A 57,671-nucleotide genomic window follows, 5' to 3' on the forward strand; every position below is an offset into this window, starting at 1 on the left:
AAAACGGCACGCAGGAAGAGAAGTACAAAGGGGCTTTAGAGTATTACAAGAAAGAAGATTGGTACCGGGCCGGGATGTTGTTTGAAGAGTTGATTCCGGTGCTCAAAGGCAGTAATGAGTCTGAAATGGCGCAATTCTATTACGCCTACACACAATACCATCAGCAGTTATATTCGGTTAGTGCGCAATTGTTCAAGCGTTTTTACGAGACATTTGCCCGGAGCGAGAAAGCACAGGAGGCTCAGTACATGTACGCCCTCTCGCAGTACAAAGACACGCCCAAGTTTAACCTCGATCAGTCGAACACGGTAGCGGCTATGTCGGCGCTTCAGGATTTTATTAACTCCTACCCGGAGAGTGAATTTCGTGAGGGCTGCACCAAAATGATTTTGGAACTCCGGCAGCGGCTGGAGCAAAAAGCCTACGAAAAAGCCAAACTGTACCACAAAACAAGTGGCTTCAACATCGCTTCGTTAAAGTCAGCCGTGGTGAGCATCGACAATTTCCAGAAAGAGTTTCCAGACTCCGAATACAACGAAGAGCTGGCTTTCCTAAAAGTCGATTCGCAGTACAACTACGCCGTTAATAGTCTGGAAACGAAACAGAAGGAACGTTTTCAGGATGCCGTTACGTTCTATCAGGCAATGGTCGACAAATACCCGTCGAGCAAATACCTGAAGCAGGCGGAGAAGATGTACGAAACCAGCGTAAAAGAGGTTGAGCGTCTGGCGAAACTGGAAAAAGAAAAAGAGCAGCAGAAACAGAACGACGCCAACCGGCCGGCAAAAGTGACTGCTGCAAGCAATTAAAATAGTTTACAGTTTGCGGTTTACAGTCTCCAGCTTTACGATCTGCACCAGAGAGTGGTAGCTGAAAACAGTAAACTACAAACTTAAAAAAAAGAATATGGCAACGAATCCCTCATTGATCACCCGCGACACCGATAAGATTGCGGCTCCTACTGGCAACCTGTACGAATCTGTTTCGATTATCTCGCGACGCGCCCGGCAGATTGCAGCTAAGAACAAAGAAGAACTGAGCAACAAGCTGTCGGAGTTTGTTTCGGCGGTTGATAACCTCGAAGAGGTATTTGAAAACCGGGAGCAGATCGAAATTTCAAAATTTTACGAGCGTATGCCCAAGCCAACCTCAGTCGCTACCGACGAGTTTTTGGAAGGCAAAATCTATTCGCGTTATAACGAAGAAGAGGCAGCTCAGTAATCAAATTTTACGCACATAGAGCAGATGGATGAGTGGCGGTTTGAGTCGTTACTCATCCATTTTTTTTGACCATGCTACACGCCAAACGCATTCTACTGGGCATAACGGGCAGTATTGCCGCCTACAAAGCCGCCCTGCTGGTCAGGTTGCTGGTGAAAGCCGGGGCCGAGGTGCAGGTTATCATGACCGAAGCAGCCGGGGAGTTTATCACCCCGCTCACCTTGAGTACCCTGTCGAAACGGCCGGTGCTCTCGTCGTTTGTGGGGAACCCCGCCGAAGGTACCTGGAACAATCATGTAGAGCTAGGGCTCTGGGCCGACGCCCTGGTGATTGCTCCGGCATCGGCGCACACACTCGCCCGGTGCGCGTTTGGCCTATGTAATGACCTTCTCTCGGCGGTGTATCTGTCGGCTAAGTGCCCGGTCTTTTTTGCCCCGGCCATGGATCTCGATATGTACCGGCACCCCAGTACCCTGCACAATATTGACCGGTTGGCCTCGTACGGGAACCACATTATCCGGGCCGAACACGGCGAACTGGCGAGTGGGCTCGTTGGCGAAGGGCGGCTGGCTGAGCCGGAAACCATTGTCGAGCAATTAACTCATTTCTTCAATCAGCGCGGGGCTCTGGTTGGGCGTCGGGTCTTAATTACGGCTGGCCCCACGCAGGAGCCTATCGACCCGGTGCGGTATATCAGCAACCATTCGACGGGGAAAATGGGCTATGCTATTGCACGGGCGTTTGCGATGGCTGGTGCCGACGTAACGCTGGTGAGCGGCCCCACGGCCCTGCCGCTGCCCCACCCTGCTGTGCGCCGGGTGCCGGTACGGTCGGCTGCGGAGATGTTCAGGGCTACCGAAGCCGAATTTGAGCAGGCCGACCTCCTGATTCTGAATGCAGCCGTCGCTGATTACACTCCGGCCCACCCGGCCCACCAGAAAATAAAGAAAAAAGAAGCTGAGTTTTCCCTCGAACTCACCAAAACCGTCGACATTGCGGCTACGCTGGGCGCCCGAAAACGGCCCGGACAACTGATGATGGGCTTTGCGCTCGAAACCGAAAATGAACAGGAAAACGCCCTGGGTAAGCTTCAGCGCAAGAACCTGGACTGGATCGTACTGAACTCGCTACGCGATGCAGGCGCCGGCTTCGGACACGATACGAACAAAATAACCGTTATGGACAGAGGGGGCAACGTGCGGGTATTCGACCTTAAAACCAAAGAGGAAGTAGCCGAAGATTTGCTTACCTTAGTCAAAGAAAAATTAGCCAATCCATGATTCGGTCCGTGACCAAATTGATTTGTTTTCTGAGTGGTATTTTTCTGACCGTCTCGGTACAGGCTCAGGAACTGAATTGCCAGGTAAATCTGAACTACGATCAACTGTTTTCGCAACAGAAAACGGATTTTTCGTATTTCAACCAGCTGAAAGGCGTCATTACAGAGTTGCTCAACACCCGGCGCTGGACCAACGATCAGTTTCAGCCGTCGGAGCGTATCAACTGCATTTTGAACATTAACCTGCTCAAATCCACACAACAAGGCGTTTTTGAGGGTAATGCCCAGCTAATTCTGAAACGACCGGTGTACGGTACCAACCTCGAATCGACGGTAATCAGTTACGTTGACCGGAATTTCAACATTGTGTATCTGCCCACGACACCGGTTTTCTTCCGCGACAACGCCTATACCGACGAACTGACTTCGATCCTCGGCTTTTACGCGAATATTTTTCTGGCTCTCGATTACGACACGTTCAGTCGGCAGGGCGGTACACCGCATATGCAGCGTGCCTTCAACATCATGAACCTGGCCCAAACCGCCAACGGCGCGGGCTGGCTGGTAGGGGGCGACAAACGTAACCGGTACTACCTGATCGAAAACCTACAGGCTCCGCAGTTTGGGCCGTTCCGCGATGGGCTGTACACGTATCACCGGCTGGCCCTCGACAACTTTACGGCCAACCCCATTCAGTCGCGCAAGGCCCTGTTAGATTTGCTGACAACCATGCGTCGTATTCAAACCCAGGTCTCTCTTTCGGTGTTAATGAATTCCTTCATGGATGCTAAATCTGAGGAGTTTATCAATGTGTTGTATGAGGGATCACTGGCCGAGCGCAAACGCGGCTTTGACCTACTCACCCAGCTTGACCCTGGCAAAACCGAAGCGTACCGGAAGCTTTTGTGGCAATAACTCCGCCTATTTTACGGGCAGATTCAGTTAGCTAAATACCCCGACGAAAGCCTCAATGTGGAAACTTGCCCCCGACCGAGCGTGTTAGTTTATTAAGGAGCCTGTACTATGCTGTCCCACTTATTGATCAAAAATTACGCCCTGATTGACCAACTCGAACTATCGCCCGATGTTGAACTGAACATCGTTACGGGCGAAACGGGAGCCGGCAAGTCGATTATCCTGGGGGCACTGGGCTTGTTACTGGGCAACCGGGCCGATACGCGTGTGCTGTACCATCTGGATCAGAAATGCGTAATAGAGGGCACGTTCGATGTTTCGGGCTATTTTATCGAACAGCTTTTTGAGGAGGAAGAACTCGATTACTCGACTTCGTGCGTGGTACGGCGGGAAATAAGCCCGAGTGGTAAAAGCCGCGCCTTTGTGAACGATACACCTGTCAATCTGGAAACGCTTCGGCGGGTGACGAGTCAGCTGATGGACATCCACTCTCAGCACGATTCGGTTCAACTGGGCTCCAACGAATACCAGCTTCAAATCGTAGATACCTACGCACAGGACGAAGCCCTGTTACGCACCTACAACGTTGATTACCAGGATTACCGCACCAAGCGTAACGCCCTCGAAAAGCTCCGGGCCGATGCCTCAGCTATGCGGAAAGAGTTTGATTACAACAATTTTCTCTACCGCGAACTGGCCAAAGCACAGCTCCAACCCGACGAACAGGAAAGCCTTGAGGGCGAACTGAACGTGCTGGAAAATGCCGAGGAAATCCGCGAAAAACTTCAGCTGGCTTTTGAGTACCTCGACAACCCCGAGCAATCGGTGGTGTCGCTGCTGAAAGGGGCCGTAGGTACGTTGGCATCAGTGGGTAAGCTCTCGGGGCAGTATGCGACCCTACAGGAGCGGGCGCAAAGTGCCTTGATTGAACTCCGCGACCTGGCCGACGAAATCAGCACAGAACAGGATTCGATTGATACCGACGAGAGCCGCGCAGAAACCGTTCGCGAACGGCTCAACACGATTTATCAGCTCCAGAAAAAGCACTCAGCCGCATCGGTGGAGGAGTTGCTGGCGATTCAGACCGATTTGCAGCAGAAAGTAAGTAAAGTCGAAAACCTCGACGAAGAAATTACTGCCGCTGAACACGCAGCTTCGGAAGCGCGTAGTCGCCTGATGCAAAGCGCCGATGTGCTGTCGCAGGCTCGTCGGGCGGTACTTCCTGAAATCGAACGAGAAATCAGCGGATTACTCCATGATTTGGGGATGCCCAATGCTTCGCTGCGAATCGAGGCCGAGTCGGGCAAACCATCGCCAACGGGTATCGACACGGTTACATTTTTGTTTAGTGCCAACAAGGGTATTAAACCCCAACAGCTCAAGAATGTGGCCTCTGGCGGTGAGTTTTCGCGGCTCATGATGGCTATTAAATATATTCTGGCGAGCAAACGCTCGCTCCCGACCATCATTTTCGACGAGATTGACACGGGCGTTTCGGGCGAGATTGCCATTCGGATGGGCAACATGATGAAAGACATGGCCCATAGTCATCAGATTATCGCCATTACGCACCTGCCTCAGATTGCGGCTCAGGGTTCCCGCCATTATTTCGTGTACAAAGACCATTCGGCCGATAAAACCGTAAGCCGGATTCGGCAGCTTTCGTTTGACGAGCGGGTCATGGAGATTGCCCAGATGATTGGCGGCAAGAACCCATCGGCCAATACGGTAAAAAATGCCCGCGAAATTTTGAAACAAGGCAAAGCAGCAGCAGTTGCTAAATAAGAGTACCCTCTGGGCGTTGTGCCCATCCCCTAATTGAGTTACCCACTTCACTATGAAATACCCCCTTGTTATAGCCGGGCTGTTGCTCGGCACAATGGCCTGCCAGAATGATCAGAGCGAAGCCATCAAAGCCGCTGAATCGGAGGTTTTTACCCTTCATGATGAGGTAATGCCTCTCACGATGAACGAGATTCCGAAGTTGCAGAAGGAGCTCCGTAGCCGAATTTCGACCCTCGATAGCCTCACCAACCGGCAGCCCAGCGAGCAGGTACGCAACGACGAAACCAAAGAAGAAATCAGCCGGATTAACCGCAGTCTGAGCCAGGCCAACGAAAGTATGGACGTTTGGATGAGCCAATACAACGGTGATACATTAACCAAAATTTCGGGCGATGAAGCCCTCCGCTACCTCGCCGACCAAAAAGAAAAAATCACGGATGTCAACAAGCAAGTCAACGAAAGCATCAAGCAAGCCCGTCAGTACCTGGGTGCGCAATAGCCTGGGGCTGGTTATGGCCGGCTTGTTTTTGGCGGCCTGCGGCTCGTCGGGGGATACGCTGCCGGTGCTCGGCCAGAAAGAAGCCGTGACCCGGACCGTAGATGGTAAAACCGTGACCGATTCGGTTGATCATACCATTCCCGATTTCCGGTTTGTGAGTCAGTACGGCGATACCGTATCGGCAGGCACGCTGGCGGGCAAAGTGTACGTAGCCGATTTCTTTTTTACAACCTGCCCGACCATTTGCCCCAAAATGAAAACCCAGATGAAACGTGTGTATGACCGTTTCAAAGGGAATTCGAACGTCATGATTTTGTCGCACACCATTGACCCCACGCGCGACTCCGTTGCCGTGCTGCGCGATTTTGCGCAGAGCCTGGGTGTCAAGGACCGCCAATGGTTGTTTGTAACGGGCGACAAGGATCAGATTTATGACATTGGCCAGAACGCTTACATGGTGAGTGCCGCCGAAGACGCTACGGCCCCCGGCGGGGTAGTCCATAGTGGCGCCTTTATTCTGGTCGATACCCAGAAACGGGTACGCGGTATTTACGACGGCACCACACCCGAAGGTGTCGATAAGCTGATGGCCGACATTGATAAGTTACTCACCGAACCAAACGAATGATGAAACGATTGAGTTGGGCCGCTCTGGCGGCCCTCTTTGTTGGTAGCTCTGCCTGCCAAAGTGGGGAAGAAATCAAACGCCAGAAATACATTACGGAGGGCATCCTGCTCTACCAAACGAACTGCGCTAACTGCCACCAGAAAGACGGTAAGGGCCTTGAGGCCCTCTACCCGCCCATTGCCGGTTCAGAGTACCTGAGCAAGCCCGACAGTATTATTCATATCATCCGGCACGGTCAACAAGGGCCTATTGTGGTCAATGGAAAACGGTACAACCGGCCCATGCCCCCACAAACCCATTTGAGTAACCTCGAAATTGCCGAAATCGTAAGCTACATCAACGCCGAATGGGGCCAGAAAGACTTGTTTGTCGACGTTAAATACGTAGATCGGGTGTTAGGCAAACAGTAATGGGGTATCTACGGCTGCGTGTTTTGGAGCACAAAGTCCTCAAAAACAGATGGCTCACCAGCCGAACCCATTGCCAAAATCCCCACCCGAACGGCCCGGTCCCAAGGGGGCAGAAACGCTCCGTTGATCGGCTCTTTGGTTACGGTCTGGAACGTTTTACCGTCGGTTGCGTAGCCAAAGGAGAAACGATGGCCCTGTTGTGCCCGTAGTTGTAGCGTAAGCTTGCGAGAGGGGTCTACTGGCTGGGTAGCTACCACCGTTTTTTTACCCCGTTCCAGCCGCCAAACGTTCAGTGTAGAGCCGTCGAGCGAGATACCCAGTGCGTTGTCATCGTCGCCGATGGCCGCCAGACCCGGTTGCCCGGCCGATTGTTTGCGGTCGACGGTAGTAGTCACGGTATAATCGCCCGTGAGGGTGCGCTGGGCTACGGCACTACCCAGTTTGGCCGGCTGGGCGCGCAGGGTAAGCGCCCCTTTACGAACGTCGAAATGAGGCTGTTTAAATACCGACCATTGCCACAGATGGGATAACGTTTTACCCGCAAACGAATCGTTCAGGCGTGGAGACACCGGCTTTGCAGCGGCTACTACCGGGGTTGCCGGTAGAAACTTAATCCAGCCATCGGCTGTAAACGTAAACTCTTTCAGCAATGCCTGCCGACCGGTGTACACGCTCGTTTGCTTGTCGTAGGCGTGGTACAGGAAGAAAAAACGACCGTCTTTCTCCACAACGGTACCATGACCGGGGCAGCGCCAGCTACCCTCATCGGTCAGAATCGGGTTTTGGCTAAATTTTTCCCAGGGGCCGAGTAAGTTTTTGGCCCGCGCCACGCCCGTTGCATAGGTACAGCCCGTACCACAGCAACCGGCCCCGGCATAGATCGCGTAGAAATAGTCGCCGTGGCGAATCATCGACACGCCTTCGACCAGATTACCCTCCCAGGTGTCTGTATTGCGGAATAACTCTTTTTTCTCACCCGTCAGCGCTGTTCGCTCCTCATTCATAGGCTGTGCCCAGATAGGCGTTGGCTGCTTTACACTGTTGCCGTCTTCTTTCCAGATCAGGTACAGCTTGCCCGTTTCGTCGCGCATCGGAAAGCCGTCAATGGACCCATCAGACTGCCCCACGAGCGGGCCATGATCGCGGTACGGGCCTTCGGGTCGGTCGGCACTGGCGACGGCCACACAGAGGTTTCCGCCCTTTTTGTGGGCTGTGTAGTACACATACACTTTCCCATTTTCGGCCGTGATTTCGGGTGCCCAGAAGTAATAATCAGCCCAGTCGGGGACTTTATTGAAGATATTACCGACTGTTTGCCAGTTGACCAGATCGGTGGATTTGAGCAATGGATATGCCGGGAACCAGTTCGACGTAGTGGCCGAAGCCCAATAAGTATCGCCTACTTTGGTCACCGAAGGGTCAGGATAATCGCCGGGGATAACAGCCGGTTGGGCCAGTGCAGCGCCAGAAGTTACCACGGCAAACAAGCCCGGCAACAGTGTTTTGATGAATTTCATACGGCTTCGTTAGGTTGTTCTGGAACACACGGCTTAGAAGCCCCCGCCCCCTTCGACGTTGAACACGCCGGTCACTTTGCGAATCGAGTATTGCGAAAAATCCTGGTTCGCATCCAGACCCAGGCCGCGCAGGCTTTCGCCCGTCAGCTTGCTTTGCACGAGCACCGGTTTTTCGGTGAATACTTTCTTGGTTTGCGGATTCCAGTTCAACTCGTTGGTGGTCAGCTTTTCCTGTTTTTGCTTATTGATTACCACCACGTTACCCATGACGGTGTACAGGTTTTTTGCCTTATCGTACCGGCCTGAGTCAGAGCGGAGCGTTGTCACTTCTTCGCCATTCGGTCCAAAGAACAGGATATTGACCGTTTGCGGGTACTTCCGGTCGTCGTTTTGATACCGATACTGTTTGGCTGTCGTCATCCGAACGCGTAATACAGCGGCCTCACTGTACAGCATTTTCACATTGTTGATTTCTTCAATGGGCCCCTGATAGGCATTGGTTTTCCGGGTTGTTTTCGGCTCTTCGCAACCCCACACGCCAACCACCAGCAAGAGGCCACACCACAGCAAACGAGTCATCATTGTACAGCTGAAAAGTAGTCTTTCGTTTAGTTCTTCTCTCCTAACACCAGTATTCACGCAGCCAGCAATCGACTCAAGTCGGCAACTAACTGCTTTGGCTCATCGGGCGTAAGCACGATCCGGCGGTCGTCGGCCATACGCACCAGTACGTAATTTGAGCGTCGGGTGGCATACCAGGTCATCCGGCCCAGGGAAGCATTTACAAACCGGCCGTAATAGCCAAACAGTCCCCCAACAGCAAACGCTCGCAGACTCAATTTCATTTGTTCAGGGGCTATTTCCTGCACCTCCCGAATTTTGTTCAGATCAAACGAAACCGCTCCGAACAACCGGACCACTGTGAGTGTATTGGGCGTCAGGGTATATTTTTGGGGTTGGTAGCCGTAGCAAATGACCATCACAATGGCCAGCACCACACCCGGCTTAAACGCCCCGAATGCCAACAGGGAAACCGTCAGGGCGAGCACAAGTCCTGTAATTACCTTAGCCGAATTATCCAACGAGACCGAATACTGCTTCATACACCTACCATCGTCTACCCTACCGATAAAAAAAGGCGTGTGGCTCATAGACTATGCACCACACGCTTTTGTATTGATTGATTGAATATTTAGTCGAGCACCGGCTTACGGAACCACCAGTCGTTCAGAGAGAGACCCAGCGCAAACCGCACGTACCGCTCCCGAATCTGCGAGCCAACCAGAGCCCCCCGTTGGCCACCCTGCACGCTCAGGTTGACATAATTTACAAAGTACGAGCCCATCGGTAAAGACAAGCCAAGGCTACCGTTTACATCTTTTACCCGCTGCCCGTCTACCAGGTAGGGCGTCTGATTAACCTGAAAACCAGCACGATAAGTGACTAAGTCCCAGTATTTGGTCGAATTGGCTTTGGGCATATATTCCAGACCAACACCGATGGTCATGGCATCGAGCAAATTACCCGACCGACCATTCACGGCCTGAAACTGTGACCATCTCTGGAAACCTACATCCAAACCTACCATCAGCTTATTGATCTGCTCAATGCTGATGCCGAAGTGGGCCTGTTGCGGCAACCGAATCGACGAGGCCACGTTGGCCCGCAGGGTATCTTCGTCGGAGAGGCTATTACCCCCTCCACCGGTGCCGGTACCCAGCGAAACCTGCTGATACACATCCGTTTCGGTAGCCCCAACCCGAGTCGCCGGGTCGATAGTAGCGCCGAGGTTCAGCGACCATTTTTCGCTCAGTTTGGGTCGCCAGCCGGCCCCAAGCCGCCACACAAAATCATTATAAAGCACCCGGTTTGAGCGCGAAACCACAATATCCTGCGGTTGTGGATTGAGCTGCTGCGAGGTCGGTGCTACATCATTAATCAACACCCGGGCATCGGAGTTATTGGTAATGTTGCCGAACAGGAAGCCCGCTTCGGCCCCCACATAAATATTTTTACCCAGTCGAAAGCCGGTAGTGTAGGCAGCCTTATTGATGGCTCCACGACCTGAGTAGGTGTATTCAGCTTCGTAAATGGTATTGGTGTTGTTGCGCAGTACCCGACCATAACTCTTAGTCGAATAGTCGACGTAGGTGTAAGGCCGTAGGCTGAGCATCATGGTCCAGCGCGATGAGGCCGGAAACGCCAACGCAACATAGTTGAGGTTGGCTCCAAAATCGCGCTGACTTTGCGTTTGCCCGGCGCGGAGTTGGCTGATTTGGGGTTTGTACTGACCAATGAGACCCACTTCAAAAGCCGTAAAACGACCCCGGCGAGCCAACAACGCGGGGTTTTGCATATTTAGGTAAAACGGACTGGCATTGCTGACGCCGATGCCTCCCATGCCCAGATTAGCCGCATTCGTTGGGTTGTAGGGCTCCCCAACCCCAAGGGCTGAGTACGGCGAGTTGCCTAAACCTTGTGCCCGGGTTAGAGCAGGAGCAGTGAGAGAGAGAACGAGAGCAAAAACTTGGACACGTCTACGGATTAGCCGGTAATTTCTTGACATTATAGTGTAAAATACGATTCAGTCCCCACAGTACCAACGGCGGCACTGCAAATATCGGGGGTTTCAGACGACTTTCAAACAACGGACCGTCGCCCCCGCACACAAGTACCCGCCCAGCCGGGTATTCAAGCCGGTATTCGGCCACAATTCCGTCCAGTTCGAGCCGCATCCCGTTCAGGGCTCCGCTCAGCATGGCCTCGCGGGTATTACGGGCATCGAGCCGGGGCCAGGCAGGCGGGTTGGCCCGATCTATTTCCAGCAACGGCAGCCGGGCCGTAAACTCATGCATAGCCTGCAGGCGCATACGCAGCCCCGGCGCAATGAGCCCCCCCTGAAACACACCCGCTCGGTCGAGCCGGTCGGCGGTGATGCAGGTACCCAGATCCAGAATGAGGCAATCTTCATTCGGATACAGGTGCATGGCCCCCACTGCAGCGGCCACCCGGTCGGCACCGAGGGTGTGGGGGGTATCGTACGCTTTCTGGATTGGAACGGGCGTTTGCCCATCCAGAAACACCCACTGCTCCACACACGCTACCTGTAGCAACGGCGGCAGTGTCTCGGCCGGATAGCTCGTCGACGACACAATACCTGCATTGGCTGGCTGTTGAGCTAATGCCTGCGCCAGCTCATCGACCGAGACAAACTGCGCCGTACGAACCAGTTTATCTTGGCTAAACCACCCTGCTTTAAGCCGGGTGTTTCCCCAGTCGATAGCAACATTCATGAACGTAACGGTAAATGTGGGCGCAAAAATGGATATAAGCGGGGGAATTAACGAAAATTAAGAAACGGAGGAGAGCACAGATGTAATGGATTGAGGGGATTTACACGGATTACTCGTGCCGGGGGCTGTTAAAAAAGCGGAATATGGCGACTCTTAACACCATACTCCGCCTTAACATGACTACCCGCACTATATGAGTGCTTAAACAGAACTCAATGTACAATGACTAGCGCAAAGTTCATAAGTAAAACCTTGATTATCAATAGTTAATCCAATTTTCCATATACATTATACATTGCCCATTTATTTAGTCTATCACTGACAGCTTTTCCAGAGGATTGGCACAGGTGGGTTGGTACTGGTTATGCTCTCCCACGTGCCATTCAGGTTTCTTTCGGCCCTGTATTCAGTACGAGTGAACGAGATCGGTTTCCCGTCGGTGTCATAACTATAGTCGACCGTATACCCCCGCTCTGCGTAAAAATTAATACTTGGGTCTGCATATTTTTCCAAATAACTGATCACAGGTGCCCCGAAGTAGAATTTCCCCTGATGAATAAGCGGAGTTTCCAGCGGTTCTATGTCTATAACACGACCCAAATCCTCCAGAAACCGATAGCCTTTTAGAAACCCTAACCCACCACTTTCCTGGTTCTGAGCGTTCAATTCCGTACCAAATTGCTTTTGGCTGGTGTCGTAAACCAACGTGACACTGGTCAAATCGTCACCTGGGTCATCGTAATCACAAATGACCGTCCCCTCCGCTTCGTTGTAGGTATATCGTTTTTCCATCCAACCCCCATATCCATAAACGATCCGTGCGGTTTGTAGATACCCGTTTGGGTAGTAACTCAGCGTGATGCTATAGCTTGAAAAAGCGGCCAGACTCGCTTCGGCAGGGCTACGATACTGGATGTGCGTAATCTGTCCACTTTCAGACAGTTTATAGCGAAGTACGCTCCGAACGCCAGAAAAAGAAGAAGTAGTATAGAAGTACTGCTCAATCTGGTTCGTTCCATACACAAAGGTTTGGCTGTTCGTCGGAGATAAAACACGAGGTGACGAACCATCTCCCAAAGCGTACAGATCAGCTCCTATTACTTTGCCCTCCGCATTATAACTGAATACCGTTTCTTGGATCCCGGAATCGGTAAGAAACGTTCTGATCTTTTGAATTCGATTATCAGCATCTTTTACAATCTGACGGTGGATTCTGGGCGCATAATTATTTTCAATGCGATCAATACAGTTTTCAACCAGGCGGCAAAAGTCCACATTGACGGGTGTCTGCCCCAGCGGTATCGAATCGAGATCCATAGCTACTCTGCCTTCAAGCACGATAGGGCTCCAGACAAACTCGGCTTCCAGTTCGGGTTTCAGGCCAATAGCACTACTCACGATAAGGCCGGTATTGTTAAAGTTGCAGGTTCCTTCCAGAGCCGCATACCCCTCGACCCCAACTTCTACCTTCCAGTTGTCCTGCTCATAAAATTTGACACCTGCTTTGGGTTTCAGGCCAATCTGGGCTTTCCCTTTCACCGCAAGCTCAAGCGGTTTGTCGGGGTGTTGCAGGGGACTGGGTAGCGTAATATCGCTCCAACCTTGCCCTGCCCGCCACAGTTTGCCGATCCCTACGCGCTGTGTAGTGTTGAGCAGTTCGCCATCGAACCCGATTTCGGCTTCCAGTTCGCTTGTAAGATCGAGTCCGGCAGTGGGTCTAAAAACAATAGGCACCGGCACACCACCAATAAAGACAAACCGGATGTAAGGGGCTTTGCGCTCCCATTTATCAATGGGTATCGCTTCTTTATACGTAATCTTACCCGTGGCTTTAAGCCGTAACCGCAGGTTGTTTTCCACCTGAGCCATGCACCGAAATTCACTCAGGTTACTGTTGGCCACCTTCAGCCCAAAATCCATCGTTACCCGCAGCGAGTCGGTCGCTGTACCCACCACGTTAATTTCAACATCACGCTCGCGTTCGGTATCCTCGGCGGTCTCCACTTTTTGTTTCCCTTTAAACTGCCCGGTAAACTGTGTCTGCATCGTTTTTTTCAGAACAGCCTGCCAGGAGATGTCAGCTTCTTTGGTTATGTCCGACAGATCGCCGGGCTCGAAGGTTATCTCGGTTTCAATATCACCGTTTGTGGTCGAAAGGCTTCGCGTCGACGTAACCTGCCCAATAAAACCGAATGGTGTTCCGGTGGTCTGGGCAAACACGGCCCACTCCCCCTCAAAAAGCCCCGATTTGGCGGCCAATCGCCCACCCGCGCTCATGCTGCCGATGTTTCGGAAAGCCGGCACGCCCCGAAACCGGATGGTCATTGGTGTACGCGCGATAATTTGCCCATTGTTGGCCGGATCAAAGCCAAACACATTGGGTTTCAGCACAAGGGTTCCCTGCACCTGAGTCGAACCTTCATCATCACCCAACAGCCTCAGCCGACTACCCGTCCCGAGCGTCAGGGTACCATTTTGCTGGATATTCTGGCACACCACGGTCCGGTTGTCGGCAACGGTGACGATATGGTCGGTCGAAATGGTGACATTATCGGCCCCACCCGGCACCCGCCCGCACGACCAGGTGTCGGGGTCATGCCAGTTTCCCGAGCGCACCGACACCATATCATCACACGTGGTCACACACAACGACACAACCCGGATGGGCACCCCAACGGTATCAACCTGCGACGAGAGTGTGGCCACCACCCGGAGCCGGTACCCATTGGCCCGTAGCACCGCGCGCGGAATGGTAGCCCTGATTACTCCCGAACCGGAAGCCAGTACAGTACCAATCACCAATGGTGCACGCCAGCTACCGAGCGAGTCGGAGAGTTGTACCCGGAACCGATTACCGGATGGATGGGTGACCGATACAGAATAAGGCACTGCAAACTCCTCTTGCCGACACCATTCGGCGGGAATTTGGCCGATTACGGGCGAGGGCAACGCCGGTAATACCACCGAAACGGCTACTCGCTGCTCACTGGGAGACGGGCAGGCTGTAGAGGTGCAGGTGACAGAGTACGTGGTACTCACCGTGGGGGAGACCTCTACAACTGGACTTGTGTCGTTGGTTGACCAGCGCACCGTACCCGCCGAGCAGCCCGTGGCCGACAGTGTCAGGCTGGAACCTAAGCTGACCGTAACCTGAGCAGGGTTAGTTTGTTGTTGCCCCGGCTGCCCGGTCACTACTATCGACACGGCCGTGCAGGGAGTCGAACCGTTTTCGCAGGCTCCAGTCAGGGTCATGCCATTGGTCCAACCGGTGCAGGGTGGGTTTGTAGCAGTGACAGCCGTACTCGAATGGGTGGTGGTGGGTATGGCGCAATACACACACTGACCGCTACCGGTGGCCTGTAGTATCCAGGCACTGCCATTCCAGAAAATAGCCGCCGAACCCGAACACCCCTGGCAGCCATTGGCGGTAAAGCCCGACGATTTTCGATACCGGTTTTTACCGTTTTGTTGCCCATCGAACTGGTACGTTCCATTGAGCGAATACGTGTTGTAGGCGGCATTGCCCGCCCCCGAGACAGTTACAGACTGGGCGTTGGCGTAGTGGCAAGCCAAAAGGCATACAATCAGAATAAGTCTGAACAGCATTGCATTGGGAGTTTAGCGTAGGGGCTATTGGCAGCATATCAATGTCGACGCTCTATCCGTGCAGCTTTACGCTCCACAGTAGGGCAGCCTCGAGCTGCCAGAGCTGGGTGTTGGCATTGATAGTCGGAGAGCTACCCGTCAATCAGGCAGGCTGAACGCTTTCTTAACGGCCTCATAGTTAGTGTAATCCAGGTTGGCCAACCGGCCGTTTTTGAGCGTAGCTGCCGGAATTACAACCACTTTCATCGAAAAGTCGTACAGGTTGGTCACCCGGCTACCAGCTTCATTAAACCGATTCATCGTTACCTGATTAGACGTGTAGTTGAAACTGTAGAAATCCCGCTGATTGGAAGGAATCCAGGCATAATCGAGAAATGAAGGAACCGCAAACCAGTAACCGGGATTTGCCTGATTGCTAATTGATGCATAGCCCAGCACCAGTGAATTGGCCACCGAAACGTCGGCCGGAAGCTTATATACGTTCTCAAACGCATTGCTTCGGTCGGTTGCTTTCAACCAGGTGATCTGCGTGACATTGGCCGAGCCAACTTCACCTTTTGGGCCCTGGGCTCCAGCAGCACCCGTAGCCCCTGTAGCTCCAGTATCGCCTTTGGGACCGACCGGGCCCTGCGGTCCGGGATCACCTGCAGGACCTTTGCACTGAGTAAACATCAAACTGGTAGCCAACAAAAAGGCTGAAAAGAAGCGAGTGTTGCGATGTAGTTTCATGGCATTGAATTGGTTTAAGGTAGTGTTTTAGTAACAGGCAGGCCCGTGCTTTCCCGATTTGGCCGGGATATAGGAACGGTTACCTACCAGAATGTTCTGTTTTTCGTCGAAAGCAAGCGGCAGGAACGTTGGCTCACCGTTGTCAGGCGTCAGTACGAGCGATACACCGCCCCCGTTTTCCTGTACGGTCCAGGTACCAGCTTCGGTGGCCGGGCCCGTCATATCAAAGCTCGCTTCTGCGTAAAAGGTATACGTGCCTTGCGGACACAGGTCCATCTTCTGCGAGCGGCTGAATCCGCCTGAGTACGAGCTGTAGGTATGGAAATAGTTGAGCCGCGTGCCCGCCAGCGTCGTTCGCCACTCAGCCACAACGTCCGAGTCGCCCCCACCGAAGGAGGCCGAGTCGTCGTCATTTCCCATGTTGAAGTACACAAGCAAGCCAAAGGCACCCCATAGCCAGGTCTTTCTCGATTTAAAGTCGATAGCCATACGAATCGTTGTTTTGAGGTTGAACTACTGCGTCCGGTAGTAGATTTGTTTGCCCCCGTTGCGGTACAGAAGCATTTTTTGGCCGTCGGTCGCCATGCCGTACTCGGCATAGAGCCGGTCGGCCCCACCGCCCACGTTACGAATCCAGATTTGATCGGAGCCTTTAGTGTACCAGCGAACACCCTCCAGAATCTGCACGCCGTCAGAGTTGCTGCTAACCGAACTACCGCCCATACTGGCGTTGCCCGAAGAGTCGCCGGAGCCGATACGACCATCGGGATAAAAAAAGAGCGTGGTCCGCACCGAACCATAAAACTCACCACTTCCGTAGTAGCGTGTATGCGCCCACGCACCCACTAATCGACTGTTGCGAGGCAGTCCGTCGGGGCCACCGCCCGCTGTTGTGCCAGCGGGTTTTGCCGACGACCCTGTAGCGGCTGTTTTGGCCACTTTAGTAAATACCCCGCCCATAACGGGTATATTCAATAGGCCAACCCCAACAACCAGTTTGCCATTTTGGAGCATAGCCTCAAACTGGTACGCCGTCTGGTCGGTCGGATACGTAGCCGTTCCAGCCAACAGGTTATTCTGCATAGCCGCGCTGACGGTATAGGTCTCTCGGGCTCCACTTAGTTGGAGTACCAGTTCGCCGGTATAGTTAGCCCCCGATTGTCGGAGGGTGAGCATCGAAACCACCTGAACCGACTCATTTTGGGGCGAGGTCATGGTTCCCTGCCAGGTGCCCACAACCGACTGGGCCTGCATCAAATCCGGGCTCATCAGGAAAAGGAGTAAAGCAAAACGGAAGATCATCATGGCCTTACGCAGCTACCTGACTAATCACCTGTTGGCGTTCACGATTATAGCAATAAAGTAATGCCAGCCCCATAACCAGCCGCAGGAACGTGTCGGCCAGGAAAAAGCCGGTAAGGGGTGCATCTTTCAGAAGGCTATCCACCGTACCTACCCCAATTCCACCCAATACCACAATAGCCGAGACGAGCAATACGGTCTGTAAACTGGCTGAGTTTGATAAATTCCGGTTCAACAGGGCCAGCAATGCCAACCCAAAATTTGACAATCCCAGATACCGCATCAGCGAGATATGGCTGACATCATAAGGGTCGATTCCGTAGCTTTTCAGAAGCCAGGTGGTGGCAAACAGCATGACCCCCGACAAGAGCAGGCCATATAGCCCCAAAATCAGTAGCACGAGTGAACGAGACATAAAACGTGGAATTTTAGATGAATGTCCTCTCCTCTGTCAGAGCAGTACCAGCCCCAACATCCCAATGGCAATGGCCAGAGCCGAGAGCACCAGAACCATAAACCAACGGTAGCGTTTCATAACGAATTGGGGCAGAAAGAACAGGACAAAGGTCTGATCCTCAGCAGCCGGAGACAATACCGTAGGTACGGTATATTGCGGGCGTAGAACTACGTATTTTGGGGTTGAAACGGCACCCGAATACTAATCTGTACACCCTCACCCGGTGCAGACTGAATCGTCCATTCACCCTCCAGCAGTTGTACCCGGTGCCGGATGTTGGTCAGCCCCTGGCTATTGGGGCGCACCACCTGCGGGTCGAAACCCCGGCCATTGTCTTCGTACTGAAGCGTTAAGGTATTTGGCCCAACGGCCAACGTGAGCGTCAGCTCCGACGCACCGGCGTGTTTGAGTGCGTTCTGGAAAAGTTCCTGCACAATGCGGTACAGGTTGGTCTGAAAAGCCGGGGCAAGCGGGGGGAGCGGGTCTATATGGAGGCAAACCTGAACCTGTCCGGTGTCAGTCAGAGTGTCTGCGGCCTGCTGTAAGGCGCTGGAAAGCCCCAGCACTTGCAACGACTGCGGACTAAACTGATTGATCAGGCGACGCAAATCGGAAATGGACGTTTCGAGTAAGGAGAGTGAGCGGGTTTTGAGGTCCTGCTGCGGAATCTGCGGACTACCCACGTGGCTCAGGTAGAGTTTCAGCGCGGCCAGATTCGCCCCCACGCCATCATGCAGCTCGCGGGCAAAATGGGTACGTTCGGACTCTTGTGTTTGCACAGCCGTTTGGAGGTCACGCCGTTGTTGCTGCCGCACCGTGTACAAACGATACCGGTAGAGGCCGTAGAAGCCCGCTACCAGCGAACCCAATAGCAAGAACCTGAACCAGAACGTCAGGTAAAGCGGGGCTTCGAGCCGAATAGCTAACCGACGAATCGGCCCCCAGAATCCATCGCTATTAGCCGCCCGAACTTCAAATATATAGTCACCTGGCGGCAATTTTATAAATCGGGCCACCGTTTGTGTACCGGCCTGCACCCAGGCACTATCGAGCCCCAACAACCGATATTGATACCGATTAGAGCCGGCACTGAAATAATCGAGGGCGGCATACGTCAGGGCAAAGGTATTATCAGGCGGAGGAAGGTTTAACAACCCGATCTCGCCAATGTAGGCAGGCAGATTGTAGGGCTTTTCGGCAACAGTCAGATTGGTCAGCTGCACCGTCGGCTTGTATTGATTCGGTCGGATCTGCGCCGGGAAAAAGTGATTAAAACCCAGTGTACCACCGAAAAACAACTCACCGTTGCGCGCCCGGTAAAAACTGTTTCCGTTGAACTCATTACCCTGCAAACCGTCGGACGGCCCGTAGGTCCGTACCTGCCCCGACTCCACCGCCAGCCGACACAGGCCCCGATTGGTCGAAAGCCATAGTTCACCCGCCTGCCCCGGCAACACGCCGTACACAAAGGCATTGGGCAGGCCAGTTGATTCGTTAAAATGCTTTGTAAGCCGCAACTGACTATCGAACCGAAACAACCCTTTACTCGTGCTAACCCACTCGTTTTGGGCATCCGCATAAAAACTGGCAGCAATCAGTTCATCCAGGAGTTTGGCCGTCCGTTTCCATTGGCCGTTGTGAAGTTGCCCAACGTAAATAGCCTCTTCATTGACCCCCACCCAAATACGGCCGTGACGGTCGGGAGCCGCAAACCCAATCAACTTATGCCGAAAAAATGATTGTTCGGTAAACTGGTTCGTAACCCGATCAAACAGAAACAGGCCATCTTCCGTACCAACCAGTAACCAACGGGCATCTAATTCAGTCAGGTGCCGCACAAACACCCGCCCCGAATTGAGGGTGGCCCCCAGTGGCCGGTACGTCTGAAACTGGCCACGCCCCCGATAGCGGGCCAAACCCTGATCGGTAGCAACCCAAAGCGTACCCGACGCATCAGTGAGCAAATGCCGAACCTGATTACCGGGCAGGCTTTGCGGGTTGGCAGGGTCGTGCACAAATGGCTTATCGAGCCGGTCGGCCCGGCGGTCGTAAGCCTGTAGCCCTCCGCCAAGCGTACCCACCCACAGGGTTCCGTCGGGGGTTTCAGCAAACGTTCGGATGTTAAGATTGGCCAGTTTCGGATGCGTTTGCCCATTCACCAGGCCAAACTGGGCGCCATACGGATTTAGCTTCACCAATCCCTGTGGGTCTTCGTTGAGCCAGATAATGCCATCGCCAAAGTGGTAGAGGTAATACACATCGCCAAGCTGGGTCTGATCGGCGGGTCGGTACTGAACGGCCGTAAACGTTCGGGCAACGGGGTCGAACCGAAGAACGTGGTGGTTGAGGGTGGCTAAATTCAGCTGCCCGGTCGGGTCTTCGGCCAAATCGAACACCTGCCCCATTGGCTTACCCTGCCAGCTTGTAAACAGCTCGAACTGCTGCCGGTCGGGGTCGAAGCAGGCAATTCCGTCGGCATAAACGAGGTAGATCAGGCCATTCCGAGCCAAATGAAAATCGTAAAAAACTAGCGGTGGCCCCAGCCGGTTCTGGGCATGTCGGCTAAAATAATGGGTGGCCCGGCGGGTAGTTGTATCGTAAGCAATGAGCCCGTCATCAGTGTGCACCCAAAGCCGCCCCCGCCGGTCGAACGTGGTGGCATTCTGCGTCACGTAGTAGTTGAACGCAAACGAAAACTGATTGAACAGGACGCGTTTTTTCCCGCTCTGAAGGTTATAACGCACAATCCCCTCCTGCCCCGACCAATACCACACCTCCTGAGCCGTAGCCCGAAAAGGCGTGGTTGGGTTACTCATCCGGCGGCCCCGGCTATCGGCAAGCTGAAATGGGGTAAACCGGTCGGTGGCGCGATGATACTGATTGAGCCCTTCGTCGGTCCCGAACCAGAGATCGCCGGTAGGTGCTTCGATAATCCGGTTCACAAACAAACCAACCGGAGCTGTAGAGTCAGTAGCCGAGGGCCGGTACGCCCGAAACTGGCCTCCGTCGTACCGGCAGATTCCATCCTGCGTACCCACCCAGATAAACCCCCGGGAATCTTTGCACATGGCCGACACAGTTCCCTGCACCAGCCCTTGCTCCTGCCCCACCCGTTCGACCCGGAACGGGAGCTGTGCCCGGCTTTCCAGAACACCAACTAACCACAGTAAACCGACAAACCAGGGCGTTTTCATGCCCGCTGTAACAAGCGGGTGGTCAGCTCTACCGCATTGTGCACCCCCAATTTTGCGTAAATATTTTTGCGATGGGTTTCAACCGTACGGGGGCTGGTAAACGTCCGGGTGGCAATGGCGGTGTTGCTCAGGCCCTGCACAAGCAAATGGGCAACCTCCTGTTCACGAGGGGTAAGGCGGTAGACGGGCTCTTCGGTCGGTACAGGCGGCAAGGGTTCTGATGGATACAACAGAACATGTTGTAACGATGGGTCCAGATAGATTTCGCCCCCGCAAACGGCATCCAGCGCGCTCATCAGATCAGCATGGTGGGCCGTTTTGGGACAGTATCCATTGACGCCGGCCCGCAACATGGCTTGCACCGTGGCGGCCTCGGTTTCCATCGAAATAGCCAGAATCGGTAAGTCGGGCCGGAACGCACGCACCGATCGCGCCACCTCCGGACCGGGCAGATCAGGCAGGGTGACATCGAGCAACAGCAGATCGATGGACTGCCGCTGCAGCGTCGGTAGCACCTCCCCTCCCAACGTTACAACCTCTACCACCTCGTACAGCTCCGAAAACTGAAACAGAAACCGCAAGCCATCGGCAAAAAGCCGGTGATCGTCGGCAATAAGAATACGTTGCATATGGGTAGGCACTATTAACAAACACTAAAGTAAGTAATATTTAGTCGCTCTACTCAACTGACTCGCAAACAACCGCATTTCGAAAAATAGATCTGTACGAAAAATAATTCTAAACGGAAACATTTCTGGCAAACAGACGTTATGTTGACAAATAGACGCTCGGTTCTTACATTTGCCCTGTCATATCCTTCGACTATCAGCCGATAGGTCGTCAGATTTCAAGCCAAATAACATCCTCGTACATCCAACGGCTCTCACCGGGCCCCTTGCCTGTACGAAGCGCATAGCAAACCAATAAGCAGCCCCCGGAGTCTCACCAGCCCGTTGCGCCCTGTTTTCAATGCCACTATCCTTAGTTGACCTACTTCTGATCCATCGTCTTTTCTGAAAGCGCCCTTCGCGCCTGTCTACTGCAAATCACGCTTTACGCCCTGCAAGGTTACTGATAACCTGACTTTTATGTACAATATTGAAGAACTGAATATGAAGCTTCTGTCGGAGCTTCGCACCATTGCCGATCAATTTGGAATCACCGACGGCAACAAGTACCCAAAACGTGAACTGATTTATAAGATTCTGGACCATCAGGCGCGGATGCCCATGCCCGATGAAGCGGCCCCCGAAGTAGCCGTTGCGGAGGCCCCACGTCGGGGACGTCGGCCACGGGCTGAGGCAGTAGCCGCCGAGCCCGCGCCCGAAGTAGTTGCCGAAACCCCAGCCCCAGAAACGGATACCCCAGCCGCAACGCCCGCTCGGACGCGCAGCCGGATTCGGCGGGATGCCGGTGCAGCGGATACACCTCCTCCTACAAACGAAACTGAAGCGATTGCCCGTACCGACGAAGGTATGTTGCAAACACCGACCGAGTCGACGGAAGCTGACACTACGCCTGAGCGCCCTGTCGAAGGACGCCGTGAGCCAGCACCCCGGCTCAACCAGCCTCGCCCCGAACGAGGTAATGAAGCTAACGGATCACGCCCGGACGCGGGCCGCCCGGACGCGGGCCGGATCGAGCGAAATGCACGCCGTACCGACAGCCCCCGTCCCGACCTGGGCCGTGGCAATGACCGCAACAACCCCAATGGACGTGATTTCCGGGATCAACGTCAGGGCGACCCGCGTCAGGGTGACCCACGTCAGGGTGATGCCCGCCCAAGCCGTTTCGGGCAACCCGGTAATCGGGATATGGAAAATCGGCCCCGCCGTGATGAGCGTCCCGGTGGTTTGCGGGAACGCCGTCGGGCGGTAACCGACGAGTCGGCGATGAGCATGCGCGTCGAGTCTGAGGAAGAGTTTCTGACTCCGACTGTTGTCGAGGAAGGCAACACAACCGTTGCAACCGCCCCTGTTGACGGAGAAACACCGGTAGCCGAAGGAGCCCCCACCGAAGCTTCAGCCGAGTTTACCGAAGCCCCCGCCGACGGAGAGCGTCAGCAAACTACGCAGGCTCCGCAACCTTCGCGGGAGTCGTTGGAATACCAAAACCGGATTCGTCGGCAATACAACCAGCACATCCGCGAATTTGACGGAATCATTGAAAATGAGGGCGTTCTGGAAATTATGTCCGATGGCGGCTACGGGTTCCTGCGGTCAGCTGATTACAATTTCCTGGCCAGCCCCGACGATATTTATGTGTCGCCCTCGCAGATCAAACTGTTTGGCCTGAAAACCGGTGATACGGTGAAAGGAGCTATTCGGCCCCCGAAAGAGGGCGAAAAATACTTTGCCCTGCTGCGCGTAACGACCGTAAACGGCAAAACCACCGAAGAGATTCGTGACCGGATTCCGTTTGAATACCTGACGCCCCTCTTCCCCGAAGAGCAACTCAAACTGACCAACCGCCCTGACCAATACTCTACGCGGGTTCTGGATTTGTTTGCCCCTATCGGCAAAGGTCAGCGCGGTATGATTGTGGCCCAGCCCAAAACCGGCAAAACGGTACTGCTCAAAGAGATTGCTAACGCCATCACGCGCAACCACCCCGAGGTACACCTGATCATTCTCTTGATCGACGAACGCCCCGAGGAAGTAACTGATATGGCCCGCAGCGTAAATGCAGAGGTGATCTCCTCGACTTTCGACGAGCAGGCCGACCGGCACGTGAAAGTAGCCAGCATGGTGCTCGAAAAAGCGAAACGTATGGTGGAGTGCGGTCACGACGTGGTCATTCTGCTTGACTCGATTACCCGTCTCGCCCGCGCATACAATACGGTCGTGCCGTCGTCGGGCAAAATTCTGTCGGGTGGTGTCGATGCCAACGCCCTGCACAAGCCCAAGCGGTTCTTCGGAGCAGCCCGGAACGTGGAAAACGGCGGATCGCTCACGATCATCGCAACGGCTCTGATTGACACCGGCTCGAAAATGGACGAGGTGATTTTTGAAGAATTCAAAGGCACCGGCAACATGGAACTCCAGCTTGACCGCCGACTGGCCAACAAGCGGGTGTACCCAGCCATCGACGTTATTGCTTCGGGCACGCGCCGTGAAGATCTCCTGCTGGATAAGGAAACGATGCAACGTGTCTGGATTTTGCGGAAGCACATGTCTGACATGAATCCAATGGAATCAATGGACTTCCTTCTCGATCGCCTGCGTGGTACCCGCAACAACGAAGAATTTTTGATTTCAATGAATCGTTGATTCATCACCGTCACAGGTTATCTGAATATAAACCGCAGGCCATTTGGGGCCTGCGGTTTTTTGTTACACTCAAATCGCGTTAGTACACAGAACACCCGACAACCGGACTGCCAAACCTCGGCAGAAGGCATAATTTTCTGGCTATCTTGCATTTATACACAAGACGTGTATTTTTGGATGACCTTTCTGGGCTCTGCTCGTCTGATGAACGACCCAATCGGTCACGCATCACTCCTAATTAAACCCCCGCTAATGTTTACCAACAAGACCCCATGGATTGTACTCCTGGTGCTTTGGATGGCCGGATCAACCTGGTGGCACGTCTGTAAAATCAAGCAGCTCTGTGCCGATGATGCCCCCTCCACCACCGTTGCTACCTCCTCAGCTCCTGTCTTTACCCTTTCCGATGGTGCTCGTTTCAGCGTTGGTCTGCCCGGCACGTTCAACTTTGCCAAATCGGGCGCTAACCCTAACATGGCTGGTTTCGATGCTCCGCTCGATTCGATTGCTACGTACCTGCAAAACAACCCCGACCGGCAACTGACCCTCACCGGGTACTATTCAGCCTCCGAAACAAACCCAAGTAGTTTTAGCAATTTGGGGATTGCCCGGGCCGAAGCCGTCAGGGAAATGCTCATTCAGCGCGGAGTACCCGCCACGTCGTTGCTGACGGCCGGGGTCGAAAAAGCCGACATTGCGTTTTCGGCCGCAGGCGACTCAGTGATGGCCGGGGTCAACGGGAGCTTTGCTGCTATGGTAGTCGCAGCCCCCGCTCAACCCGACTCGCTTGCGTCTACATCCGCAATCAGCGCTTCGGCAGCGAGCACATCGGTAGCTTCTACTTCGTCGGCCGGTACACCCGTTACCGAGGAAGCCCTGGCCAAAGCCGAGAAATTTGAATCGGTATTCAAACCGATTGACCTGTACTTTAAAACAAACTCGTCGGACTATATCCGCACCGATGAGACAAAGAAATTCTTCAAAGAGGCTATTGCGTATCTGCGCAAAAACAAAGATAAGTCGCTGGTCTTGACGGGCTATACCGACAACGTCGGCCCCGATGCAGCTAACCTGGCCCTTTCGAAAAAACGCGCTGGCTCGGTTAAAACCCGGTTGCTGTCGCAGGGCGTAGCGGCCAGTCAGGTGAAAGTCGACGGTAAAGGCGAAGCCGACCCCAAAGCCTCAAATGATACTGAAAGCGGACGTAAAGCCAACCGTCGGGTAACGGTTGTTGTCCAGTAAACCCTCCTAAACGTACATTACTATGTTTGACATGAATCCCCTCAACATTGCCGACGCCATGCTTCAGCATGGGGTAATGCTGTTTGTGGCTGGCACGTTGGGCTTTATCATTGGCTATATTTCGCGGCAGCGGCTCATCGAACAATTAGAAGGCGACCTGGCCAGTACCGATCGCGAACTCGACGATTGCCAGCGTACGCCGATTATGCCGCTCCCGACGGGCATTGACGAGGCCTCTGTACTCAACCGCATCCGGGCACGGGCAGGTGAGCTCAATTACGACCGGATTGGCCGCGCGGAGGCTTCTGAAGCCGACGACCTGAAAGACATTGTTGGCGTCGGGCCGTTTCTGGAACGCAAACTGCACGCCATCGGCATTTATACGTTCCGGCAGGTAGCCAACTTCACCAAAGAGGACATCGATAAGGTAAACGAGATTATTGAGTTCTTCCCCGGCCGCATTGAACGTGACAACTGGGTGGGGCAAGCCACGGAATTAGACAAACGAAAATAACCATTTGCGGTATCGGCTACGGGTGCTCGCCAGGTAGCCCGATAACCCCATAACTGACCTTATCACTATGTTTGGATTAGATCCTTTAAGTCGCCCGGTAGCCATCTCCGAAATGTTGCTGCTGCTGGCTTTTGCGGCCTTCGTTGGGTGGTTAATAGCCCGACTCATTTCAAACAGTCGCGTAAATGCCTTACGCACCGAAATCGCTGAGCGCGAACAGGAGCTGGCCGATTGCCGCCGGGCCAAAGCAACGCCGGTTGCTCCTGCCCAACCCCTCAAAACGACAGCCGCGCCGGTTGTCAGCGTTAGCCAAACCCAGCCGGTTGCGCCAGCGTTGGAGGCTACCACCGTTGCAGAGCCGGTCATTTCGGCCCCATTACCCGAACCCGTTCTACCCGAAGAGCCCCCACTTCCGCAGGTGGCACTCGGCTCCGAAGCCGCCGTCTTGTCGCGTATTGCCTCGCGGGCGAGCGAGCTTAATTTCGACCGGATTGGCCGGGCCACGCTCGCCGAAGCCGACGATTTGAAAGAGGTAGTGGGTATTGGGCCGTTTCTGGAACGTAAACTGCACAGCCTCGGCATTTACACGTTCCGGCAGGTAGCCAACTTTACCAAAGAGGACATCGATAAGGTAAACGAGATTATCGAGTTCTTCCCCGGCCGCATTGAGCGTGACAACTGGGTGGGACAATCCAAAGCCTTCCACGAGAAAAAATACAACGGAAAAGCTTAGCCAATACGGATTTGCAATCCCGTATTTCGGCCTGCTGTACTGCTTAACTCAAGGGTTCCACCCGACTGATAGAATGCGCATTGGCTCGCCAGTGCGCATTCGCTGCATTTGGGGGTATACCATGTACAAACCCGCTGCCCATGCCAGTAAAAGTGCTTGTGCACATTAAACAACACAACGGGGTCTTTAGGAAGTTGCTCCAGCAACAGTTTGTGTGCCCGTTCGGCGCTTACCTTCGGGCCGAGTACGCCGACACGCTGCGTAACCCGGTGCACGTGCGTATCGACCGGCAAAACAGGCTTTCGGAAATAAAACAGCAGCAATAACGAAGCCGTTTTGAGCCCTACACCGGGTAAATTGGTCAACCACGACATGGCTTCTTCAGTAGACATATCGGACAGAAAATCGACCGTTGCAGCCCCTCGTTCGTCAATAATAGAGGTGAGCACCTGCTTAATCCAGGGCGCTTTAACTTCCGGGTATTTCGCCGTTTGAATGCACGCAATCAGGTCATCGAGGGGAGCATCACGCACTTGCTCCCAGGTCGGGAACCGGTCGAGCATGGCTTTGTACGCAGCCATTTCGTTGGCATGTGTGGTCCGGTGCGAAAGTATGGTCGCAATCAGTTCGTGCATCGGGTCCATGCGTCCGTATATGTCCTGGGTGCCGTACACCTCAGTCAGGCTGAGGTGCGCCCACCAGAGCAGGGAGTGGGAGTCGGTAACAGAAAAAGGGGGTTGTACAGCCATGCGTCGGGTATTTACCACGAAACGCAAAACAGCCATACAGCCCCCCAATTACCTACCCAACGACCCATTAGTCGGCCAGCAACTGCTCAGCCAGCCGAACCAGGCCGGTGGTAGCCGGCTCGGCAATAAACGTTACCTGATCTCTATGGCGTAACTCCGGGGTGTTGGGGTCGACCACAAAAATAGGCACCCCACGCGGCACCGCGTAGGCCAACCCGGCGGCCGGATACACCGCCAGCGACGTACCAACCACAATAAAAATATCAGCCTGCTGGGTGATCTCGTAAGCAACCTCCATCATGGGTACCTCTTCGCCAAACCACACAATATGCGGCCGAAGCTGGTGGCCTTTTTCGCACAGGTCACCCATCTGGATTTCGTCGGTTTCCAGCTCATATACCAATGAAGGATCGCCCGTACTGCGCGCTTTGGCCAGTTCGCCGTGCAGGTGTAGCACTGTCGACGACCCCGCTTTTTCGTGCAGGTTGTCGACGTTCTGCGTGATGACCGTCACGTCGTATTTAGCTTCAAGGTCTACCAGGGACTTATGCCCAGCGTTGGGTTGCGCGCTCAGGGCCTGTTTCCGGCGTTTGTTATAAAAATCCTGCACCAGCGCCGGGTTACGCACCCAGGCATCGGCCGTGGCAACATCCTCAATTCGGTAGTTTTCCCAGAGCCCGTTTGCATCACGGAACGTTGCCAGACCACTTTCGGCGCTGATTCCCGCCCCCGATAAAACCACAAGTTTGCGTTTCGATTCCATGTTTTTAAGATACGAAATTTGGGCTACAAACGAAAGCGGCCGGACCGACCGGGAGGCTATCCCAATCTATCCGGCCGCTTTTTTATTCATTCGCCCCCAAGGAGCCTTTCTTTACTTTTTCTTCGCCGGAGCCTTTTTGGCGGGAGCGGCTTTCTTTGCCGTAGCCGTCTTTTTAGCAGGCGCTTTTTTCTCGGCCCCTTCGGCCGGTTCGCCCGCCAGTGCCAGACACTGTTCGAGCGTGAGCGTGGCCGGGTCGGTTTCTTTCGGAATCCGGACGTTGCGCTTTCCAACCGCCAGATAGGGTCCGTACATCCCGTTGACCACTTTTACGTTCGGGTTCTCCGGGAACTCCTTGATGTACTTATTCGCTTCAGCCTGCCGCTTCTGTTGAATCAACTCAATAGCCCGGTCGAGCGTAATCCCACCCAGTTGTTCGCCTTTAGGCAACGAGATGTATTTATCTTCGAATTTCACGTACGGGCCAAAACGACCTTTACCCGTGGTTACGGGCTTGCCTTCAAACTCGCCCAGCGTGTCGCTTACCGATTCGGCCCGCTTCTGCTGAATCAGCTCGATAGCCCGCTCGGCACCCATCGAGTACGGGTCGTCTTCTTTCGTCAGCGATACGTACTTATCGTCGTGCCGTACATAGGGGCCAAACTTACCGATACCAATCACCATCGGCTTGTCTTCAAAGAAACCGACCTCGCGGGGCAGGGCAAACAGGTCGAGGGCCTCCTGCAACGAGATCGTTTCAATAAGCTGATCGGAGCGCAGGTTGGCGTACTGAGGCTTTTCTTCGTCAGTCGACTCGCCGATTTGCACATAAGCCCCGTACCGACCCAGCCGGGCCGATACTTTCTTGCCCGAAGCCGGATGGAGGCCCAACTCGCGGGCGCCTGTTTTGAACGACACGCCGTCGGAGCCTTGTACCTCTTCCACGTTCCGATGGAACGGGTTGTAGAACCCTTCGAGCATCTGCTGCCAGTCGCGCCGACCGTTGGCGATTTCGTCAAAATCTTTTTCGACGTTCGCGGTAAACTTGAAATCAACGATGTCGGGGAAATACTCCACCAGAAAATCGTTGACTACCATGCCGGTATTCGTCGGGAAGAGTTTCGCCTTTTCGGAACCGAACATCTCCTTACCGGCTTTTTCGCTCACTTGGTTCTGGGTCAGCAAAAGCTCACGGAAGGCGCGTTCCTGCCCTGCCCGGTCCGATTTCACTACGTACCCCCGGTTAATAATTGTCGAAATGGTAGGGGCATACGTAGATGGTCGCCCAATACCCATTTCTTCCAGTTTTTTCACCAGGCTGGCTTCAGCGTAGCGGGGCTGCGGGCGCGAGAACTTCTCGGTCGCTTTCATCTGCCCCAGATCGAGCGTCTGCCCGATCCGAAGCGGAGGCAACATCCCTTTGCTTTCTTCATCCTCATCATCTTTCGATTCGAGGTAAACCCGCAAAAAGCCGTCAAACTTAATTACTTCACCCTGCGCTACCAGCTCATTTGGGTACGAACCGGGCGCCGACGGAGCCGCGACAGGCATAGCAAACGGGCTATCGTCGAGCGACGAAGCCTGCACGGTTTGGGTCGTACCGTTGCCGAACCGAATCGAAATGGTGGCTGTGGTGCGTTCGAGCTGGGCATCGGCCATTTGTGAGGCAATGGCCCGCTTCCAGATTAGTTCATACAACCGCTTTTCGTCGCGGTTAGAACCCGCGTCGCGGTCATTGAAATTAGTCGGCCGGATGGCTTCGTGGGCCTCCTGTGCCGACTCGTTTTTGGTTTTATACTGGCGAGTCTGGACATAGTTAGGGCCAAACTCGGTTTCTATTTCAGCTTTGGCTTTCCCGATGGCCTCCTGCGAGAGGTTGGTCGAGTCGGTACGCATGTACGAGATTTTACCGGCTTCGTACAGGCTTTGGGCCAGTTTCATGGTCCGGTCGACGGCGTAGCTCATCTTGCGCGAGGCTTCCTGCTGCAACGTCGACGTGGTAAAGGGCGGAGCCGGCGATTTCTTTGCGGGCTTCGTCTCCAGGTTTTTAATCGTAAACTCGGCACCCACACAGAGCTGCAAAAAGCCCCGGGCCTCCTCAACGGTCGCAAAGTTCTTGGGCAGTTCGGCATTCAGAATTTTACCGCCCTCAACCACAAACTGAGCCGTTACTTTAAAGCTTGATTTGGACTGGTGCGCGTCTATCTCGCGCTCGCGGTCGACCACTAACCGCAACGCCACCGACTGCACCCGACCGGCCGATAAGCCGGTGCTGCCGCCTTTGATCTTACGCCAGAGAACGGGCGAAAGCTCATAACCCACCAACCGGTCAAGCACCCGGCGAGCCTGCTGGGCATTGACCAGATTCAGGTCAATAGACCGAGGCTGTCCAATAGCGTTCAGGATAGCGTTTTTGGTAATCTCCCGAAAGACAATCCGTTTGGTGTTCTCACGTAGGCCCAAAGCCTCTTTCAAGTGCCACGAAATAGCCTCCCCCTCCCGGTCGTCGTCGGTTGCGAGCCAGACCTCCTGAGCTTCCTTGGCCATTTTCTTCAGTTCGTTGACCAATTGGCGCTTGTCCGGCGAAACTTCGTACGCCGGTTTAAAGCCGTTGCTCACATCAACGGCCAAGCCATCTTTGGGCAGGTCGCGAACGTGGCCGTAGCTCGACCGAACCGTAAAATCTTTACCTAAGTAGCCTTCAATGGTTTTCGCCTTGGCAGGCGACTCCACAATGACTAAGTTCTTTGACATAAATGGTCTTTCAGGTTGATGCATCCCCACAGTTCGCTACCGCATTCCGCCAAATATAGACGCAAAACGAGTGAATGTTGCAACACACCGCAACATGCCCACTCTCTACGATACGAACCAGATTGTAATAAATTAACAAAATATTAGGCTAAACCGTTCGATCTGGCATTTTCAACTAAAGCGTATTACTCTACACTATTTGTAGATTTAATACCCCACATTTATCCCTTTCCGCAGACCTAACTATCAGATAATCAGTAGTGGCATAATCATTGACAGGGGATTAGGCAGTTCAACACAACCTTAAACTATTTGATTATGGCATCGCTGATGGATCGTGTGTCGAATTTCTTTAGTGGAAACGACGCAGACACGGGTGAGGGATTGAAAAGCCTTTTTATCACCGAACTTAAAGACATTTATTACGCAGAGGGACAAGCCATCGATGCGCTGGCCGAACAGGCCGATGCCGCTACAACCGATGAAGTTCGGAATGCGTTTCTGCAACACCAGGAAGAATCACGTAACCAGCGGACTCGACTGGAACGTGTATTCGATAGTCTCGGTGTTTCGGCTACAGAAGGAACTTGCGACGCCATTGACGGTTTAGCCGATGATGGTCGGCGGGTGGTTTCAAACACCGAATCGGGTTCGCTGACGCGGGACGCCGGTCTGATTATGGCAGCCCAAAAAGTAGAGCATCACGAGATTGCGTCGTATGGCTCGGCCGTAACACTGGCCAAGGTACTGGGCTACCATGAAGCCGCTCAATTGCTCCAGCAAACACTGGACGAAGAGAAAAATACCGACAAAAAATTGACCCAACTGGCCGAATCGTTTATTAACCAACGGGCCGCCGGTGAAAGCGACGATATGGACAACGACAGCTATGACCGCTACCGGGATCGGGACAGCGTAACCAACGAGGCTTCGATGGGCTCAGGCATGTCGAGTTCGGGCACAATGGGCTACGGCTACACAGGTAGTGGATCGGGCATGTCATCGGGCTCAGGTATGTCGTCAGATTCGGATTACCGCAGTGGCTCAACCGGATCGGGCATGTCGTCGGGCTCACAATACGGGAGTGGCTCGGGTATGGGTTCGGGATCGTCATCAACCGGCGGCTACAGCAGCGGCTCATCGATGGACGATGACGATTCGTCGACACCCCGGTATAACCCCAACCGCGATGCCACCCTGGGCGGCACGAGTGGGGTGTAGCCAATAAAACTAAATAAACGAGGGTGAAGTAGTCAGAATGGATTCTGACTACTTCACCCTCGTTTGCGTTTGGGCGGTTTACTGCGCCAACCGTAGCGACTGCCAGGTAGCCATTTGCCAACGTCCGTTTCGCTTCACGTACACATCGGTGTAGCGTAGGCGAAGATCAGTGAGTTTACCATCGGGCGCGTTCATCTTGATATCGCAACGACCGTTGATAATGGCGGTATTGCCATACACCCGCACTTTCTGCTCTTTTACGTCAATTGTATTGTACGACGATTTGCCGTCTTTGATCGACTGAATAAACGATTCCTTGCCGTCGACATTACCGTTCGAGTGCGTGTACACCAGATCGTCGGTGAGCAATTTGCCCAACGCATCGTAATCTTTGGCCACTTGCGCATCGAACCGCGCTTTTTCGGCCGCCAGAACAGCTTTCTCGTCGGCACTTTGTGCGAAAACGGTTGCCCACGAGAGGAGCATGAAAAACGAAAGAAGTAGACGCATAAGAGGTTTTATCGTTTCGGGGTTATGGTTTACGATTCGGTTAACCTACCCGATAAGGCAGCGGAACCCCGCATCTAACCGGCCAGTCCATCAAAAACCCGTTGTCTAATCAGAACACTTCGCGGGCAATGCGGGCCACGTTGTCGGCCTTACCCATCGTATAGTAATGTAAAACAGGTACGCCAGCCGCCATCAGCTCGCGCGATTGCGCAATGCCCCACTCTATCCCTACCTCACGGGCTTGTGCATCGTTTTCGCAGGCTTCTACGGCTTTAACCAACTCCTGCGGCATTTCAAGATGAAACAGCTTGGGCAGAATCTGCAGTTGCCGACGAGTGCTCAACGGTTTCAGGCCCGGAATAATAGGAATAGTGATACCATGTGCACGGCACCGCGCTACAAAATCGAAGTACTTCTGATTGTCGAAAAACATCTGGGTCACAATGTAGTCGGCCCCTTTCTCAACTTTCTTTTTGAGAAAATCGAAGTCGGTATCCGGGTCCATTGCCTCAAAATGCTTTTCGGGATAGGCCGCTACACCCACGCAGAAATTACTGGGGGCCAGGGCGGTATCTTCTTCGTGTAGATAAATGCCCCCATTCATGTTCACCACCTGTTCGACCAGCTCGCTGGCGTAGGAATAGCCGTTGTCTTTGGGCTTAAAGGTGTTAAAGGGCTTAGCCGGGTCGCCCCGGAGCACGAGCACATTATCGATGCCGAGGTAGTGCAGGTCGATCAGAAAATCCTCCGTCTCTTCGCGGGTGAATCCTCCGCAGAGCACATGCGGTACCGGGTCTACCCCAAACCGGTGCATAATAGCCGAGCAGATGCCCACCGTACCGGGCCGCTTACGCGTTACGATTTTCTTGATCGAACCGTCGGGCATGGGCCGCTCAATGTACTCTTCGCGGTGATACGTCACGTCGATAAACGGCGGCTTGAACTCCATCAGCGGCTCGATATTATCGAGCAGGTTTTTGAGATTGTCGCCCTTGATCGGCGGAATAACTTCAATGGAGAAGATTGGCTTTCCGTTGGCGTTACGGATGTGATCGGTAATCTTGGTCATTTCGTGTGTGTTCCCCGCGCTATGTCGGGGGGCTTAAGCTCCTTATGCTGAGTTTGGAGCGTGTTCGTAAAGTAAGCCCAACCACCGGGCTACGTAATCTCAGTCCCGCAAATATATCCGCCCGGTCTCATAAATGCGCAACCGGGCGCGTAATCAGGGCAGGGCAACCTGCACATACACGCCATTGGCTACACCATTGGTCCAGGGCGTCACACGCATCGAATACGCCTTACTACCCGCACGGGGCCGATGCAGCCGGGGCACCAGCCAACCTGCAGCCGAGCCAACAGCCGCTCCTACCAGCAAGTCGGTCGGAAAGTGTTTACCGGCTTCGTAGCGGAGCAGGGCCGTGGTGGTAGCCAGCCCCAATGAGCCCACCCAAACCACCGGTTTAAGTTTCGAGACCGGGAAATAATGCCCAAACACCGTAGACGCAAATACGGCCGAGGCAAACGATACAGACGCGTGGCCAGAGAAAAAGGCCCGCCGGGCATCGCGGTCCATTTTTTCGCTCAGGGGAGCCGCTGCGTGGTACACAAACGGCCGGTTGCGCAGGGCCACCTCTTTCACTATATCAACGGTGCCGAGCGTAAGCAACATCGTTTGGGCGTATAAAAGAGGCACCGTAAACCATTTTTTCTGGCGCAGGGTAGGTAAGCCCGTCAGGCCCACCACGCCCACCGTTCCGAGCAGGGTCAAATCGCTCAGGCGGGCCGCCTTCGGCGACCAATTACGGGTGGCACCCCGGTCAAATGCGTTGATCGACTGCGGATCAAGCTGCGCGATTTGTGCTTCGGTCAGGCCCGACTGCCCCTGTCCAATCAGCAGGGCAGCACCGTTGGCCGCTAACCCGAGGGCAAGCAGCCGAATTTCGCGGCCGGTCTGTAGTTGGTAAACGGAGTCGCGGGGTACAAGGGGCTGAGCCATCAGGTTCAGACCGGTTCCCCAAAAACAAAGGCACCAAATAAAGGCAGGGATCACCCCAACTGTCCGTCCGCTCGGCTTTCGATTGTTTCTCAAAATATCTCTTTCTTTAGTTTGTCGATAACCGCCTGCTGCGTTTTGGCAAAATGTGTCCGGTCGACGGGTTCAGCCAACAGGGTATTGGGTGGAGAAAACGAATGGCCCGTGTAGCTTTCAGCGTACAGCTCGAACCGTTGGCGAGCCAACACATTGGCTGCGCCCGGACGCTGGCGGTGCGCCCGCAAGGCGTTGAGGTCAATGTCGGCATGGGCGGCCATACTCTCACCAAAGCCGGCCTCGGCCAGTACCAGCCCTTTGTAATCAATCACTTTTGAGCCCCCATCGGCCGAGTTGGCGGGCAAAGCTCCTCCGCTTACCCCAGCCGTGTTGGCCGAAACCACATAAGCCATATTTTCGGCGGCACGGGCCAATGGAGCCACCCGGCCGGGCGTAAGCAGCGGGCTACCTACCTCCGAGGCTGAGTGCAGGAGAATTTCGGCCCCGCGCATAGCCAAACAACGGGCCACCTCCGGAAACAGAATCTCGTCGGACGCCATGCAGGCCAGGTTTCCAATATTGGTTTTGGCAACCGGAAAAATAGAGTCGTACCCATAAGCTTCCAGATAGTACGCCCACACATCGTGCGGGGTAGGGATGTTGAGTGCGTTTAACCGTCGGTATCGCAACAGAACGTTGCCGTTGGGCCCGATAATAAAACTAGTCTGGAAGTAAAGGTCCGGGAAATGCGGGTCCTGCTCATAGGCATTACCCGAAAAGTAGATTTGTAGCCGCTGCACCATGGCCCCCAAGGCTTCGTAAATCCGCCCATCGATTTCCAAAGCCGCTTTGTCGCGCCATTCAACCAACGTTTCGCCGAGAGGAGGCCCCGACAGAAAAAGTTCGGGTGCCACAACCAGCATGGTATCACGGCCAATTCGGCTGATGGACGCTTCGATCTGCCGTTCGACCCGGTCGATAGATTGTAGCATTTGCTCCTCGCTTTGCTCGCGGGAGGTACAGGCGTTTACGGTTTGGCAAGCGGTTTGGAGGGCCAGGGATTTATACATAGAAAGAGTTTGTTGTTCAGAGTGGTCGGATTGGGCCGACAGTGACCGGCGATTGGTGGCGAAAATAGCGGAATCGAAACAAAATCGCACCAACGGGCGTCAGGGCTGCAACAATCCTTTTTACCTTCGTAGCATGAAAGTTGACGTTCTGTGCATTGCAGCCCATCCCGACGATACTGAAATGAGTGCCGGGGGCACCATACTCTCCCTCATTGCCCAAGGTAAAACCGTAGCGGCTGTCGACCTCACCCGGGGCGAACTCGGCACCCGCGGCACCCCCGAAATACGTCTGGCGGAGGCCGACGCAGCCACCAAAATTCTGGGTCTGGTAGCCCGCGAGAACATGGGATTCCGGGATGGCTTCTTCCGCAATGACGAAGAACACCAGATGGCCCTCATTCCAGCCATTCGGCATTACCGGCCCGAGATTGTCATTACCAACACTATCGACGACCGGCACCCGGACCACGGCCGGGCGGCCCAACTGGTTGTTGAAGCCTGCTTTTATGCCGGTTTGCGCATGATTCAAACCACTCGCGATGGTCAACCACAGGAGGCATGGCGACCCAAATACGTCTACCATTTTATTCAGGACCGGTCGCTCAAGCCCTCGTTTGTAGTTGATATCTCGGACCATTGGGAGGGCAAACTAGCGTCGATCAAAGCCTACCGGAGTCAGTTCTACGACCCCAACAGTCAGGAACCCGCGAGCTATATTTCGAGCGCCGATTTTATGGATTTTCTGCGGGCGCGGGCCGAAGAATACGGCCATATGATTGGCGCCAAATACGGCGAGGGCTTTATTAGTCAGCGCATGCTCGGTGTCACCGATCTGTTTGGCTTAGTGTAAACGGTCGATGTTGCGTTTGCTTCGTACCCGACTTCTGCCCCTTTTCACCCTTTTTCTGGTGCTGGCGCCGGTGCTGGGCCGTGTATTTGGGAGTTCGTTCTTTCTGTTCGAACTATTCAGCCACTTTTCGGTCCAATACGCCGGGCTGGCAGGGCTCTTGCTGGCCTTCTGGATCGGCCGGGGCCGCCCACACATGGCTTTCTGGGCCGGGGTGGCTCTCCTGCTCAACGCCTATTGGAGCGCCACCCTGTTCAGGCTCAACGCGCCCCGCACCGGGCAAACTGATCTGCGGGTTTTCCACGCCAACGTCCTCTACACCCGTAGCGATTACCAACCTATTATTGACACCATTCGGCGATTACGACCCGATTTTTTTGTTCTGCACGAGATGACACCTGCCGGCGTGCGGGCCGTAGCCGAACTCCGGCGCGACTACCCGTATCAGGACAGCGTGTGGGCCAAAGGGCCGTGTTATATTCTCGTCGGGAGCCGTACCCCCTTTCAGACCGATTCATCAGCCCGCCGACAGCACCGGGTTATTGCCCTCACGAGTACCGTGCGCGGGCGGGTAGTCTCGCTCAGTACAGTGCACCCGCGTACCCCGCTCCTGCCCGGCTGGTTTGCTCACCGCAATAGTCAACTACAATTCGTAGCCGATCAGCTCGCTAACGCAACAAACCCGTCCCTCCTGATCGGCGACTTCAATATCAGCCCATTATCACCTATATATGCCCGCTTTTTCGCCGACCGAGCCGGTGTTTTGGGCCCTTTGAAAGCCTGCCGGGATGGCTACGGCTGGACACCCACCTGGCCGCGGTACCTTCCGCTGATGTTCATCCCGATTGACCATGCGTTTGTCAACGGTGGTTTCCGAACCAATCACTTCCGCACGTTGACCCTACCCGGCTCCGACCATCGGGCCATTTGCATAGATTTAAGTCTATCGAAAAAACAGAATTAATACAGTGCGGGTTGAGTGATTAGGTTTTCACCCTAAAATCTCAACGTCATGGCAAAGAGCACATTGGACAAGGTCGAAGAAGAATACAAAGAGCAGAAAGCCGGGGGTACCGGCAACAGCACGCAACATGGTAGCACCGGCACCGGCCGGCAATCAACAGCGCAGAAGAGTTCGAAGCACTCCAAGAGCAGCAACAGCAGCGCGGGCAAAGCTACCGGCGGCAGCAAAGGTGGACACAGCAGTTAATCGTTCCTCTAAACCGCTACAGACATGCAGTTTTCACCCAGGTATCTAAGCCCGCAAACGGGCGGTGGCAACAGCCACATCAACCAGAAAGAGAAAGGACAAGCGGGAAAAGACGGCGCTAAACCCCGCTCAACGAAGAAAACAACGGAGAAAATTGAGCCGCAGGACCGCACCGACAATAAGAAAAACGCCAACAGTGTCGATTAGGCTTTGGCCGTGGAAAAAGGGGCTAACAAACCGGAATACATACCCGTTTGTTAGCCCCTTTCCGATTCTAAAATATATACCGAATACCGCACCACGGAATTTCTTCGTGCATGAGTCGCTCAAACACGGCCACCATTTTGGCTTTCAGCTGATGTGCGTACCGAATGTTCCAGCCCCCGTACTGACTCACTTTGCTCTCCTGCAACTCGGGTACCCAAAGTAACTCTTCGGCTTTTGGGTTAATGGCCAGATTGGCCTGATGCTGCCACTGGTTATGGGTGAGAAAAATGACCTCAGCTTGCATCTGTTCTTTCACCTCGGGGCGCACGGCCGCATCGAGCTGCCGGAACAACTCGCGGTAGTCGTCGCGCCAGGTTTTGCCCCCGTACACAATGACCGGCGAAAAATTGACGTGTACCTCGTAGCCGGCCTCGTAAAAATCGTTGATAGCCGCTATACGCTTTTCGATGCTATCGGTGCGTACGTCAACCAGCTTACTTACGTGCGCCGGCATCAGGCTAAACCGAATCCGAACCTTACGCCTGGGGTCGAAATGGAGCATATCCGGGTTGACAAACTTGGTGGCAAAGGTTGCTTTGGCGCGGGGATGATCGCGGTAAAAAGCGAGCGCCTGCTGCACGCCATCCGACAGGCTGTAGTCCACCGAAATATCGGAGTTACAACCAATATCGTACGTCCAGTAGGTTGGGTCGGTCTGGTTGGCAGGTTTAGGCCAGGGTAAAGCCTGTACATGCGCATCCACCGAAGTCAGGATTTCTTCCACGTTGGTGAACAACGTGATAGGGTTTACCTTCTTGTGCCTGTCGACATAGCAGTACGTACATCCCCCAAAGCACCCATTGGCAAGGCTCGGCGCAATGTAATCTGAACTGCGACCGCTCCACTTAATCTCCTGATTCTTCAGCTTACCCAGCACCAGCACATCAGACTTAACCTTAAAATGGCTCATTCCTAACTCGGGCAGTCGGTTATGCTGGGCCACCTGCATGAGCTCGGCCTGCGGGAATTGTTGAATAACAGCTTCTCCCCGCTCGTTGAGCGAATCGGCCGTATAAAGCACCAGAGAAGGATTAAAATAAGGCATGAATGTTCGTTGAGTCGTGTACAAACAAAACACTCAAACGGCAGTCATAGTTCGCTTAAAAATACACCTATCCAATTGACGACCAGACAATTAATAAACTAATTCATTGATCCTTACATACTTTATTTTAAGAGTCGATGGTTGACACAACCGGCAGCGGCTGACCACCCCCTTGCCCCCTCCTTGAACTAAGGAGGGGGATCGTCAACGTCAACTTTCTGAGTGGATTCTTTGGAATTCTCCATCTCCTCAATGCCCCCACTCCTGCCCCCAAAAAAGCCTTTTCTGAGCCACTAAAATTTTCAGTCCCCCCATTACTTAAATCAAGACGGACCACCCCTGCCCCCCTCCTTGAACTAAGGAGGGGGCAGGGGGGTGGTAGCGCTACGAGCCAACTGCACTCTACGAAAAAGCGATGACATCGTTCCCAAAGGAGATGTCATCGCTCATGTCTAACCCAGCAGCGCGTTTATCTGAAAGCACCCGCCTACTTCCGCAGGTTTTTAAGATAAGCAATGCTTTTGGGCACCTGCACATCTTCGTGGTTGCTCTCGTCTTCGATGTAGTAATGCTTGATACCTACCTTTTTGGCCGTTTCGAGCACGGCGGGCATATCAATCTGTCCATCACCCAGCACCACATCGTTTTCGGGTGGGGTTCCCCCGCTCAGATCGCCCTTAATGCCTTTTTTGAGGTCTTTCAGGTGCATCAGTTTCCAGCGGCTACCGTACTTTTTGAGCAGAGCCACGGGGTCGGCCCCGCCATGCTGCGCCCACAGAATATCCATCTCAAACGAGACATATTTAGGGTCGGTGTTCTTCACCATGTAGTCGAACAACGTACCGTCTTCGTAAGGCTGAAATTCATAGCCGTGATTGTGGTAGCAGAAGGTAATACCATTGTCTTTAAGCACTTTGCCCACCCGGTTGAAATCGGCAACGGCCTGTTTGGCATTTTCGAGGGAGAAATTACTCTTCTGATGGGGTATCCAGGCCACCATCACAAATTTGGCACCCAACGCCTTCGCCTGACGGGCCACGGCTTCCGGGTCTTTTACAATTTGTTCGTAACCCGCCCCGGTCGATGTTACTTTGATACCCCGCTCGTTGAGCAACTTCAGAAACTCCTCGGTGCTCATACCTTTCGGAACGCCCCCTTCGATCTCGGTAATACCGAGCGACTTAATCAAATCAAGGGTGCCCACCACATCTTTGGGCATCATGTTGCGATAGGTGTAGGTTTGAACACCCAACGGGAAGGTGTACACCGGCTTGCCCGACTGAGCCGATACGAGGCTGGGGGCCGACAGACTGAGCGACAAAAGAGCGGCCGCAAACAGTCGGCGCGTGATTGAGAAATGCATACGTGTCAGTTAAAGGTTTTTCTTTTTCATTTGGGCGACCGCAAAGTTAGCCGCCCGTGCCGTGAGGGCCATATACGTCAGCGACGGGTTTTGGGTCGAAGTAGATGTCATACAGGCCCCATCGGTCACAAACACATTTTTGCAATGGTGTAAGGCATTCCATTGGTTGAGCAACGACGTTTTGGCGTCTTTGCCCATGCGTACACCACCCATCTCGTGAATGTCGGAGCCAGGGTTTGAATGGGTATCCACGGCTTTCACATTGGTAAAGCCGGCAAGCGTAAACATCTCCGTCATTTGTTCCATAAAATCATTCACCATTCGGTCGTCATTCTCCGACCAGCCCGCCGAGGTTACCAGCAAGGGAATACCGTACTTATCGTTTCGGTTAGGGTCGAGCCGCACGTGATTTTTTTCGAGCGGAATGGTCTCGCCCTGCATCCAGCCGCTAATGTGCCACGGCCCCAGTTTGGGGTGCAGCAGATTTTCTTTGAGCGCCAGCCCCACACCATCGCGGTTGGTTTGTAGCCCCCGTCCGCCCCCCACACCCGTAGCGTAGCCCCGCAAAAACTGGGACGCCAGCCCGGTCGTCTCTTGCCGGTGCAGGTTCCGAAAACGCGGAATGTAGCCGTTACTCGGATTACGGCCATCCGTTGTCTGGTCCGGGAAACCGTCGTACTCGGCCGAAATTTTGCCTCGATAGTTGTGCCAGGCAATGTATTTACCCAACAGTCCGCTATCGTTACCGAGTCCATTTGGAAACCGGTTTGAAGTGGAGTTGAGCAGAATCAGATTACTGTTCAGGGCCGAGCCATTCACGAAAATGATGCGGGCGTAAAACTCCATCATCTGCAAGCTGTTGGCATCTACTACCCGCACCCCGGTAGCGCGGCCTTTCTGGTCGTCGTAAATAATTGAATGTACCACCGAATGCGGGCGCAAGGTCATGTTGCCGGTGCGCTCGGCCCAGGGCAAGGTGCTGGCATTACTACTGAAATACCCACCAAACGGGCACCCGCGTACGCACAACGCCCGGTGCTGGCACTGCGCCCGTCCCTGCGCCGTATGCACCGGCTTCGGCTGGGTAATGTGCGCGCAACGCCCCTGAATCAATTGCCGGTCGGTGTAGTGTTTGGCAATGGTTTGTTGCAGATGCGACTCTACGCAATTGAGCTGGATGGGCGGCAGAAACTCGCCATCGGGCAGATGCGGCAGGCCGTCTTTGTTTCCCGAGATACCCGCAAATTTCTCCACATGGCTGTACCAGGGGGCCAAATCACGGTACCGAATGGGCCAATCGACCGCAAAACCATCGCGGGCGGGGCCTTCAAAATCAAATTCGCTCCACCGCTGGGTTTGCCGCGCCCACAGCAACGACTTACCACCTACGTGGTAGCCCCGAGTCCAGGTGAAGGGTTGCTCCTGCACAAACGGCTGCTCGTCGGGTTTTATGGCCCAATGCAGGGTTTCTTCGCGCATGAATGAGCGGATGTCTCCGTACTGCTCCCGTACGGCCAACGGCACCTGCCCCCGGTGCGGAAACTCCCACGGGTTCAGGTTGGCGGTGGGGTAATCGGTCACATGCTTCACATCGCGGCCGCGCTCCAGCACCAGCGTCTTGAGCCCTTTCTCGCACAACTCTTTAGCGGCCCAACCCCCACTAATCCCTGAGCCAATTACAATGGCGTCGTAGGTCATTTGTTTGGCTGCATCAATCAGAAAATTTGCCATAGCGCGAACAGGTCAGCGGGTTGCTACGGGTACACAACCGTAATAATGCCCCGGAATCATGGTGTATTTGTAGTAGCCGGTCATCACATATTCCGAGGTTGTGTACCCCTGAATAGTGAGCTGTTTGAGCAGAGAATAAAACGCTTTGCGGGTAGTGTCGGTGGTGGCTTCGAAAGCCAGCAGAACATCGGTTCGTTCAGCCGGAGAGCAAGCTGCGAATGACTTGCCGAAACGTGCGTGGGCCAGTTCGTCGAAGCCCGCCAGACCCGCTACAAACTGCTGCTGTACCGGGGGCTCATAGCAATCAGCCACCATAGTCTGCACAAAGGCAGGCACCTCAAGGGCCCGCGCGCCGGGTGTGTCGGAAGCCGGAATGAGCGCATCGATCACCTCGGTCAGCAGCGCCTGCTGCTCCAGGCTCAGCAGAGCTGGCCCAGCCGGTAACGACGCCTTCGTCCAGGCGTTTGCCCAATTGGGCAACAGCAGCAACCCACCAGCAGCCAGGGTCATGTTTTTGAGGGCAGTTCGTCGGTGCATCGTTTTGGGCTGAGTGTTCTAGATGTTTTCGGATTGGCGAAACGTCCATTCGGCCAACTACCCCGAAAAGAAGCAAGCGTGAGCCAACTACTTTGACCAATCAGAACGCAACCGAACCAAACCGGATACGCAAACCAGACACGGGCTCCTGGTTAGCTACTTGTGCACCAACTTACACGAAAGTCGGTGACATTCTGATGGGTATAGAATCATTAGACCCGCCGACTCCGTATCTTTATGCTGTGAAAAGCCCTCTTTGCCGTTGGCTTTCCACTTCGAGTAGCTAACCTATCTTGCACATGGCAAAATACACTCTTCTTATCAACGGACAACGTTTCCAGACCGAGGCCGACCCCGACACCCCACTACTCTGGGTGCTGCGCGATAACCTCGGCCTCACCGGCACCAAGTTTGGCTGCGGCATTGCACAGTGTGGGGCCTGCACCGTGCACTTCAACGGCGAGCCAACCCGTGCCTGCGTACTACCGGTTTCGGCCGTTGGTAACAACAAAATTACCACCATTGAGGGGCTCTCGGCCACGGGCGACCACCCGGTACAAAAAGCCTGGGCCGCTGTCGACGTACCGCAGTGCGGCTACTGTCAGGCTGGGCAAATCATGACGGCGGCCGCTTTCCTGAAGCGGAACCCCAAGCCGACTACCGAGCAAATTGAAGAGGCCATGTCGGGCAACCTTTGCCGGTGTGGTACGTATCACCGAATCCGGGAAGCCATTCAGCTCGCTGCTAAATAAAGTTTACTGTCTACGGTTTACCGTTTATAGTTGGTTGTTGCCTCGGAAAAGTCTTCGTGCCACTGCCAGCTAAAAACACTAAACCAAAACGCCAAAAAGGCATGAAAACGACTTCAACATCTCGCCGTGATTTCCTAAAAGTCGCGGCTACGGTAAGCGGTGGCTTGTGGCTTGGTTTCAACTGGCAAACCGCCGACGCCAACGCGCTGCCACTCACCGCCCTTGATGCCGCCGGCCTGGCCGACGCTCCCCATAACTTCAACAGTTTTATTTCAATTGGTACCGATGGCCTTATCACCATCTTCTCGCCCAACCCCGAAGTAGGGCAAGGTATCAAAACGGCCTTCCCGATGGTGGTAGCCGACGAGCTGGATGCCGACTGGGCCCGCGTGCGGGTCGAACAGGCTCCGCTCGACACCAAGCGGTTCGAGCGGCAGGCCGCCGGGGGATCGCAATCGCTGCGCCACTCCTGGACCCGGCTCCGGCAGGCTGGCGCTACCGCCCGCCAAATGCTGGTTGAGACAGCGGCCGCCCGCTGGAATGTACCGGCTTCGGAATGTACCACCGACAAGGCCGTGGTGTTCCACAAAGCCTCTAACCGGAAAGTGAGCTACGGCGAACTGGCGACCGATGCCGCCAAACGGCCCGTGCCCACCAACGTGACGCTCAAAACCCCGAAGCAGTTTACGATTATCGGCAAAAACATGCCGAACGTCGATAACAAGGAGATTCTGACCGGCAAGCCCATCTACGGCATCGACTTCTACCGCGAAGGAATGTTGTTTGCTATGGTGCAACGTCCCCCGGCGTTTGGGCTGAAACTGAAATCAGTGGATGCCGCTGCGGCCAAGGCCATGCCGGGCGTGACTGACATAGTTACGCTCAAAAACGGCGTAGCAGTCGTCGGAAAGAATACCTGGGCGGTGAAAAAAGCCCGCGAAAAACTGAAAGTTGAGTGGGAGAAAATTAACCCTGATGCGCCCCTCGATAGTACCGAAGGCTTTGACCGGCAATTCAAAGAGCTGCTCGACAAGCCGGGCACTGTGCGCCGGAAAGACGGTGATCCCGATGCCGCCTTTGCCTCGGCCGCCCGCATCATCAAAGCCGAATATCAGTGCCCCATGCTGGCCCACAGCCCGCTGGAGCCGATGAATTTCTTTGCCCACGTACGGCCCGACGGCGTGGAGCTGGTAGGCTCTACTCAAACCCCCGAACGCGCCCGCAACGACGTAGCCAAGCTGTTGGGTGTGGCTCCCGAAACGGTGAGCGTCAACATGACCCGCATGGGAGGAGGCTTTGGCCGCCGGTTGCAGGCCGACTTTGCCGTTGAAGCCGCCGAGGTATCAAGCCTGGTAAAGGCTCCGGTGAAGGTAATCTGGACCCGTGAAGACGATATGAACGGAGGTAGCTACCGCCCGGCCTGCCGCTACCGGTTCGAGGCCGCTTTGGACAAAGACAACAACCTGATTGGCTACAAGCTGCGGGGTGTGGGCGTTAACGTGGCCAACTCGACCCGCGAAGACAACTTCCCGGCCGGCGCTGTACCGAACCTGCTTATCGACTCGCACGACGTTAAGTCGCCCGTAACTACCTGGGCCTGGCGGGCTCCAATTACCAACTTCCTGGCGTTTGCCGAGCAGGCGTTTCTGGACGAAGTGGCCGCTGCCGCTGGCAAAGACCCGATTCAGTTCCGGCTGGATTTGTTCGCGAAGGCAAAATCGTCGCCAACGGGAGCCGTTAAATACGAAGTCGACCGGATGGAAGCCGTAACGCGGCTCGTAGCCGAAAAGAGCAACTGGGGTAAAAACCCGTCTGTAAAGCAAGGCTTCAGCGTGTATTTCTCGCACAACTCGTACGTAGCTCAGGTAGCCGAAGTGGTGCAGAAAAACGGTAAGCCGGTTCTCCAGAAAATTCACGCTGCGGCCGACTGTGGCGTGGTGGTAAGCCGGAGCGGTGCTCTGCAACAGATGAAAGGCGGGGTAGTCGACGGGTTAGGCCACGCGCTTTACGGCAAGCTGACCCTCAAGGACGGTGCCGCCGAGCAACGGAACTTCGACGCCTTCCGGCTTATTCGGATGAACGAGGTGCCCGATGTAGAGGTGTACTTCGTTGAGAACGAGAAAGACCCCTCTGGTTTGGGTGAGCCCGCCTTACCGCCAACCGGAGCAGCCGTAGCCAACGCGATGTTCAAAGCAACCGGTACCCGGCTCTACAATCAGCCGTTTGCCGAGCAGCCCGGTAGCCCCTGGAAACAGAATATGTAGGGTTTACCAGTCCTGTACACCGGCGATTTATTATCAAGCCCCCGAACCGTTCATAGCAAATGGTTCGGGGGTTTTTCGTAAAATCGTGTAGTATTGCCTTGTCTAACAACCACAAGACCAGCATGCCAGAACCCGAAAAAAGCCTTGGGCAGAAGATTCTGAGCTTCTTTGTCAAAGATGAATCCGCTCCCCGAACGGATGTTTCCGGAACGGATGTTCCCGGAACAACCGGAGCGGGGGTACCCTTACCCGGCACACAGCCCCCAGCCTCTCAAACGGCCCCAAGCACCGCCCGCCCAGTTGCAAACGGTGCACCCGGAGAAATTGATGCAAAATTTGCCGACCACTTTACAGAAGTGCTGTCGAAAGCCAACGTGCCTGGCCCTGACTACTTCGAGTTTCGGGAAACGCTCCGTAACCTGGCCGACCTGGGCCTGCCCGAAGACAAGCGGTATCAGGCAGCCTGGGCCTCGTTTAAAGCCATTGCGGGCAATGTTGACGTAGCCATGCTGACATCGACCGCTAACGGGTATCTGACCGCGCTCAATGCCGACCGGGAGCTGTTTTTGAAAAGCGTTGAAACGGCGCTGAACGAGCGGGTGGGCGGGTTGCAGAACGAGCAAAAAGCCCTTCTGGCCGACAACGAGGCCATTGCCAAGCAAATTGCCGAACTACAAAAACGGCAGCAGGCCAACAACGACCGGCTTTCGAACATCGGTGGAGAAATTGCCGAACAAAGCACCAAGCTGACCCAGAACCGCAACAACTTTGAGGTTACCTACGCCAGCTTCACGGAGCAGATCAAACACGACGTATCCAAGATTCAAACGTACCTTACTCAATGAGCGAATTAGTGAATGAGTGAATGCCTGTCCGCACTCAACCCCTTCATTCGCTAATTCACTCAATCACTCAATCACTCATTAACTATGGCAACCCCTGACTTTTCTCAACTTGGTGGCAACACCTCAACCGACGCCGACAAACGGTCGTTCTGGAGCCGCCCCGAAGGCGTAGCAGGCATGATTTTTCTGCTGGCCCTGGGTGGTGTGTTTTTGTACCGCATCAACGATATTCTCGAATGGCTCATCCGGGTCACCGAGAATACGCTGTACCTCGGCGGGCTTTTGGCTGCACTGGCGCTGGTTATCTTCCTGATTACGAGCAAAGACGTCAGAACCGGCGTATTCTTCCTGTTCAAATCGCTGATGCGTACGCTCACGGGCACCATCATCCAGTTGAACCCCATCGCAATCATGAAAATCTACATCGACGACCTAAAAGACAAGCGGGAAAAGATGCAGGGACAGATCAACACGCTGGCGGGTCAGTTGGTGAAGCTGAACAAGAAGATCAACGAGAACAACGAGCTTATCAAGCAGAAGTTTGCCGAGGCCAACAAAGCCAACTCCATGACCGACCGGCCCGGTATGAAAGAGGCTGCTTCTCTGGCGACGATGGAAGGCGCGGGCCTGCAAGAGATGAACCAGAAGCTGTTGCCCCTGCAACGCAATATGAAAACCGTGCTTGAGTTCATGGAAAAAGTGAACAAGAGCGCCGAGTACATTATCAAAGAAACCGAAATCAAGGTCCGGCTGAAAGAAACCGAGTACCAGATTGTTAAAGAAAGCTCCAGCGCCCTCAAAACGGCCGTCAGCATCTTCAAAGGCGACCCCGACAAGAAGTTCTACTTCGACGAGTCGATGGAGTATATTCAGGACGACATGAGCAAAAAGCTGGGCGAGATGAAGCGGGCTATGGACCTCTCCATGGACTTTATCAACGGCGTTGATATTCAAAACGGTATCTTGTCAGATAAAGGCCAAAGTATGCTCGAAGCGTACAACAAAGGGGAGTTTAAGCTCATCAGCCTCGACGCCCCGGCCCCCGAATCCACTCCCCGCCTTGCCAACCCGCCAAAAGACCAAAACTATAAAAACCTGCTCGAATAAAGAGTGAATGAGTGAGCTGACGCAAGCAGCTTGCAAACAATTCACTCAATCACTCATTCATCCAATCACTCATTGTCTATGCAACGCTTAACCACCGCCGGAAGGCTCCTGATTACGGCCATTGTGCTGGCCGCCCTTTACTTTGGATTTAAAGCCCTTGGGGGTAACGAATGGCTCCAGAATATGCGGGGCAAGCAAGCTACCGAACAGGCTGGCACCTCTACCGAAACGGCTGACAATGGCTCACCTAGCCTTCCGGGCAATGACGAAGCCACCTCGACCGCTACCGACGAGGCTTCGGACAACGGCAGCGGCTCCTCATCGTCGGCTTCCGACAGTGGCCCCCGGCCCGCGTTCTCTTACACCGCCCCTGAGCCCGTCAACGGTAAACTGAAAGGCGTAGTAGAACTGGGTGCGAGTGGGTTCAACTCGTTCATTGTCCGTATTGACGATCAGAAGCGCTGGAAACTCGAAAAAGCGGATTTTGGCAACAGCCTGGTGCTCGAAAATATGGCCACCGATCAGGACGTACGCGAGGGGCTCAAAAAGTACATCGGCAACATGCTCGACTACGGGGTGGGTGGCCGCGATATTCAGTTTGTGGTCAGTTCGGGGGCTATCAAGGCCGATAATACCCAAAAGATTATTCGGGCGCTTAAGTCGCTCAACTACGTGGTAAATACCGTAACCCCGGAGCAGGAAGGCCGTTTGGCCCTGCGGTCGGTGCTGCCGTCGGACTTCGACGAAAATGCCTTTGTGGTGGATATTGGCTCGGGTAACACCAAAATTTCGTGGCGCAATGGGGGTTCGGTGCAGGCACTGGAGACCCACGGTTCCAAGTATTTCCAGAACGGAATCGACGATGCGCAGGTAGCGCAGGAGGTAGCCGCCAAAGCCAAGCAGATTCCGGCGGGTCAGCGCAAAACGGCCTTCATCATCGGTGGTATTCCGTTTGAGCTCGCCAAACAGGTTCGGAACGGTAAAGAGCGCTACACGGTACTCAAAGCCCCCGCCGACTACACGGGCGAAAACGCCAAGCAAAAAGCGGGTCTGGTGATTTACAAAGCCATTGCCGACGCTACGGGCTGTCAGCAGTTCGTATTCGACTGGGACGCCAACTTCACGATCGGGTATTTGCTAACCTTAAAATAGGAGTGAGGAGTAAGGAGATAGGAGTGAGAAGGGCTGACGCATAGGTTTCTCCTCACTCCTACCTACTCACTCCTACTTCCTTCGCTTATGACCCTCTTTGACTTCTTTCAATTCATTACGGCGCACGCAGGTGTGGCCGTTCTTTTTTGGGTAGCCGTGCCAGCGGTTACGTTTCTGGTCAATCTGTGGTCAGGTACCACGGCTGAGGAAATCTGGCGGTGGCGTTATGTGTATGCGGTATTGGTGTACACAGCCGCCATTCCAGGTGTTTTTGCCGTGACGCTCAACATCTACCTGTTTCTGTTTGAGCGGCAGAGCATCTGGACAATGAACCTTGCGCTTCAGGTACTCCCCATTCTGACAATGGTTGGGACACTGATGCTCATTCGGCAAAAAATTCCGTTCGGGTACGTGCCGGGTTTCGGCAAGCTGTCGGGCTTTCTGACCCTCATTGCCGCCCTCATCGGGCTGATGTGGTTTTTCGACCGGCTGCGGCTCGTGGCCTTTACCTATGTGCCGTTTGTGTACATCGTGGTGGGCTTTGTGGGCGTACTGGTACTTATCCGGTTTGCGTGGAGCAAGATGTTCTGAGAGGCAAATAGGACGATACAAAAACGAGGTGGCAGGATTCGAACCTGCCACCTCGTTTGATGTAATCGGTATTGAGCGTTTGCCGCTACCCCAGCAAAGCCGGTCGCTCGTTGAACGTTTTGAGCACCAGTTCACCGAAGATAGTATTGGCCCATGCAAACCACTTGCGGGTAAACCTGGTCGCGTCGTCTTTATGGAATGATTCGTGCATGAAGCCCGTACCTCCGTGCGTTTGCCGGAGCGTGGTAAGACACTGCCGAATTTCGGCGGGGTCGGTGGTGGTAAGGCCCCGAATTACGATGCTTAATGGCCAAATCATATCCATCCCCGCGTGCGGCCCACCAATTCCTTCACCGGCTTTGCCCCGGAAAAAGAACGGATTTTCGGTACTCAAGAGCATCCGGCGGGTGTTTTGGTAAATGGGGTCGGTAGTTTTTACAGCTCCCAGATAGGGCAACGATAGCAGACTCGGGATGTTGGCATCGTCCATGAGGTTGAAGCTGCCAAAGCCGTTCACCTCGTAGGCATACACCTTCCCGAAGCGCGGATGCGTTGTTACGGCATACTGTTTCAGGGCCGTGTCGACCTCTGTCGCCAGGGCCAGCGCATCGGTCCGCAACGAGCCCCCGATGTTCAGGGTCTGGCACAATTCGGCCAGTTGCCGGAGCGATACCAACGCAAAGAAGTTGGCCGGAATCAGGTACGGAAAAATGGTGGCATCGTCGCTCGGCCGGAACATGGAGCAAATCAGACCGTTGGGCCGAACCGGATAGCCATACCCGCCCAGGGGCACCCCATCGGTAGCCCAGGTGGTCCGGCGCTCAAATTTGTACGGGCCATTGCCGGTTTTACGCTGTTGCTCCCGGAACGTTCGGATCACCAGCCGCATCGCCTGCTGCCAGTCGGCGTCGAAAGGCCGGGCGTCGCCGGTCGTTTTGTGGTAATGGTACGCCAGCCGGATGGGGTAGCAAAGACTGTCGATCTCCCATTTGCGCTCATGCAGGCCGGGCTTCATGTCGGTCACATCGTCTTTCCACTCACCTACCCGCGTCTGCTCTTTGTAAAACGCGTTGGCATAAGGATCGTAATTGATACAGCGGGTTTGCCGCCGGATTACCCCCTCAATCAACTGCCGCAGCGGCTCATCCTGCTTCATCAGGGGTAGGTAAGGCCACACCTGCGCCGTTGAGTCGCGGAGCCACATGGCGTCGATGTCGCCCGTGATTACGTAGGTGTCGGGTTTACCGTTGACCATCTCGAAGTCGACGGTGGTATCCAGCGTATTGGGGAAGCAGTTTTCAAAAAGCCAGGCTAATTCGGAGTTGCCAGCCTTGCCTTTTACGGCCCGGATGGTGGCTTCAACAGCTGCGCTTTTGAATTTCCGGCTCGATTCGGGCACACGCACTACCGGAAACGAAGACTCCGAGCCACCAAGCGACGGTTTGGTAAACAGAACGGCTGAACTCAGCGCGGCATTTTGCAAAAAAAGACGACGATTCATATTGACGAATTGGAACCCCACGGCCACTCACCGCCCGTTGGGTCTGCAATATTAAGAACAGAGTGAGTTACGAGAAAAGGCTGACCAAAAACCGGAGCGCCGGCCGCCATAAACTAAAAACCACAAACCACGGGTGTAGGACAAGTTTGCCAACCGTTCTTTCAACCACCCCCCGGCCCCCTCCTTGAACTAAGGAGGGGGAGCCGATGAAGGCCCCTTTTCTGCTCCCCCTCCTGTTTTTAGGAGGGGGCCGGGGGGTGGTGTTTCCAGATTAACGTGAATTATGACCTTATCACTCAATACCGCTACCCTCCAAAAACCATGAACCAAAAACTATAAACCATAAACCACCCACCACCCCAACAAGCAATTCTGCCGATTATCTTTGCCGATATGACTACCCACCCTCGTTCGACCGACCGTAAAACAGCCGCCAAAACCCTGCGTCAGTTTCGGCAATGGCACCGTACCGTTAGCCTCATTGCGGGTATTGTGCTGCTGGTGGTGTCGCTCACCGGTTTGTTGCTGGGCTGGAAAAAGCATTCGGGCGGGCTCATCCTGGCCAAAACCCAAACCGGCGTATCGGCCGACCTCCGCACCTGGATGCCTATGGATAGCCTCCATCAGATTGCCGTCCGTACCCTGCGTGATTCGATCTCGGCCGACCTCTCCCCCGCCCTCGACCGCATCGACGCCCGTCCGCAAAAGGGAATCGTCAAGTTTGTCTTTGCCGACCACTACTGGGGTATTCAGCTCGATGCCAGCACGGGCCGGGTGCTGCTTCTTGAACGACGTACCGCCGACTGGATTGAAAACCTGCACGATGGCAGCCTGTTCGACAAGTGGCTCGGCACCGACAACGAGGCCATCAAACTCGTGTTTACCACTCTGGCTGGGCTCGGTTTACTCATTCTGACCCTCAGCGGTTTCTGGCTCTGGTACGGTCCCCGCCGAATGCGGTCGTGAACAGGCTAAACCAAACCTTTACTAACCGGAGCCGGTTCTTCTACGGGCTTCGCAGGGGTTCACTACACCCAGCCCCGTAAGTTTTTGTAATTTTGCCCCCTCAATTTGAAACATCAGCGATGAACATACAGAATCAGGCGCCTTTAACGCCTACTACCACCTCGCCCGCGGCACAGGGCTTTTCGTTTCCGGCCGAATGGCTACCCCATACCGCCACCTGGCTCACCTGGCCCCATACCGAAGCGTCGTGGACCCGCGAGCGGCAGGAAGCCATGTTTCCGGCCTATCTGGAGTTTATTGACACCATTGCGCATGGTGAGCAGGTATGCATCAACGCGCACAATGAGCTTGTTATGCAGGCGGCCAAAATGCGGCTCCTCATGGCTGGTGTCGACATGGACCGCGTTACCCTGCTCCCTCACCCCTGCAATGACTCCTGGTGCCGCGACCACGGCCCCGCGTTTCTGACCAACCCAGCCTCCGGCGAACGGATGATTGTCAACTGGGGCTACAACGCCTGGGGCGGCAAATATCCACCCTACGACCGCGACGACCTGCTGCCCGTGGAGATTGCCCACTATCGGAAGCTACCCCACGTAACGCCCGGTATCATTATGGAAGGGGGCTCGGTGGAGTTCAACGGCGCGGGGGCGGTACTCACCAGCCGCGCTTGTCTGCTGAATAAAAACCGGAATCCGCACCTCACACAGGCCCAAATTGAGCAGTACCTCTGCGATTACTACGGTGTGCAGCAGGTACTTTGGGTGGAAGATGGTATTGTGGGCGACGATACCGACGGACACATTGACGATACCGTTCGGTTTGTGAACGAAGACACCGTTCTGGCGGCTATCGAACATAACAAGAGCGACGCCAATTACGCGCCCTTGCAGGAAATTCATCATGAATTGCGGCAGATGCGCCTGCTCAACGGCAAGCCATTAAACATTGTGGAATTGCCCATGCCCGACCCCGTTGTGAGCGATGGCCTGCGGCTACCGGCCTCGTACGCCAACTTCTACATTGCCAACGCGGCCGTGATTGTGCCTACGTTCCGGTGTAAACAAGACCAGCAGGCTCTCGATATTATTGGGCGCTGCTACCCCGACCGGCCTGTGGTTGGTATCGACTCTACCGAGATTGTCTGGGGGCTGGGTAGCTTCCATTGCCTGAGCCAGCAGGAACCGGCAGGCGTGTAAGTTTTTAGTTTTGAGTTTATGGCGGCCGGCGCTCCGGTTTTTGGTGCACGAATCCGAACGAAGAACGACGTATGTTTTCAGACACACTTCCTGACGAACTAAAGCGTTTGGTTCAAAACCATAACTGGACAGCGGCCACCGAAGGGAAATCGTCGGCACAAACGTTCCGGCTCGATGGGCCGGAACGTTTGTTTCTCAAAATCGACAACCCCGAACCAGCCGGAGGCCTCCAACGCGAAGCCGAAGCGCTACGGTGGCTCCGGCAATACCTACCCGCTCCTGAGGTACTTTACTTCGACCGGGTTGGTAGTCGGGATTTTCTGCTCATGCGGGCGGTTCCGGGTCAACCGGCATCGGCCGAGTGCTGGCAACAACACCCTACCCGACTGGCCGAAACGCTGGGGCACACCCTGCGAACCCTGCACGCGATTGACCCGGCGAGTTGCCCGTTCGACGCGTCAACCGAAACCAGACTACGCGATGTGGCCATTCGGGTAGAGCACGGGCTGGTTGATGTGGAGGATTTCGACGACGAAAACATGGGTCTGAGCCCGCAGGAAATTTTACACCAATTGCACACCCAGAAGCCATTTGCCCAGGACGACCGGGTGGTGACGCACGGCGATTTTTGTCCCGATAACCTCCTGCTCGCCAACTGGACCCTAAGCGGGTTTATCGACCTGGGTCGGCTGGGCGTAGGCGACCGCTACGCTGACCTGGCCCTGTGCGAGCGTAGCCTCCGGCACCTATTTGACACCGACCGGTACAGTGGCCACTTTTTTAGGGCGTACGGGCTCGATACCGTCGACCTTGACAAGCTACGCTATTTTCGACTGCTCGACGAGCTGAACTAAGAAACTGTTTACATTACACATGCCAACCAAGTTTGCCGTTTTTGTCGTTCTGCTGCTGGGGCAGGTGGCCTGCGCTCCCAAAACCGTGCTAACCGCCGAAATGCAGCCCCGCACCATCAAAGCCCTGAATCTGGAAGAAACCCTGAGCCAACGCGACGAGGTGATGCTGGCCTATGCCCTCACGGCCTACGATGCCAACAACCGGGCAGTGAGCGTTGTGAATGGGGGCTGGGGGGTATCGTCGGTACGCAAAAATGAAGAAATCGCCCTGGCCCAAAAGGCACAACCGTTGCAACTTAACGTGCCGAAAAATGGCCGGGTGGTTGCCTCGGTGGTACTCATTGAGGTAGATGACGCGGGGCAGGCCCAAACCATGCTGAACCAGATTCGGCAGATTCACAACGTGGTGAGTGTACCGGCGGGTCTGCTTCTGACCGCTACCGAAGTGCTTACCCCGCTCAAATACATCACCATCGGGCTTACCGCAGCCGGACTGGGCGTTAAACTCGTTGATCAATTCAACGACGACGACCTGCTGGGCCAAAGCAGTGCCGAGTTAAACGAGAAAGACCTGGTTTCTGGCACCACCACGAGCCGTACCATCTCGGCCAACCTCACAGGCACCAACCTTCGCGACACCTATGCGTACCAGCTCCAGTACGACGTTCGGCTAAAAAGGGTAAAAATGACGGTGGCCCGTCGCTAAAATGGCGGTATCTTCGTTGTTTATTCAGGAGAGCCGGGATTTGGCCCTTTATAGTCACGCCGAACGACTCGACGTAGTTTATCGTTTTTAGTTTTTGGTTAATCGTCAGCGACGAGCCGGTTCTTCGGCATTATGCCCGTAGCCACCTCGTCGACAGACGAAAAGCTGAACTCCACTTAATGGTCTTTACTTTGTTTTCATCCCATACGCGCCTGCTCGCAGCAACGGTTTTACTGACAGCAGGCTTTTCCGGCTGTAAAACCGCCACTACCCCCATTCAACAGGCCGCACCCGCTCAACCAGTTATTCTGAGCATCGGCGACCGTACCTTCTCGACCGACGATTTCTTCCAGGCGTTCACCAAAAATCAGATTTCCGGCGACTCAGCCGGGCGCATCGATATTAAGGAGTATTTTGAGCTGTACACCAACATGAAGCTGAAAGTACTCGCGGCCGAAGCAGGCGGGCAAGATACAACCGAGGCTTTCCGTGAAGAAATGGCCACGTACCGCAAGCAATTGGCTCAGAACTACCTGACCGATAAGGAAGCCGTGGAAACGCTTGCCAACGAGGCTTACCAACGGATGCAGCAGGAGGTCGATGCGTCGCATATTCTGATTCCGGTAGCCGAAGACGCATCGCCAGCCGACACACTCCGGGCTTATGAAGAAGTTCAGGCCATTCGGAAGCGGGCCCTTGCGGGTGAAGAGTTTGGTCAGTTGGCCCGGCAGTTTTCCAAGGATGCCCAAACCGCCCAGAACGGCGGAAATCTGGGTTACTTCACGGCCTTTGCTACCGTGTACCCACTCGAAACGGCAGCCTATACTACCCCTATTGGAAGCATTTCGGCTCCTGTACGCACCCGTTTTGGCTACCACCTGATTCGGGTCAACAACCGCCGGGCCAGCCGCGGCAAAGTGCAGGTAGCGCATATTCTGCTTCGAATCAGCCCTTCGGCCGACCCCGCCGGTCAGCAACTGGTCAAAACCCGCATCGATGCTCTGTACGACCGGCTCCAGAAAGGCGAATCGTTTGAGATGCTCGCCCGCGACAACTCCGACGATGCCACTTCCCGCAACAACGGGGGCATTTTACCCCCCTTTGAAACGGGCCGCAACGTACCCGCCTTTGAAGAAGCTGCCTTTGCGCTCACTACACCCGGCAGCTACTCCAAACCCGTGCTGACCAACTACGGCTGGCATATTCTGAAACTGATTGGCCGCAAACTACTTGAGTCGTATCTCGAACTCGCGCCCGCTCTGCGCCAAAAAGTAGTGACCGATACCCGCGCCGACGTGCTTCGGCATGCCCTCGAACAGCGGCTCCGGCGCGAATACACCGTAACCGAAGACAAAACTACCCTGACGGCCCTCACGGCCAAAGCCGATAGCAGCCTGCTACGTGGGCAGTGGAAAGCCGTTTCGCTCACCGATGCGGCCCTGCTCAACAAGCCCCTGTTCAGCATCAACAACACGCCGTATCAGGTTGCGCCCTTCGTGCAGTACGTACAGCAAAAGCAGTCGCCCCGACAGGCAGGCTCTGACCCAGCCGTAGTGATGCAACGCCTGTACAATCGGTATCTGGTCGATCAGCTGATTCGGACAGAAGAAGAAAACCTTGACCGTAAATCACCGGAATTCAGAGCGTTGCTGACCGAAATCCGCGATGGCGTATTGCTCTCGGCTATGATGGAAACCAACGTCTGGGAGCGGTCGATGGCCGATTCGACGGGGCAACGGCAGCATTACGAAGCGAACAAGAACCGGTACAAAATGCCCGAGCGCGTGGTAGCCACCCTGATTGAAGCCAGCAGCGACGAGCAACTGAAGCAGGTAAACACTATGCTGACGGCCAGCCCTTACCAGTTGCGCCGGTCGTCGCCCGCAGTCACATTCGGGCTTAACGAAACCGCTGTACCCGCTACCGGGCGCGACGCTCTGTATCAGTTACTGGTTACGATGGTGCGTAATGGCGATTACCTGGTTGAAGTATCGGGAGCGCAGGAAGCTGGCGAACGCGACACCGTTTCGGCGGCCCGGATTCGGTCTGTGGTGAGTTACCTGAACCGCAACGGTATTCCGCTCACCCGGATCATGGAAAAAGACAACAAGGCGTTTGGCAACCCGGCCAACCCGCGTCAGGTGACGTTCCAGTTTTTCTCGACCAATAAACTCGACGTGGCCAAGGCCATCAATGCCTCGAAACCGAACTCAGTCACCATCACAGAGGGTATTTTCGCGCGGGGCACCTATGCGATGCTCGACGCCCTGCCCTGGAAACCGGGCACCGTGACTACCCCCGACGGGAACCGACTGGTGCAAATAACCATCAGCCGGGTTGAACCGGCCCGACTCAAAACCTTCGCCGAAGCGCGCGGTACGGTTATCAACGAATACCAGGCTATCCTCGAAAAACAGTGGCTGGCTTCGCTCCGGCAACGGTATCCGGTCAAAATAAACGAAGATGAGATGCGGAAGCTAGCGAAATAAAAAAGAGTGAATGAGCCAAAGAGTGAATGAGCGAACGCGACACCACTCATTCACTCTTTAGCTCTTAACAATATTTAAGTCAGCTGCTGAGTTAAAAACCAGCCTGATACCGTTATTTTTGTAGCAGGGCCACTCGGCCCCTTTTTTGATAGTATGCGAAAACTACCTGTTCAAACGCTTTTGGTGGCCCTGGGTCTCCTGTTTTCCGGAGTTGCCTTCGGCCAGGGTCAGGGCGTTAGCCTGAATAAAGTCATTGCCCGGATCGACAACTACTACGTGCTTAAGTCCGACGTAGAAGAAACCAAACAGTCGTACGTAGGTCAGAACCAACCTGCCCCGCCCACCTGCCAGATTCTCGAAAGCCTTGTCATCAACAAAATGATGCTGGCCAAAGCCGAGATCGACTCTGTAGTGGTTGATGATAAGGCGGTCGATAATCAGCTCGACAGCCGGATGTCGTACATGATTCAGCAATTTGGTTCGGAGAAAAACATTGTGGAGGCTTACGGAAAAAGCCTTGAGCTACTCAAAAGTGAGCTTCGCCAGCAAGTAAAAGAGC

General features: G+C 54.5%; 54 protein-coding genes (2 of these 54 running past the window's edge). 29 read left to right on the forward strand and 25 right to left on the reverse strand.

Going from position 1 to position 57,671, the window contains the following annotated elements:
• The 8 genes from F5984_RS19490 to F5984_RS19525 all read left to right on the forward strand — a co-directional run.
• Window positions 1–809: the 3' portion of an outer membrane protein assembly factor BamD gene (locus F5984_RS19490; protein WP_152125896.1), read on the forward strand. Its footprint begins 88 nt before the window's first position; only the last 809 of its 897 coding nucleotides appear in the window; the start codon falls outside the window, past its left edge; its stop codon occupies window positions 807–809.
• Window positions 810–906: 97 nt separating this feature from the next.
• Window positions 907–1,221 (forward strand): DNA-directed RNA polymerase subunit omega, encoded by a 315-nt coding sequence (locus F5984_RS19495; protein WP_152125897.1) that lies wholly within the window; start codon window positions 907–909, stop codon window positions 1,219–1,221.
• A gap of 71 nt (window positions 1,222–1,292) precedes the next feature.
• Window positions 1,293–2,501, forward strand: coding sequence for a bifunctional phosphopantothenoylcysteine decarboxylase/phosphopantothenate--cysteine ligase CoaBC (gene coaBC / locus F5984_RS19500; protein WP_152125898.1), 1,209 nt, complete (start codon window positions 1,293–1,295; stop codon window positions 2,499–2,501).
• Window positions 2,498–3,415 carry a type IX secretion system protein PorD gene (porD, locus tag F5984_RS19505; protein WP_152125899.1) on the forward strand — a complete coding sequence of 306 codons (918 nt, stop codon included), beginning with the start codon at window positions 2,498–2,500 and terminating at the stop codon, window positions 3,413–3,415. The genes coaBC and porD overlap by 4 nt, the downstream gene beginning before the upstream one ends.
• Window positions 3,416–3,523: 108 nt before the next feature.
• Complete coding sequence (gene recN / locus F5984_RS19510) at window positions 3,524–5,200, forward strand: DNA repair protein RecN (RefSeq protein ID WP_152125900.1); 1,677 nt, start codon at window positions 3,524–3,526, stop codon at window positions 5,198–5,200.
• A gap of 52 nt (window positions 5,201–5,252) precedes the next feature.
• Window positions 5,253–5,699, forward strand: a complete 447-nt coding sequence (locus tag F5984_RS19515) for a viral A-type inclusion protein (protein ID WP_152125901.1) — start codon at window positions 5,253–5,255, stop codon at window positions 5,697–5,699.
• Window positions 5,700–5,712: 13 nt separating this feature from the next.
• Complete coding sequence (locus F5984_RS19520) at window positions 5,713–6,327, forward strand: SCO family protein (protein WP_185155595.1); 615 nt, start codon at window positions 5,713–5,715, stop codon at window positions 6,325–6,327.
• Entirely contained in the window at window positions 6,324–6,737 is a 414-nt protein-coding gene (locus F5984_RS19525; RefSeq protein WP_152125902.1) for a c-type cytochrome, read from the forward strand. The genes F5984_RS19520 and F5984_RS19525 overlap by 4 nt, the downstream gene beginning before the upstream one ends.
• An 8-nt stretch (window positions 6,738–6,745) precedes the next feature.
• Here the strand turns inward: F5984_RS19525 and F5984_RS19530 are convergent, their stop codons facing one another.
• From F5984_RS19530 to F5984_RS19585, 13 genes are all read right to left on the reverse strand, one after another.
• The gene (locus F5984_RS19530; RefSeq protein ID WP_152125903.1) at window positions 6,746–8,254 is read right to left on the reverse strand and encodes a glycoside hydrolase family 43 protein; all 1,509 of its coding nucleotides are present in this window, start codon (window positions 8,252–8,254) and stop codon (window positions 6,746–6,748) included.
• A gap of 33 nt (window positions 8,255–8,287) precedes the next feature.
• Complete coding sequence (lptC, locus tag F5984_RS19535) at window positions 8,288–8,836, reverse strand: LPS export ABC transporter periplasmic protein LptC (RefSeq protein WP_246169164.1); 549 nt, start codon at window positions 8,834–8,836, stop codon at window positions 8,288–8,290.
• A gap of 53 nt (window positions 8,837–8,889) precedes the next feature.
• Window positions 8,890–9,357, reverse strand: a complete 468-nt coding sequence (locus F5984_RS19540) for a PH domain-containing protein (RefSeq protein WP_185155578.1) — start codon at window positions 9,355–9,357, stop codon at window positions 8,890–8,892.
• An 89-nt stretch (window positions 9,358–9,446) separates the two neighbouring features.
• Window positions 9,447–10,655, reverse strand: a complete 1,209-nt coding sequence (locus F5984_RS19545) for a hypothetical protein (protein WP_246169166.1) — start codon at window positions 10,653–10,655, stop codon at window positions 9,447–9,449.
• Between the two features lie 136 nt (window positions 10,656–10,791).
• Complete coding sequence (locus F5984_RS19550) at window positions 10,792–11,547, reverse strand: type III pantothenate kinase (protein WP_152125905.1); 756 nt, start codon at window positions 11,545–11,547, stop codon at window positions 10,792–10,794.
• A 315-nt stretch (window positions 11,548–11,862) separates the two neighbouring features.
• On the reverse strand, window positions 11,863–15,153 hold the full coding sequence (locus tag F5984_RS26775; RefSeq protein WP_246169169.1) for a hypothetical protein: 3,291 nt from the start codon (window positions 15,151–15,153) through the stop codon (window positions 11,863–11,865).
• A 138-nt stretch (window positions 15,154–15,291) separates the two neighbouring features.
• Window positions 15,292–15,882, reverse strand: coding sequence for a hypothetical protein (locus F5984_RS26940; RefSeq protein ID WP_185155580.1), 591 nt, complete (start codon window positions 15,880–15,882; stop codon window positions 15,292–15,294).
• Between the two features lie 27 nt (window positions 15,883–15,909).
• The gene (locus F5984_RS19565) at window positions 15,910–16,371 is read right to left on the reverse strand and encodes a hypothetical protein (protein ID WP_152125906.1); all 462 of its coding nucleotides are present in this window, start codon (window positions 16,369–16,371) and stop codon (window positions 15,910–15,912) included.
• Between the two features lie 24 nt (window positions 16,372–16,395).
• Window positions 16,396–17,187, reverse strand: coding sequence for a hypothetical protein (locus F5984_RS19570; protein WP_152125907.1), 792 nt, complete (start codon window positions 17,185–17,187; stop codon window positions 16,396–16,398).
• A 4-nt stretch (window positions 17,188–17,191) separates the two neighbouring features.
• A complete protein-coding gene (locus tag F5984_RS19575) occupies window positions 17,192–17,599 on the reverse strand; it encodes a hypothetical protein (protein ID WP_152125908.1) in 408 nt (135 codons plus the stop codon).
• Between the two features lie 36 nt (window positions 17,600–17,635).
• Window positions 17,636–17,776 carry a hypothetical protein gene (locus tag F5984_RS26580; RefSeq protein ID WP_185155581.1) on the reverse strand — a complete coding sequence of 47 codons (141 nt, stop codon included), beginning with the start codon at window positions 17,774–17,776 and terminating at the stop codon, window positions 17,636–17,638.
• Between the two features lie 32 nt (window positions 17,777–17,808).
• Entirely contained in the window at window positions 17,809–20,835 is a 3,027-nt protein-coding gene (locus F5984_RS19580; protein WP_152125909.1) for a sensor histidine kinase, read from the reverse strand.
• Window positions 20,832–21,464: a response regulator gene (locus F5984_RS19585; protein WP_152125910.1), complete on the reverse strand. Its 633-nt coding sequence runs from the start codon at window positions 21,462–21,464 to the stop codon at window positions 20,832–20,834. The genes F5984_RS19580 and F5984_RS19585 overlap by 4 nt, the downstream gene beginning before the upstream one ends.
• Before the next feature lie 459 nt (window positions 21,465–21,923).
• Here F5984_RS19585 and rho point away from each other — a divergent pair, with 459 nt between their 5' ends.
• The 4 genes from rho to F5984_RS19605 all read left to right on the forward strand — a co-directional run bounded on the left by rho (window position 21,924) and on the right by F5984_RS19605 (window position 26,593).
• Entirely contained in the window at window positions 21,924–24,104 is a 2,181-nt protein-coding gene (rho, locus tag F5984_RS19590) for a transcription termination factor Rho (protein ID WP_152125911.1), read from the forward strand.
• A 252-nt stretch (window positions 24,105–24,356) separates the two neighbouring features.
• The gene (locus F5984_RS19595; protein ID WP_152125912.1) at window positions 24,357–25,346 is read left to right on the forward strand and encodes an OmpA family protein; all 990 of its coding nucleotides are present in this window, start codon (window positions 24,357–24,359) and stop codon (window positions 25,344–25,346) included.
• 22 nt (window positions 25,347–25,368) lie between these two features.
• Window positions 25,369–25,860 (forward strand): hypothetical protein, encoded by a 492-nt coding sequence (locus F5984_RS19600; protein ID WP_152125913.1) that lies wholly within the window; start codon window positions 25,369–25,371, stop codon window positions 25,858–25,860.
• Between the two features lie 67 nt (window positions 25,861–25,927).
• The gene (locus tag F5984_RS19605; protein WP_152125914.1) at window positions 25,928–26,593 is read left to right on the forward strand and encodes a hypothetical protein; all 666 of its coding nucleotides are present in this window, start codon (window positions 25,928–25,930) and stop codon (window positions 26,591–26,593) included.
• Here F5984_RS19605 and F5984_RS19610 read toward each other — a convergent pair.
• The 3 genes from F5984_RS19610 to topA form a co-directional block, all read right to left on the reverse strand.
• Window positions 26,590–27,342: an endonuclease III domain-containing protein gene (locus tag F5984_RS19610; RefSeq protein ID WP_152125915.1), complete on the reverse strand. Its 753-nt coding sequence runs from the start codon at window positions 27,340–27,342 to the stop codon at window positions 26,590–26,592. The genes F5984_RS19605 and F5984_RS19610 overlap by 4 nt on opposite strands.
• Window positions 27,343–27,409: 67 nt before the next feature.
• A complete protein-coding gene (locus tag F5984_RS19615) occupies window positions 27,410–28,105 on the reverse strand; it encodes an SIR2 family NAD-dependent protein deacylase (protein WP_152125916.1) in 696 nt (231 codons plus the stop codon).
• 111 nt (window positions 28,106–28,216) lie between these two features.
• Window positions 28,217–30,856: a type I DNA topoisomerase gene (gene topA, locus F5984_RS19620; RefSeq protein WP_152125917.1), complete on the reverse strand. Its 2,640-nt coding sequence runs from the start codon at window positions 30,854–30,856 to the stop codon at window positions 28,217–28,219.
• 318 nt (window positions 30,857–31,174) lie between these two features.
• On the opposite strand from topA, the gene F5984_RS19625 reads away from it, so the two are divergent.
• Window positions 31,175–32,077 (forward strand): YciE/YciF ferroxidase family protein, encoded by a 903-nt coding sequence (locus F5984_RS19625; RefSeq protein WP_152125918.1) that lies wholly within the window; start codon window positions 31,175–31,177, stop codon window positions 32,075–32,077.
• A 78-nt stretch (window positions 32,078–32,155) separates the two neighbouring features.
• On the opposite strand, the gene F5984_RS19630 is transcribed toward F5984_RS19625, so the two are convergent.
• From F5984_RS19630 to F5984_RS19645, 4 genes are all read right to left on the reverse strand, one after another.
• Window positions 32,156–32,587 (reverse strand): nuclear transport factor 2 family protein, encoded by a 432-nt coding sequence (locus F5984_RS19630; RefSeq protein ID WP_246169173.1) that lies wholly within the window; start codon window positions 32,585–32,587, stop codon window positions 32,156–32,158.
• 109 nt (window positions 32,588–32,696) lie between these two features.
• A complete protein-coding gene (metF, locus tag F5984_RS19635; protein WP_152125919.1) occupies window positions 32,697–33,656 on the reverse strand; it encodes a methylenetetrahydrofolate reductase [NAD(P)H] in 960 nt (319 codons plus the stop codon).
• Window positions 33,657–33,809: 153 nt separating this feature from the next.
• The gene (locus tag F5984_RS19640) at window positions 33,810–34,583 is read right to left on the reverse strand and encodes a phosphatase PAP2 family protein (protein ID WP_246169175.1); all 774 of its coding nucleotides are present in this window, start codon (window positions 34,581–34,583) and stop codon (window positions 33,810–33,812) included.
• Window positions 34,584–34,672: 89 nt separating this feature from the next.
• Entirely contained in the window at window positions 34,673–35,686 is a 1,014-nt protein-coding gene (locus F5984_RS19645) for a nitrilase-related carbon-nitrogen hydrolase (RefSeq protein ID WP_152125920.1), read from the reverse strand.
• 133 nt (window positions 35,687–35,819) lie between these two features.
• Here F5984_RS19645 and bshB1 point away from each other — a divergent pair, with 133 nt between their 5' ends.
• The 4 genes from bshB1 to F5984_RS19665 are packed head-to-tail and all read left to right on the forward strand — an operon-like array spanning window position 35,820 to window position 37,950.
• Window positions 35,820–36,536 carry a bacillithiol biosynthesis deacetylase BshB1 gene (gene bshB1 / locus F5984_RS19650; RefSeq protein ID WP_152125921.1) on the forward strand — a complete coding sequence of 239 codons (717 nt, stop codon included), beginning with the start codon at window positions 35,820–35,822 and terminating at the stop codon, window positions 36,534–36,536.
• A 16-nt stretch (window positions 36,537–36,552) separates the two neighbouring features.
• Window positions 36,553–37,497 carry an endonuclease/exonuclease/phosphatase family protein gene (locus tag F5984_RS19655; RefSeq protein ID WP_152125922.1) on the forward strand — a complete coding sequence of 315 codons (945 nt, stop codon included), beginning with the start codon at window positions 36,553–36,555 and terminating at the stop codon, window positions 37,495–37,497.
• Between the two features lie 48 nt (window positions 37,498–37,545).
• Complete coding sequence (locus tag F5984_RS19660) at window positions 37,546–37,743, forward strand: hypothetical protein (protein ID WP_152125923.1); 198 nt, start codon at window positions 37,546–37,548, stop codon at window positions 37,741–37,743.
• Window positions 37,744–37,767: 24 nt separating this feature from the next.
• Window positions 37,768–37,950, forward strand: coding sequence for a hypothetical protein (locus F5984_RS19665; protein WP_152125924.1), 183 nt, complete (start codon window positions 37,768–37,770; stop codon window positions 37,948–37,950).
• 67 nt (window positions 37,951–38,017) lie between these two features.
• On the opposite strand, the gene F5984_RS19670 is transcribed toward F5984_RS19665, so the two are convergent.
• From F5984_RS19670 to F5984_RS19685, 4 genes are all read right to left on the reverse strand, one after another.
• Window positions 38,018–39,055 (reverse strand): spore photoproduct lyase family protein, encoded by a 1,038-nt coding sequence (locus F5984_RS19670; RefSeq protein ID WP_152125925.1) that lies wholly within the window; start codon window positions 39,053–39,055, stop codon window positions 38,018–38,020.
• Between the two features lie 487 nt (window positions 39,056–39,542).
• A complete protein-coding gene (locus tag F5984_RS19675; protein ID WP_152125926.1) occupies window positions 39,543–40,418 on the reverse strand; it encodes a sugar phosphate isomerase/epimerase family protein in 876 nt (291 codons plus the stop codon).
• Between the two features lie 9 nt (window positions 40,419–40,427).
• The gene (locus F5984_RS19680; protein ID WP_152125927.1) at window positions 40,428–42,149 is read right to left on the reverse strand and encodes a GMC oxidoreductase; all 1,722 of its coding nucleotides are present in this window, start codon (window positions 42,147–42,149) and stop codon (window positions 40,428–40,430) included.
• A gap of 12 nt (window positions 42,150–42,161) precedes the next feature.
• A complete protein-coding gene (locus F5984_RS19685) occupies window positions 42,162–42,686 on the reverse strand; it encodes a gluconate 2-dehydrogenase subunit 3 family protein (RefSeq protein WP_152125928.1) in 525 nt (174 codons plus the stop codon).
• A 299-nt stretch (window positions 42,687–42,985) separates the two neighbouring features.
• Between F5984_RS19685 and F5984_RS19690 the strand changes: the two genes are divergently transcribed.
• The 6 genes from F5984_RS19690 (at window position 42,986) to F5984_RS19715 (ending at window position 49,397) form a co-directional block, all read left to right on the forward strand.
• Window positions 42,986–43,438 (forward strand): (2Fe-2S)-binding protein, encoded by a 453-nt coding sequence (locus tag F5984_RS19690; RefSeq protein ID WP_152125929.1) that lies wholly within the window; start codon window positions 42,986–42,988, stop codon window positions 43,436–43,438.
• 101 nt (window positions 43,439–43,539) lie between these two features.
• A complete protein-coding gene (locus tag F5984_RS19695; RefSeq protein WP_152125930.1) occupies window positions 43,540–45,702 on the forward strand; it encodes a xanthine dehydrogenase family protein molybdopterin-binding subunit in 2,163 nt (720 codons plus the stop codon).
• 122 nt (window positions 45,703–45,824) lie between these two features.
• A complete protein-coding gene (locus tag F5984_RS19700; RefSeq protein WP_185155582.1) occupies window positions 45,825–46,547 on the forward strand; it encodes a hypothetical protein in 723 nt (240 codons plus the stop codon).
• An 84-nt stretch (window positions 46,548–46,631) separates the two neighbouring features.
• Complete coding sequence (locus F5984_RS19705) at window positions 46,632–47,654, forward strand: hypothetical protein (protein WP_152125932.1); 1,023 nt, start codon at window positions 46,632–46,634, stop codon at window positions 47,652–47,654.
• A 78-nt stretch (window positions 47,655–47,732) separates the two neighbouring features.
• Window positions 47,733–48,806, forward strand: coding sequence for a hypothetical protein (locus tag F5984_RS19710; protein WP_152125933.1), 1,074 nt, complete (start codon window positions 47,733–47,735; stop codon window positions 48,804–48,806).
• Between the two features lie 87 nt (window positions 48,807–48,893).
• On the forward strand, window positions 48,894–49,397 hold the full coding sequence (locus F5984_RS19715; protein WP_152125934.1) for a hypothetical protein: 504 nt from the start codon (window positions 48,894–48,896) through the stop codon (window positions 49,395–49,397).
• A gap of 85 nt (window positions 49,398–49,482) precedes the next feature.
• Here the strand turns inward: F5984_RS19715 and F5984_RS19720 are convergent, their stop codons facing one another.
• Window positions 49,483–50,898, reverse strand: a complete 1,416-nt coding sequence (locus tag F5984_RS19720; RefSeq protein WP_152125935.1) for a glycoside hydrolase family 125 protein — start codon at window positions 50,896–50,898, stop codon at window positions 49,483–49,485.
• Window positions 50,899–51,291: 393 nt separating this feature from the next.
• On the opposite strand from F5984_RS19720, the gene F5984_RS19725 reads away from it, so the two are divergent.
• From F5984_RS19725 to F5984_RS19750, 6 genes are all read left to right on the forward strand, one after another.
• Window positions 51,292–51,864 carry a PepSY-associated TM helix domain-containing protein gene (locus tag F5984_RS19725; protein WP_246169178.1) on the forward strand — a complete coding sequence of 191 codons (573 nt, stop codon included), beginning with the start codon at window positions 51,292–51,294 and terminating at the stop codon, window positions 51,862–51,864.
• 119 nt (window positions 51,865–51,983) lie between these two features.
• Window positions 51,984–53,063, forward strand: coding sequence for an agmatine deiminase family protein (locus F5984_RS19730; protein ID WP_152125937.1), 1,080 nt, complete (start codon window positions 51,984–51,986; stop codon window positions 53,061–53,063).
• Between the two features lie 71 nt (window positions 53,064–53,134).
• Window positions 53,135–53,917, forward strand: coding sequence for an APH(3') family aminoglycoside O-phosphotransferase (locus F5984_RS19735; protein WP_152125938.1), 783 nt, complete (start codon window positions 53,135–53,137; stop codon window positions 53,915–53,917).
• Window positions 53,918–53,936: 19 nt separating this feature from the next.
• On the forward strand, window positions 53,937–54,623 hold the full coding sequence (locus F5984_RS19740) for a hypothetical protein (RefSeq protein ID WP_152125939.1): 687 nt from the start codon (window positions 53,937–53,939) through the stop codon (window positions 54,621–54,623).
• A gap of 191 nt (window positions 54,624–54,814) precedes the next feature.
• Window positions 54,815–57,112: a peptidylprolyl isomerase gene (locus tag F5984_RS19745; RefSeq protein WP_317163129.1), complete on the forward strand. Its 2,298-nt coding sequence runs from the start codon at window positions 54,815–54,817 to the stop codon at window positions 57,110–57,112.
• Window positions 57,113–57,265: 153 nt separating this feature from the next.
• Window positions 57,266–57,671 carry the 5' portion of a peptidylprolyl isomerase gene (locus tag F5984_RS19750; protein WP_152125941.1) on the forward strand. 968 nt of this gene lie beyond the right edge of the window, so the window shows 406 of its 1,374 coding nt (coding positions 1–406); it begins with the start codon at window positions 57,266–57,268; its stop codon lies off the right edge, out of view.

The organism is Rudanella paleaurantiibacter, assembly GCF_009184635.1.
In the GTDB taxonomy this organism is placed as follows: domain Bacteria; phylum Bacteroidota; class Bacteroidia; order Cytophagales; family Spirosomataceae; genus Rudanella; species Rudanella paleaurantiibacter.

Coding starts and splice junctions, on each gene's coding strand:
- F5984_RS19495 (WP_152125897.1), top strand. CDS start 907: ATGGCAACGAATCCCTCATTGATCACCCGCGACACCGATAAGATTGCG.
- coaBC (WP_152125898.1), top strand. CDS start 1,293: ATGCTACACGCCAAACGCATTCTACTGGGCATAACGGGCAGTATTGCC.
- porD (WP_152125899.1), top strand. CDS start 2,498: ATGATTCGGTCCGTGACCAAATTGATTTGTTTTCTGAGTGGTATTTTT.
- recN (WP_152125900.1), top strand. CDS start 3,524: ATGCTGTCCCACTTATTGATCAAAAATTACGCCCTGATTGACCAACTC.
- F5984_RS19515 (WP_152125901.1), top strand. CDS start 5,253: ATGAAATACCCCCTTGTTATAGCCGGGCTGTTGCTCGGCACAATGGCC.
- F5984_RS19520 (WP_185155595.1), top strand. CDS start 5,713: ATGGCCGGCTTGTTTTTGGCGGCCTGCGGCTCGTCGGGGGATACGCTG.
- F5984_RS19525 (WP_152125902.1), top strand. CDS start 6,324: ATGATGAAACGATTGAGTTGGGCCGCTCTGGCGGCCCTCTTTGTTGGT.
- F5984_RS19530 (WP_152125903.1), bottom strand. CDS start 8,254: ATGAAATTCATCAAAACACTGTTGCCGGGCTTGTTTGCCGTGGTAACT.
- lptC (WP_246169164.1), bottom strand. CDS start 8,836: ATGATGACTCGTTTGCTGTGGTGTGGCCTCTTGCTGGTGGTTGGCGTG.
- F5984_RS19540 (WP_185155578.1), bottom strand. CDS start 9,357: ATGAAGCAGTATTCGGTCTCGTTGGATAATTCGGCTAAGGTAATTACA.
- F5984_RS19545 (WP_246169166.1), bottom strand. CDS start 10,655: ATGGGAGGCATCGGCGTCAGCAATGCCAGTCCGTTTTACCTAAATATG.
- F5984_RS19550 (WP_152125905.1), bottom strand. CDS start 11,547: ATGAATGTTGCTATCGACTGGGGAAACACCCGGCTTAAAGCAGGGTGG.
- F5984_RS26775 (WP_246169169.1), bottom strand. CDS start 15,153: ATGCTGTTCAGACTTATTCTGATTGTATGCCTTTTGGCTTGCCACTAC.
- F5984_RS26940 (WP_185155580.1), bottom strand. CDS start 15,882: ATGAAACTACATCGCAACACTCGCTTCTTTTCAGCCTTTTTGTTGGCT.
- F5984_RS19565 (WP_152125906.1), bottom strand. CDS start 16,371: ATGGCTATCGACTTTAAATCGAGAAAGACCTGGCTATGGGGTGCCTTT.
- F5984_RS19570 (WP_152125907.1), bottom strand. CDS start 17,187: ATGATGATCTTCCGTTTTGCTTTACTCCTTTTCCTGATGAGCCCGGAT.
- F5984_RS19575 (WP_152125908.1), bottom strand. CDS start 17,599: ATGTCTCGTTCACTCGTGCTACTGATTTTGGGGCTATATGGCCTGCTC.
- F5984_RS19580 (WP_152125909.1), bottom strand. CDS start 20,835: ATGAAAACGCCCTGGTTTGTCGGTTTACTGTGGTTAGTTGGTGTTCTG.
- F5984_RS19585 (WP_152125910.1), bottom strand. CDS start 21,464: ATGCAACGTATTCTTATTGCCGACGATCACCGGCTTTTTGCCGATGGC.
- rho (WP_152125911.1), top strand. CDS start 21,924: ATGTACAATATTGAAGAACTGAATATGAAGCTTCTGTCGGAGCTTCGC.
- F5984_RS19595 (WP_152125912.1), top strand. CDS start 24,357: ATGTTTACCAACAAGACCCCATGGATTGTACTCCTGGTGCTTTGGATG.
- F5984_RS19600 (WP_152125913.1), top strand. CDS start 25,369: ATGTTTGACATGAATCCCCTCAACATTGCCGACGCCATGCTTCAGCAT.
- F5984_RS19605 (WP_152125914.1), top strand. CDS start 25,928: ATGTTTGGATTAGATCCTTTAAGTCGCCCGGTAGCCATCTCCGAAATG.
- F5984_RS19610 (WP_152125915.1), bottom strand. CDS start 27,342: ATGGCTGTACAACCCCCTTTTTCTGTTACCGACTCCCACTCCCTGCTC.
- F5984_RS19615 (WP_152125916.1), bottom strand. CDS start 28,105: ATGGAATCGAAACGCAAACTTGTGGTTTTATCGGGGGCGGGAATCAGC.
- topA (WP_152125917.1), bottom strand. CDS start 30,856: ATGTCAAAGAACTTAGTCATTGTGGAGTCGCCTGCCAAGGCGAAAACC.
- F5984_RS19625 (WP_152125918.1), top strand. CDS start 31,175: ATGGCATCGCTGATGGATCGTGTGTCGAATTTCTTTAGTGGAAACGAC.
- F5984_RS19630 (WP_246169173.1), bottom strand. CDS start 32,587: ATGCGTCTACTTCTTTCGTTTTTCATGCTCCTCTCGTGGGCAACCGTT.
- metF (WP_152125919.1), bottom strand. CDS start 33,656: ATGACCAAGATTACCGATCACATCCGTAACGCCAACGGAAAGCCAATC.
- F5984_RS19640 (WP_246169175.1), bottom strand. CDS start 34,583: ATGGCTCAGCCCCTTGTACCCCGCGACTCCGTTTACCAACTACAGACC.
- F5984_RS19645 (WP_152125920.1), bottom strand. CDS start 35,686: ATGTATAAATCCCTGGCCCTCCAAACCGCTTGCCAAACCGTAAACGCC.
- bshB1 (WP_152125921.1), top strand. CDS start 35,820: ATGAAAGTTGACGTTCTGTGCATTGCAGCCCATCCCGACGATACTGAA.
- F5984_RS19660 (WP_152125923.1), top strand. CDS start 37,546: ATGGCAAAGAGCACATTGGACAAGGTCGAAGAAGAATACAAAGAGCAG.
- F5984_RS19665 (WP_152125924.1), top strand. CDS start 37,768: ATGCAGTTTTCACCCAGGTATCTAAGCCCGCAAACGGGCGGTGGCAAC.
- F5984_RS19670 (WP_152125925.1), bottom strand. CDS start 39,055: ATGCCTTATTTTAATCCTTCTCTGGTGCTTTATACGGCCGATTCGCTC.
- F5984_RS19675 (WP_152125926.1), bottom strand. CDS start 40,418: ATGCATTTCTCAATCACGCGCCGACTGTTTGCGGCCGCTCTTTTGTCG.
- F5984_RS19680 (WP_152125927.1), bottom strand. CDS start 42,149: ATGGCAAATTTTCTGATTGATGCAGCCAAACAAATGACCTACGACGCC.
- F5984_RS19685 (WP_152125928.1), bottom strand. CDS start 42,686: ATGCACCGACGAACTGCCCTCAAAAACATGACCCTGGCTGCTGGTGGG.
- F5984_RS19690 (WP_152125929.1), top strand. CDS start 42,986: ATGGCAAAATACACTCTTCTTATCAACGGACAACGTTTCCAGACCGAG.
- F5984_RS19695 (WP_152125930.1), top strand. CDS start 43,540: ATGAAAACGACTTCAACATCTCGCCGTGATTTCCTAAAAGTCGCGGCT.
- F5984_RS19700 (WP_185155582.1), top strand. CDS start 45,825: ATGCCAGAACCCGAAAAAAGCCTTGGGCAGAAGATTCTGAGCTTCTTT.
- F5984_RS19705 (WP_152125932.1), top strand. CDS start 46,632: ATGGCAACCCCTGACTTTTCTCAACTTGGTGGCAACACCTCAACCGAC.
- F5984_RS19710 (WP_152125933.1), top strand. CDS start 47,733: ATGCAACGCTTAACCACCGCCGGAAGGCTCCTGATTACGGCCATTGTG.
- F5984_RS19715 (WP_152125934.1), top strand. CDS start 48,894: ATGACCCTCTTTGACTTCTTTCAATTCATTACGGCGCACGCAGGTGTG.
- F5984_RS19720 (WP_152125935.1), bottom strand. CDS start 50,898: ATGAATCGTCGTCTTTTTTTGCAAAATGCCGCGCTGAGTTCAGCCGTT.
- F5984_RS19725 (WP_246169178.1), top strand. CDS start 51,292: ATGACTACCCACCCTCGTTCGACCGACCGTAAAACAGCCGCCAAAACC.
- F5984_RS19730 (WP_152125937.1), top strand. CDS start 51,984: ATGAACATACAGAATCAGGCGCCTTTAACGCCTACTACCACCTCGCCC.
- F5984_RS19735 (WP_152125938.1), top strand. CDS start 53,135: ATGTTTTCAGACACACTTCCTGACGAACTAAAGCGTTTGGTTCAAAAC.
- F5984_RS19740 (WP_152125939.1), top strand. CDS start 53,937: ATGCCAACCAAGTTTGCCGTTTTTGTCGTTCTGCTGCTGGGGCAGGTG.